Here is a 57,671-nt window from a genome sequence, read left to right on the forward strand (position 1 = left end):
TTTAAAACCAGCGTCACTTTGTTTGAGTAGCTTATCTATGTTTGGCATGGTTCCTAAAAAGTTATGAGTGTCTTCTTATTTTAATTCCCTTTGCTACTTTTGCAAGAGGTCTACTAATTGCTAATCAATAACTATTTACTCATCTCTTCACTGAGCGCTTGGCTACGATCATAGCACGCTTGCATAGCTTCACCGATTTGGCGACCAATCTCATTGGCTTGCATTGACTCAACGGCTGCCTGAGTAGTACCGTTCGGCGAGGTCACTTTGCGACGCAATTCAGCAGGCGCATCTTCACTATCCATGGCCATTTTTGCCGCACCTATCATGGTTTGTAGTGCCAGTGCCGACGCCTGCTCGGTATCTAGTCCTAGCGCAATACCTTTATCGACCATCGATTCGATAAAGTAAAACATGTACGCTGGCGCTGAGCCTGACACGGCAGTAACAGCATGCATATGTTCTTCGTCATCGACCCACATGACCAATCCTGACGCTTCCATCACCCCAGTTGCCAACGCTTTTTGTTCAGCTGAGATATTATCTGTACCGTAGAGGCCAGTTGCACCCATCTGAATCATCGAAGGCGTGTTTGGCATGGCGCGCACGATATTACTATAGCCGCCCAGCATGCTAGACAATAGGTCAGTTGACAGACCTGCGGCAACCGAGATGACCAACTGATTGTCCAATGCATCAGCAAAAGCACCAACCACCACTTTCATCATTTGTGGTTTTACTGCCAGTACCACGATATCAGCATCGACGACAGCTGCTTTGGCATCCGCCATTGGATCAACGGTGTTTAGACCTTTAGCGGCTAGTTGCTCACGGATATCGCTGCTAGGATCGGCGACCGTGATTAGACTTGGTTCGATGCCGCAGCCCACAAGACCGCTGATAAGCGCTTGTGCCATATTTCCGCCACCAATAAAACTGATTTTCTTATTATCTAATACCGACATACTTGTCTCCTAGTCACAAAATTTAAAAGTATTCAACGTAACATACTGATATATAAAACGACACTCAGTTTATCATACTGCTCCTAGTATCGTTTGATAAATTCCTGCCGTCTACAACGGCAGTAAACCTAGTTAAAACACGCAACTGACATCGACTATGACATGGTTTAGCTGTTAGATTGAGAAATAATTTTTATAAAATATTTTGAGGTGTCAAATATGTTTTTTATTCGTAAAGCCGTTCAAAAAGACTTCAAGGTATGGGCAGCACACTTATGAAAGCCTCATTGCAAGATATAATAGCCGCTAATGCCGAGGCTCGTTTTCATCTATGGGTTTTGGACACCAACACCAACGCCATTAATTTTTATAAAAAACATGGCTTTGAGCAGAGCGCAGAGCGTCACGAGGAGATGTATGAAAACACTAAAATAGTAGATATTAAAATGATAAAAAATACCGACCCTCTGACTACCTAAATAGTTTTGTTTCATCTACTCAACTACGCTTATAACATTCTTAAAAACATCGTCGATATCACTACCTAGATTTTTGGTATTGATCGAAAAGTCATTTTTCAATATCCACCTATCAAAAGGCGATAATAATAAGATAGGAATCTCATTTTTAGCGTGTTCTTTATCTAAGAGTACGACACTGACCACAACCAAGCTTTCTCGCAGCCATAATGGAATACCAAGCGTTTGATACAGTTTTTTGCCTGATTGTGAACGTGTCGCCAATGCCGTCTGCACACGCTGTTTGCGATCTAATGGCTTTATCTTTAATACTGCATTGAGTGCGCCTATATGACTTTCTATCAATCTTGCCAGCGCATCTGGATACACTTGCAACTGCCAGATATAGTCTTCACTGCGACGAACAGTCAGTAGTGCAAAATCACTGTCTGCTGAGTCATTTGTTGTCAAATCCAAACTCGATAATGGCTGCGCTTGTACCATTAGTGGTCTATCTAACCAAGACAACCATTCATTGCTTAGCCGGTAGAGCTGCTGGCGATAGCGGCGAACGGTATAGGAGTGCGTACGAGCTTGCCAAAACAGCTCAGTTTGGTGATCATGGTCGCTGCGCTGAGTAAGATTCCATACGTCATCGACGAGCTGCTTAGCAGGCGGTAATGGCTCATCTTGACCCAGCCAATGATGCAGTAGTTGCCGCTGGCGATAAATGGGCAATACTTGCAATGTATCGATATTGAGCACGCGCTGTGCTGCTGGTAGCTGTAGGCTTTCATCAGCTGTCTGCTGCATATCTTGCTCAGCCTGAACATTGACAGTGGCTTGCGCATCGCCTAATAGCTGCGCACTGCGAGCAATATTATCAATGACATTGGGGTTATAAGTTGCCAGTATAGGCATGATATCGCGGCGCAGTCCGCTACGGACATTATCACCCGTCTCGTTGGTCGGGTCATCGATATAAGGCAACGCTAAGCGCTTGGCATAATTACTAATCGTGGCGCGCCTTACCGTGAGCCAAGGTCGCCACAATGCATGGCGTCGTCCATGCTGCGTTTGTACTCGCCATGGCTGCATACCTGATAGACCATTCACCCCAGCGCCTTGGATCAAGCGCATCAGTACCGTTTCGGCTTGGTCGTCGGCGTGATGTCCTAGTAGCAGTACATCATCTTGGTTGATATGCGCACGCATGGCGTTATAGCGGGCTTGCCGCGCGGCTTGCTCATCATGACCTGTCACTTGTGCTCTTAGGATATGACAAGGTATCTGCTGCATCTTAGCCCAATTCGCGACATGCGTTGCCCAATGCTGACTATCGGCTTGCAAACCATGATCAACATGTAACAGCTGCGGCAAACATGGCAATCTGCCTTGCCGATAGAGCTGCACACATAACGCTGCAAGCGCCAATGAATCACGCCCACCGCTACAGGCTAGCCACAGGCGACGACCATGTAACTGATCACCATACTCTGCCATGCTACTTAATAATGCCTCTGCCAACGTCTCATCAATTGGCAAATCATTGATTGGTCTAATAGGATGCGTGAGGATGGCACTGCTGGTCATAATCAGCCTTAGTTTTAGATAGATAAATTCATGAGCAAATTAATAGACATAAAAAAACGCGCCATTGAATGACACGTTTTATTTTAGCATTAAGACTCAGTCTCGAATATGAAAAGCGTAGCACATGCTTTGCATTAAGCAGGCAGCATCACTTCTGAGTTAAACGTCTTTAATTTTTCGTAGCGGAGCTCACAACGCGCTTGAGGATCCAAATCTCTGATTTCATCAAGCTGCTCAGTGATCAGTGATTTTAGAGCTTCCATAACGGGTTGTGGCTGCACATGTGCGCCCTCACCCTCATCGATGACGGCATCAACCAAACCTAGCTGGTAAAGGTTGATGGCATTTAATTTCAGTGCTTCACTGGCATCTGGTGCTTTTTCAGCCGTTTTCCATAAGATAGATGCACAGCCTTCAGGAGAAATGACCGAATAGATGCTGTTTTGCAGCATGTTGACTTTGTCGCCAACGCCAATTGCCAATGCACCACCTGAGCCACCTTCACCGATAATGGTCACGATGATAGGCACTTTTAGGCTAGAGAACACCGCGATACTCTCTGCAATCGCTTGCGCTTGACCGCGCTCTTCTGCGCCAACACCAGGATAGGCACCTTGAGTATCGACAAAGGTCATCACAGGAATATTGAAGCGCTCTGCCATTTTGACCAAGCGAATCACTTTGCGATAGCCTTCAGGGTTGGCCATACCAAAATTATGCTCGATACGCTCACGAGTACTGCGACCACGATGCTGACCGATGACCATTACAGGTTGATCGTTGAATCGTGCCAGACCGCCCAAAATGGCTTTGTCATCGGCAAAAGCACGATCGCCGTGCAACTCATCAAATTCAGTAAAAAGCTGATTAACATAGTCCATAAATAATGGACGCTTGGCATGTCGTGCAAGCTGCACACTATCCCAGACAGTGCTCATAGACGCTTCCCTTTAATCATTATACTTAATGTATTTATGTTTAAGAATAATATCGTTATCGGTGTTCAGATAATGAAAGTACAGTTGTAAACTGAGTAGAAGCTATAGTAGCACATCTTATATGGCATGACATTATCGACAGCACTGCTTTTGTTACGTTAATCTTTAACTCGATACGGACAATGGTAACGGTTCAGTTGCTTGCGCCTCTACCACACTAAGCTGTACGCCCCATTTGGCAAACTGCTCAATCTCTGTGCGCAAATCAGCCAGCAAAAACGCATAATGCTCGCTGCTATCAGCCACCGTGATTTGCCAGTCGCTATCACTGATGACCTTTAATTCTAATTCTGGCAGTTTATAGTCACTGCGGCTATGATGCGCGAGTACCGCAAGACGCAATAGCAAGCACAGATAGACGAGCTGGTTTCCGCCAATCTGACAGGTCTGCTCGAACATATCGGTTTTGAGCTTACGGCGATGGTTGAGCATCAACTGCGCCATACGCTTTTGATCCACTTGCGAGAACCCTGGAATATCAGAATACTCAAGCAAATAGGCGCTGTGCTTATGATAACTGCTATGACTGATTGCAAGACCAATCTCATGCAAAAACGCGGCACGTCTGAGTAAATCACAGTCATCGCTTGTTAGGGCAAGCTTATCTTTTACTTGCTCAAACAGGTTACGACTGGTTTTTACCACTTGTTTGGCTTGCTTTTTGTCGCCTGAATAACGCTTGATGAGCGCGAGCACACTGCGGTCACGCACATCTTCGCTCGCAAAACGCCCCAGCATGTCATACATCACGCCTTCACGTAACGCCCCATCTGAGTAGGTAATGGTCTCAACGCCTAGTACCTTCATCACCGCACGCAACACTGCCACACCTGCCGGAAATACGGCTTTACGGTGGTCTTTGACGCCTTCTAGCTCGATATCATCAATATTGCCAATTTTAAGCAGCAATCGCTCTAGTTTTTTGACGCCTTTATAAGTAATGCGTTCTTGCTCATCGGCCCAGCCTTTGGACACAAGCACATTACGCACCGCTTTGATCGTCCCACTTGAGCCGACCACGCTGCTCCAACCAGTCTTTTGGTAACGACCATTGATTGCCAGTACTTCCTTGCGTGCGCCTGAAATCGCATTGTTAAAAGCCTCTTTGGTAATGAGGCCATCAGAAAAGTACTTTTGTGTGAATGCGACGCAGCCCATTTGTAAGCTTTCCGTCAATAAAGGATCGAATTCTTGACCGATAATAAATTCTGTCGAACCACCACCGATATCAATAACCAAGCGCTTGTCGCTACTCTCATTGGTATGCGAGACGCCCAAATAAATCAATCGTGCCTCTTCACGACCAGCGATAATCTCAATAGGTTTTGGCAAAATTTTATTGGCTTTTGCGATAAAATCGTTGGCATTTTTGGCTTGGCGCAAGGCGTTGGTCGCAACCACACGAATACGCTCTGGCGGTACAGAATCCAGACGCGCCACAAACCGACTCAAACAATCCAGACCACGCTGTTCAGCTGTCTCGCTCAAGATTTTATGCTCATCCAGTCCAGCAGCGAGCTGTACCTTTTCAGACATAGAGACTACTTTGCGCACTTCCCCATGATCAAGACGGGCAATGGCTAAGTGGAAACTGTTGGAACCAATATCAATGGCTGCCATCATTTCATCATCGCCGAGTGGCGGGTTTGTAAGATAGTCAGTAGGCATAAGGCAAGTTGTCACCGTATTAGAGAGAGTGTGTAGTTTAACAAAATCAGGTACGACATAGATATAAAATCATAGGTATAGAAAAAGCAGCCGCCACACAAATCTGGGCCATTTTGCCATTAAAGCATTTATCCTAAATACGCGCAAGCGCCGCAAAATCTTAGCAAAAGTGTAAAACCACTCTATCAAAGGCTAATGACCAAGCCTACATCTAACGCTTGTGTTAGCAATATCGGTTTGCTACATTGAAAGCTCATAATATTGTGATAAAAAACCGTTATTTACTGCTTTTACATCGGTATAAATCACATCGAAACCCATCAATTATTTACCTAAAAACTGCCGACAATGGATAGTCGATCAACTCACTAGCAAGGACGCTAACCGCATGAGTCAGACCACCAAAAAAGACATCAGCAAAACGGCTGGAGCACACAGTAGCAGAACGGACATGATAAAAACCGAAACGCCGCCCAAACAGACATTTTATGATTTTTATTTGGATGAGCATCAAAACATGGCTTGTCGCCGTCTCCATTTCGCAGGTAGCAGCTTTGGTTTGTTAGGATTGGCAAAGTCTATCAAAACTGGCTCGGTAAAGCCGTTAATAAAAGGCATCGCAGCAGGATATGCCTGTGCTTGGGTCGGGCATTTTTTCTTTGAAAAAAACAAACCCGCCTCGTTTAAGTTTCCGCTAAAAAGTTTTGCTAGTGATTTTCGGATGTATGGCGATGTCCTGCGTGGCAATTTGAGCTTAAAAGATCGCAAGTTTGATAAAGCACGATAAAATGTAGTCGTCATATAAGTTGAATAATAAAAAAACTGGACGACTATTTTGAGCCGCCCAGTTTTTACTGATATGGATAGCGTCGTTGATGTCAGCTCATTTCTATGAGCGACATGCCACATTTTTTATCGTAAGGATTTACGTAATATTTTGCCGACCGCCGTCTTAGGCAACTCATCGATGAACTCATAGGACTGTGGACGCTTATAACCAGTTAGACGCTTGCTCGCAAAGTCTTGTAGTTCCTCTACGGTGAGATTTGTATCTTTTTTGACCACAAATGCTTTTGGTACTTCTCCGCTATGATCATCTGCCACCCCGACTACCGCGACTTCGAGCACTTTAGGGTGTTCAGTCAGTGCAGCCTCTACTTCGTTAGGATATACGTTAAATCCTGATACCAGTATCATGTCCTTTTTACGGTCGACGAGCGTCAAAAACCCCTCATCATTCATAACGCCAATATCACCTGACCTAAAGTAGCCATTTGAGGTAAAAGTATCGGCATTGTCTCGCTGCCAATAACCGCGCATGACCTGAGGCCCTTTGATACAGACCTCTCCTCTTGTACCTACTGGGCATATGTTCCCATTTTCATCAATAATCTGGATATCTGTCAAAGCCAGCGGCAATCCAACGCTACCATTGAACGCTGTAATGCCAGACGGATTGAAAGAAATAACGGGCGACGTCTCAGACATACCATAGCCTTCACTAATAATCATACCCGTGACTTGCTGCCACTGATCCGAGACGGCTTTAATAATCGCTGTACCGCCACCGATAGATAGCGCCAGACGACTAAAATCAAGATTGGCGAATTTTGGATGATGCAGCATACCAATGAATAAGGTATTCACAGAAGGGATAACGTGAGGTCGATGCTGTTCAATGGTATTTACTAAACCATCGATATCACGTGGATTGGTGACCAATATATCTTCCCAGCCGCCATAAAGACAAAGCAAGCCGCAGACTGTAAACGAAAAAATATGATAAAGCGGTAAAGGATTGAGCATTTTAATCTGCTCGCTACAATTGGCTTCAATCGTCTTGCCAAACATTGCATAGCACTGGCAGACATTGGCCATGACATTGTAATGAGTCAGCATGGCGCCTTTTGGCTTGCCCGTCGTACCGCCTGTATATTGCAGTAGCGCCAAATCTTCACGTTCAATCGTAACGGCTTTGAACCCTTTTGCATCATAGGTTTGCATGATATGGGCAAACGTTATGCTGTGCTGAGATGACTCAAGTGATGACTCGGTCGAGGCATGTATCTGCTCATCTGTGTTCGAAGATTGTACTGAGCCAATTTGACTGAGCAAGGCAATATCATTATCAGCAATGCTAGGATCTATAGAACATCTGACCACCCACGCTAACTGCGCTTTGACGGTGTCCTCTAATTGCTCATAAGCCGTGCTCATGCCATCTAGTACGATTAGACCACAGGCTTGAGCATCTGTGAGCTGATGCGCCAATTCATATTGGGTGTACATGGGATTGACATTGACCAGTACCACACCAGCACGTAGGCAACCCAGCAATACCACGGCATACTGCAATATATTTGGTAGTTGTACTGCAATACGGTCGCCTTTCTCGACACCTTGCGCTTGTAAAAAAGCCGCGAAACGTCGACTGGCTATATCTAGCTGCCCAAAAGTGAGCGTGGCCGCCCCCATACTAAAAGCTGGCAACTCACTATGTTTTTCAATCTTTGGTTGTAGTAAGTCCATCAGATTTTGCTTATCTTCCAATACATCCAAATGATTCTCTAATCCGTATTGGTCGTAAGTGGCTTGCCATAGTGGTGCGGGGTGGCTAGAAGGGCTGGTACTCATTCGTTTGCATCCTTGCTTGATTATTCAGGTTTGCCTCAGAATATCATAACTCATTGTCTATTTTTTGGACGCACAGGTAAGAAATGTATAAGCATCAGTCACGCTATCCACTATAAAAACGATTTTCAGGAATACATTATATTATTCGCAAAAGTATCATAAATAATATATCCATAAAAAAACCAGCAAAAATCACAGAATGATCTTGCTGGTTTTTTAGACTGCCACTTTTTAACGCGTCAGTCGCTTATTCTTAACGAGTCAATCGCTTAAATGGCTAAACTACGCTGTTGCCATTTCTGCAAATATCTCATCAGCAGCAGTAATCGATGCCTCAATATCTTCATTGCTGTGCTTGATTGACATAAAGCCCGCTTCATACGCAGACGGCGCCAAGTAGATACCGCGATCTAACATACCGTGGAAGAAGGTATTGAACACCTCCATATCGCACGCTGTCACATCATCAAAATTACTTGGGGTTTTGGTATCAGCGTCTTTGACAAAGAACATACCAAACATACCGCCCAATTTATTGGTGCGCAGATTGATGCCATGCTTGTCCGCCGCCGCTTGGAAGCCATCGACCAGATGATCGACTTTGGCAGCTAAGTCTTCGTAAAAACCTTCTGCTGTTAAGTCTTCAAACATCGCAATACCGGCACGCATCGCAAGTGGGTTACCTGATAGCGTGCCCGCTTGATAAACGCCGCCAAGCGGTGCGATACAAGACATGATTTCTTCTTTACCGCCAAACGCACCAACTGGTAGACCTGCACCGATGATTTTACCAAAACAGGTCAAATCAGGCGTGATACCGAAATGTGCCTGCGCACCGCCCAGACCAACGCGGAATCCTGTCATCACTTCATCAAAAATCAATACTGCGCCATTGTCCGTACACTGGGCACGCAACGTATCATGAAACTCTTGTGTTGGGATTACCATATTCATGTTGCCAGCGATCGGCTCTAAAATCACACAAGCAATCTCGTCGCCCCATTTTTCAAAGCAGTCTTTGATCGCTTGCGGATCATTATAAGGAATCGTGATCGTGTGCTTCGCAAAATCGGCTGGGACACCTTTAGACGTTGGCTCACCGATATCGAGCATGCCTGAGCCTGCTTTGACAAGCAGACTGTCTGAATGGCCATGGTAGCAGCCTTCAAACTTGACGATTTTGTCACGCTGAGTATAACCGCGTGCCAAACGAATCGCGCTCATGGTCGCCTCAGTCCCCGAGCTGGTCATGCGAATCATCTCAACGCTCGGCACGAGCTCACAGATTTTATCAGCGACCGTGGTTTCAAACGGCGTTGGTGTCCCAAAGCTCAAACCATCATCGGCGGCTTGTTTGACAGCGTCGATGACTTTTGGATGCGCGTGACCCAAAATCATTGGGCCCCAAGAACCCACATAATCAATATAGGCATTGTCTTCGGTGTCATAAATCTTGCTACCATTAGCGCGGTGCATAAAAATTGGCGTACCGCCGACCCCTGCAAAGGCGCGGACGGGTGAATTAACGCCGCCTGGAATATGTTTGCGGGCTTGGGCAAAAAGCTGTTCGTTTTTAGTACTCATAGCTATTCTCTATTTATAGGTTTTATATTCTGTCAGTTCTGTATTTTCTAAATGTCGTCAGTCTTATATTTGTTTATTATCGAATCTTTCAAGACATTTTTACAATTTACGCTTTTTTGACGACAGAAGATTTCAGCTTCATTGGGCCATAACCGTCAAGTTTACAATCAATATCGTGACCATCGGTTGCGTCTGGCAATAGGCGAATACTTTTCGCTTTAGTTCCAACTTTAATGACAAGTGAAGAGCCTTTAACCTTGAGGTCTTTAATGACGGTCACCGCATCGCCATCCCGTAACTCATTGCCAACCGCATCACGAATGACAGCATCTTGCTCTTCCGCTTGTGCCGCATTCGTCTCAGCCGCCGTCCACTCGTGAGCGCACATCGGACATACCAGTAACGCACCATCTTCATACGTATATTCAGCATCACATTTCGGGCAATTTGGTAAGCTCATCATATCCTCGGCAGTCATCAGACGTTGGGTTTATTGTAGAGCGGACATTGTACCGTAACTCGCCATTTTTAACCAATTTGTACCGTTGAAAATGGCGCACTACGCCCAATTTAATGCTTAACCCACACTGAAGCGCCCCACTTATTGATGACGTTTTTGTGACACCATTTTTGTGGTACTCTTCTTAACCTTATTTACATTTTTGCTGACACGTTCTGTCAGTAACAACAGCGTCTATATTAAAGCGCACCTATAACTTTTATCGCTTCGATTTCATCTATATATTTTAATTATTAAGCAGAAGGATAATAACAATGACTCAGTCTCCAAACCCCTCAGCATTGACGCAGTTTTCGCAGTTGACCATTCAAGGTGAAGATGCCGAAAAATTCTTGCAAGGGCAATTGACTTGTGATGTTACCAAACTTGGGCTTAGCTATCAGGCAGCCGCTATTTGTAATCTAAAAGGTCGTATTGAATTTGGCATTTGGATCAAAAAACAAGCCGAGAAGCACTATGATGTGGTCATCAGCAGCGATTGTGCAGATAGCTTACAAGCTCATTTAAAAAAGTTTGGCGCGTTTTCTAAATTTGATACCAGTGAGTCGATCGCGATTTATCCGTGTGTGTTAGCAGACGAACCAACCTTTAGCCATAAGGACGATCACAATACCGCTAAAGACACGCAGGATTGGATGGCGTGCAGTATCGCCACTGGTAACTATTGGATTGTCGCGGCGACTCAAGGCGAGTTCCAACCGCAAGAGCTGCGCCTGCATCAGCGTGGCGGTATGGACTATGATAAAGGCTGCTACTTGGGCCAAGAAGTCATCGCTCGCATCTACTTTAAATCTGCGCCAAAAGCGTTTTTGCATTATGTAAAAGGTAGCGGCGCGCTCCCCGCAGCAGGCGACAAACTCGATAAAATCCAAGTGGTGAATGCGATAGAAAATGACAATGGCTTTATTGCCCTTATCGTTGCTCGTCCTGAACACTTGGCAGAAAGCGATTTGAATATATTGGACTTGCCAGCCGCACTGCAGGTGGATGTTGCGCGCCCAAAGTAAAAGCAAGCTGAAACAAATAGGCGGCGCAGCAACGGTGATGGCAAGCTAATATACGGCTGCCGTCATGATTAACATGAGCATAGAGAATCCCATGACACATATTGCGGTACTCGGAGCAGGCGTGGTGGGCGTGACCACCGCATGGTATCTACGTCAAGCAGGCTATGATGTGACTGTGATCGAACGCGAATCGGCGGCAGGGATGCAGACGTCTTTTGCCAATGGTGGTCAAATATCGGTCTCTCATGCGACCCCGTGGGCCAATCCTGCCACCCCGATGAAAGCGCTCAAATGGTTGTTTAAAGAGGATGCCCCGCTGTTATTCCGTCTGCGTGCTGATAAGGATCAGCTCAAATGGGCGATGCAGTTTTTGCAAGAGTGCCGCGCTGATCGTGCCGATGCCAATCTGGTGCAAATGGTACGCTTAGGGTTATATTCTCGCGACGCCTTACAACAGCTACGCGCCGATATCGGTATCAATTATGAGCAGCAAACACGCGGTATCATGCATTTTTATACCAGCCAAGCTGAGTTTGATGCGGCGATTGAACCCACTGAGCGCATGCAAGCGCTTGGTTGTGAGCGCCATGTGATTGATATCAATAATGCCGTTAACTTGGAACCTGCCCTCTATCCGATTGCGCATAAGCTCACTGGTGCAACCTATACCAGCCGTGACGAATCTGGTAATGCGCACCTATTTACGCAAAGACTCGCACAGCGCTGCATTGATGCGGGTGTACAGTTCTTATATGATACTGAGATCTTAGCGCTTAATACTGACGCTCACTCTGCGCGTCCGCATGTGCATAGTATTACCATTCGCCCAAAAGGCGAAAACGTACAAACTTTCACGGCTGATAGTCATGTGATCGCGCTAGGCAGCTATAGCGTTCCTCTGTTAAAACCATTGGATATTCGCGTGCCTATTTTTCCAGCAAAGGGCTATTCAGCCACCTATACGGTCAATCCACGAGCGCCGCATTTAGCGCCTTTTGTGAGCTTGATTGATGATGAGTTTAAGCTGGTGACTTCACGTTTGGGTGATAAGTTGCGAGTGGCAGGCACCGCAGAATTTAATGGCTATAATTTGGACCTAAATGCCACGCGCTGTGAGGCCATTACGCGCCGCGTACAGCAATTATTTCCCAAAGGTATCATCGCAAATTCGGTTCAATATTGGACAGGACTGCGCCCAATGACCCCATCGAACGTACCTTTGATTGGGCGCGCGCATTGCGGTCAAGTCAAGCATGGCAGTCGCAATACATCAGCCACTTTTGACAATCTATGGCTCAATACAGGGCACGGCACGTTAGGCTGGACGCATGCTTGCGGCTCTGCAAAAGCGATTAGCTTATTGATACAAGGTGAAACGCCCAACGTTGATTTTGATTTTGTGGGTACAAACAGCTGACTGAATCTCTAGACACTATAAAAAACTATCTCCATAAAAAAGCAGGCGCTTACATCGTGTAAGCGCCTGCTTTTTACTTTAAAAAAATTGAACTTATGCGATTGCACTATCTATTGAGTTTTCTAATACCGCATTAGCCACATTGTCTGCGTTAGCACCCAACGCCTCTAATTGCACAGGTACGCCATTGACGGCGGCATTACCACTCAACTGATCAATCAAAGTATCGTCTGTTAAGTCATTGACACTGACACCGGCATGCGTTTGCGCAATCTTCTGCTTCACCCCTTTACGTCCATGACCAAAGCCATGCGGAATACTCACGACGCCTGGCATCAGCTCATCAGTCACCTCTGCTGCGATGATCACACTGCCTACGCGAGAGGTCACTTTCACGTCTTGCCCGTCTACAATACCGTGCTGCTCTGCCGTTTCTGGATGCAGCATTAGTGTACAACGAGACTTACCTTTGACCAATCGATAACTATTGTGCAGCCATGAGTTATTGCTACGTACATGGCGACGTCCGATGAGCAAAATCTCTTGATCATTGTATTGCTGCATCATTTCTTTAACCCGTGCCAAATCTGCCTGATAAAAATCAACATTGAGATTGATTTGCTTATCGGCGTGCTTGATCGCCTCTGGCAACATACGATGCAATGGTCCTAAATCAATACCGTGTGGATTGTCTATCAGCGCATCCAATGTGACGTCTTTATAAGGTCCGTACTTGAGAGCTTGCTCAAGTAAGAATTTCGGTCCAAACGCTTTTGTCGCGGCACGCTCTTTTTGTACCGCTTCTGGCGCGTCTTTATCCAAGCGATCGGCAAGCTCTAGATAAATCTCCCAGTCATGCTTCTCATTCTCTGTTTTGCTAAATAAGGCAGGCGAGTATTTGGCAACATTGTGTACAGCAAAACCATTAAACGTAATGTCGTAATGGTCACGCTCGAGTGGCGAGACGGGCGGCAGGATAATATTGGCATGGCGACTGGTCTCGGTCACAAAGTAATCGAGCGACACCATAAACTCTAGCCCTGATAAGGCCTCATCTAGCTTTTCGCCATTTGGTGTGCTAAGGACAGGGTTACCGGCGACACTCATAAAGCCTTTTAACTGCCCTTCTCCTGCGACTAACATCTCATCTGCCATCGCAACCACTGGATATTCGCCATTAAAATCAGGTAGATTACTCACGCGGCTGTGACGTTTGCCCAAATAGCCAGGACCCGAGCTATTGACCACATCGACCGCAGGATTGGGGAACATGAGTCCGCCCACTTCATCTAAGCGTCCTGTCACGATATTGATGACCATGGACAGATATTGGCTCAGCAAACCAAACTCTTGGACCGAGATACCCATACGGCCATAACAGACTGAGCTTTCGGCTTCACAAAACCCTTTGACGATGCGTTTGATTTCAACGGCGGTAATACCTGTAATATCTGCTACTGACTCAGGGGTGAACCCTTCTGCAAATGATGCAATACGATCAATCTCTGGTGCCAGCGCTGCCACTCGGCTATCTACCTTGGCGTAGCCTTGCGCGTAGATTTCATTGAGCATGGCCAATAGCAATAATACGTCTGTCGCTGGACGAATAAAGTGATGTTCACTGGCGATATCTGCAGTTTCGGTACGCCTTGGATCAATCACCACCACTTTGCCATCACGTGCTTTGATGTCTTTGAGATTTTGACGCATGTTGGGCGCAGTCATGATACTGCCATTAGAGGCCAGCGGGTTACCGCCGATGATGAGCATATACTGCGTGCGATTCACATCCGGAACAGGGATGCGGAGCATATGACCGAACAGATGCATGCTGACGATATGGTGTGGCAGTTGGTCAATTGAGGTCGCAGAAAAGCGACTACGCGTCTTTAGGCTGGTCAATAGCTGCTTGATAGTCAACATCCCGCCCATGTTATGGACATTCGGGTTACCCAAATACACCCCAAATGCGTTTTGACCATATTTTTGCTGAACAGACTGAATACCTGCAGCGACTTTATCTAACGCCTCAATCCAGCTGATCGATTTCCAACCGTCCGCCGTTCTTTCAACAGGCCCTCGCAAACGATCAGGGTCTTCGTACAAATCCTGCAAAGCAGTGGCTTTTGGGCAAATGTAGCCTTGAGAAAAAGGATCGTTTTTATCCCCTTTGATCGATAAGACTTTTTCGCCATCGTGCTTGATCTCGATGCCGCACATCGCCTCGCATAAAGTACAGGTTCTAAAGTGGATTTGTTCGTTGTCCGTCGCGCTAGCCGCTGTAGTGCCCATAGTCATACTCCCTTTTATGTTTTATAAATCCTAGCTTTCATGATGTTTAACATGAATCGCTATGGTTGCTTCCTTGCAAAAAATTGGCAAATAGGGTATCAAAGCTGATATTCAATGTCGCAATCGCTTGCTCCCTCGAGTAGCGCTGCTGATGACAGCCTAGTATCAGCTCATGTACTTGCGCGGCTGCCATATCCACACAAAGATTAACAGCGCTGCGTTCACAAGAACGATTGGATAGCTGCAATCCTTGAATAAATATCTCCGTCCACTCCTCTTGTATGTCTGCGACCAGATTACCCAGTCCATTATTGAGTGAGGATTGGTTCTCTATATCGGCAGTGAATCGCGGACGATCTTCGAGTAAGTGCTGAAATAGCGCAATATTCTGAAAGGCAGAATCAAAAATCATTATCAGACATTGCTGACACTGCTGATTAAACTCATCCTTAGTCAGTACATCATAGTCCTTGAGCATATTGACCCATGCCAGCCGCATTGGCGATAGATAGTGGTCTTTTAACTGAGCGCTGAGCTCGTTCTGTAGCGCATCTAAGCTCTCAAAATGATTATAAAAACTGGGCTGCGCAATACCTGCCCCTTTAGCCACTTTATTCATGCTCATGCCTTGAGCACCTTCTAGACTATAGAGCCGTAACGCGCTTTTTAATAAGGCTCGCCGCGTCTTGGCTTTTGCCAGCTCACGTTTTGACTCTATGGGGGCGTTTGTATTTTGCGCTAATATGTTCAATGCAGAGATATTCCTACTCGATAAACAATGAAATCGACACGTCAGTCATTTCGCTTAAATCGCCCGTGGCAAAAAGAGGACAGACAGCCCAACTGCTGATATCTGTTTTTAAGCTAACCGTCTTTTAAGCTAATAGTCATTAAGCTAACGCGCTCTAGAGCGAATAGTTTTTAGAGAAGTCGCCATTTCAACTATAAGGTTATAGTTATTTAAACCATAAGTCTATAGCCAAACACATAGCAGAACTCGTGCTTCACAAAATAGATTAATGCTTCATAAGATCAGCATGTTTGTTTACTATAAATACCCCACCCCCTTTCCCAGTTGACATACGCTACGAGATTGCGCAGTTACCTAGCCCGTATATTTATAGTTCCCCATGTGACACTTACCTTTAGATATCGGTCTCAATTCGATGGATATTACGTACAATAGACGCAATTTACGCATCATTAATACAGTCGGTGAGCAGATAACACACGATGCACGCTCACTATAATTAAGTAACACTATAAACATAGCGTATACAGACAGCTGAATTGAAAAGCCCTATATTAATTATCACAAGATATTTGGTAGCAACCAATGATACTTGTGAACTACTAAAATAAAAAAAGTAATAAATCAGTAGCTTTAACAAACGATATTCATATCTTCAATAAACTCAAAGACTATTTGATGAAAGTGAATTAAACAAAATAAAAGGAATATAATCATGAATGAGAATACTTTAAAAGGCGAATGGAAACAGATAAAAGGCTCAGTAAAACAAAAATGGGGTGAGCTAACTGATGACGATTTAGATCAAGTGGAAGGCAGCCGTGATAAGCTGGTTGGCCGTGTCCAAGAGCGTTATGGTCATGCCCAAGATCATGCTGAGCGCGAAGTAGATGACTGGCGCCGCGAAAACAATTACTAATCCACTTTTCTTATAAAAGAAAGTTTTCTGAAAAATAGATATTCTTTAAAGAAAATAAAAAGCCGCATAATAAATTATGCGGCTTTTTTGTGTTAGGTAGATAATGATGTCAGTTAAATAATAGTTTAGATAGAGGTTTCTCATACCATATAAAACTGTTTAGCATTTCCCAGACACGATAAAACCGCATAGCAATAAATTGTTATGCGGTTTTATTGTTAACTGTCCATGTTACCTATCACGACTGCTTTCTATGCATCCTTGCACAAATATTCAGTGATTGTGATACTGGGCATCCTGCCCTTATTACTGCATACAGCATCTAATCTTAACTGCTGCTATCAGCAATGGGTATGTGTCCTTACTTCAACTATTATTATCATCCTGATGCTAATAATTGAATCATTATCCTTAATGCGGCCAACTCAATCCTTGAGTCACATTCCCTAATGCCGTGTAACCATAATGCCTAACTCTCACTCTCATGTTAAGTCGCGTAAACGTCATTGCATGTAAGCATATGCTTACAACGATTTAATTATTCTCAATAATTACAACTTATTAACGCAAATGACACTTAATATAAAGCTTTGTATCCTATGATAGATAATGTAAGAAAACATTTCTAAAAATAGTTTTTTTAGTGATAGTAGCTCTTAATACCTATCTGAGTATGGCTGTATCAACATATTTTAGAACCTTCTACCTTTGACTTATATAAGCATTCTTATCGCAAGCTCTCTGAAACCTTATAGGATATTGCCTCATGAAAACTCTAAAACCGTTTTCCTTTAAGACAACCATATCTACTGTTCTTATCGTTGCTCTACTGGGTACCACTGTCGGTTGTGCTGTCGTTGGTCCTGGCTATGATAACCAGCCCATATATCGTGGTGATAATAATCGGCAGAACGATAGCTTCAACCGTGTCAGCCAGCAGCTACGTCAAGACTTACGCCGCAAAGGCTATCAAGTCATAGACATTCGCTCTGATAGCTATCGTGGCGATCGCGCAATGACAGCTTTTGCCAAAAAGAATAATCAGCTCTATGAGCTAACATATACTTATCCTTCTCTAAGACTCATCAGCTCAAATAAAAGATCATGGTCGAACAATTGGGGAGATAACAAGTATCAAAAAGACAATGACCGCTATAAAAAAGATAAGCATAAAGATAATGGTAAATATAAGAACGACAAGCGCTATAAAAAAGGTGATATAGAGGACAGCATTAAAAGAGAGTCACGTTACCCAGCGATCAAGCGCCGTGCCATCAATAAAGTAAGATCTATGGGTTACCGTGTCGAAGATATCGATCTTGAAGAAAAAAACAAGCGTGGTGTCTTTGACATTGAGGCCAGACGCGGCTCGCAGGAGTATGAGATATTGCTTAGCTATCCAAATTTAGACGTTATTAACGTTAAAAAAGACTGATGACGCTGACACTACTGTCAGTAGAGCAGTTCTACACGCCCCTTTACTGAAATATTAGAAAACTATCTTTATCCAACGATAGTAGATTATGAGGACATTTTTATGAAAGCTTTATCATCTTCAACACTAAAAACGGCATTGTCTGGCAGTATTGTCGCTACTTTATTAGCGGTAACTACTGGCTGTGTCACCACACCTGGCGGCTATAGTGTATATGACGATATCTATGGAGACGTCTACAAAGATAAAAAAGAGCATAAAAAGCACCAAGACAAGCATAAAAAAGCGGATAAAAACGTCTACTCAGCTGCTATAGAGCGTCGAGCTGCCAACAAAGTTAGTAGTATGGGATACCGTGTCAAAGATGTTAAATATAAAAAGGGCGACCGTAAAATCAAGGTCAAAGCTGAGCGTGGTCGCGACGATTATAAAATCGAACTGGGCTATCCAAGCTACAACGTCATTAAGATTAAAAAGGATTAATCGATTATTAGGGTCTGATATTCACTGTTAATACTCAGTTGAAATATCAAAAAATTTATAACCAAATAAGTCATCAAGTGGCTTATTTGGTTTTTTTGTGAGAATTCCTACATTCAACAAGCTAATATTTTTCTAGATAAAACTAAAAATCCAAGACTTTTATCACATCATACGCTGGCGTTTCATACGGGTGCGCCTCTTTTAACGCGATGACAGCAGCAGTAATAAATGCGTCATCGACGACCATCTCTACTCGCCATTCATCGACCGTTTCTAAACTATCTTGCTTACCGATATGCGGCGCGCTACCTGCTAACGGCATAAACTGCCCTGTACCCTGCACTTGCCAACAGCACTGTTCATAATCGCCAATACTCCCAGCACCAGCAGCAAACAATGCGGACTTTACTTGCTCTAAGGCCTCATCAGGAATAAAAACCGTCAACTTATACATGAACTTACCTCACAAAATAGATTTAAATCTCAATCTACTAGTTCTTAGATAAAGAAGGATGATCAGTCCATATATAACGTAACAGCCAGTCTTTAGCATCACCGGCATAATCAATACCGATACGCGGACGCACTGATACAGGTGGCTGGCAGCCATCATCTTCTACCCAGACCTTTGAAGCTGGCGAGATCGGTTTGCCATATAAATCGCGAGTTATCTGCAAGCGCTTGGTCAGTTTACCTGGCCCTGCAAACTGCTTGGGGTGAGTCAGCTGCTTATTTGGACTGAGTTGTTGCTCATCAATCAGACGGTCGCTATCATCGGTCAAAAACCCAGCGCGAATCAGCACCGATTCAGGTGACTCTATAGAGCCGCTAATCAAATTTAGCATATGATGCACGCCATAGGTCAGATAGACATAAAACACACCGCCTTGCTCATACATAATCTCTGTGCGCGCCGTTCGAGTACCTGCATGTGAATGGCAAGCGGGATCATCTTGACCAATATAGGCTTCGGTCTCAGAAATACGCATTCGCAAAACTTTCTCTGATCCGTCGCTAACGGTTAGCTGTCGACATATAACTTTACCAATCAAGTCAGCAGCGACCACACAGGTCGGACGAGTGAACCAGTTAGGCTCTAAAACAGTTGATGAAGCAGTAGACATTAGCGAAACCTTTTCTTATTTTTATGGTCTAATTGATATGAGTAAGTACTAACAAATTAGCATAAAAGTAAGATAAGGTATGGAGTACAGTGTTGGCGCTATGTTTGATTTTTTATACGAATTAAGTGATAAGCCTATGGCTGAAGAGTGATACTGTTGATAAATAGATGGGAATTATAGTCTGTTATAAGTGATTCCATTATAGCAGTCTATTTTAAGTGGTCTGTTAATAGGTTTTTGGTGTGAAATAACTGGTTTCGTTAGGGTATGCTTTCAATTACTATTCATGACTTTAGACTATCACTTTTAAAAGTCCGATTTATTTCACCTCTAGTGATAACTTCATTAGTTTCTTCATAATCTTTTGGTTTATCGTAGTCATACTCTATTTCAAACTTACTATCAGGGTATAGAGTAAAGGTTAAGCCCCATATTTTTTCTCCTGTAAGGTTAAAAATATGGTTTCTGAGAAATAATGAGGCATCATGTTCAAGGAAAAGCAGTTCGTTATATAGTTCTCTATATTCATCTATCTTATCTCCCTTGATAGTAATTATAACCTTAGAAGACTGTGTCATTCCCTCATAGATATCGACATGATTAGACATTTGCTTCCAATACTCGTTACCTAAATGAGCCATAAGACCATTTGCAAAAATCCTATATGCTTGATTTTCATCATCTATTTTCATATCTAAACTCCCTAAATATTGATTAAAAACAAACGGCTTGATTGCTTTATGTACACTGGACGAGTAGGTATAAAGAATTCTGTAAAGGTTTTTAACAGTTCGATGCCTGTATAGCGCACCGATCACTAATAGAATATGTATGGTAAGTACACCATGAAGTACCCTAGGAGTATTTCAGCAAGTTAAAACGTTGATACCATCATCCTACAGCCAAATATTCAAGTCCTCACTAAGGAACCATCATAAATATAATGCCATAAAAAAACTGAGCACATGGCTCAGTTTTTATTTTATGCTAAGTATCAGATACTTATTTTAATGGCACACCAATACGGTCAGCCACTTCTTCATAAGCTTCAATCACATCACCTAATGACTGACGGAAACGGTCTTTATCAAGTTTCTTCTTGGTGTTCTTGTCCCAGATACGGCAGCCATCTGGTGAGAACTCATCACCTAATACGATACGGTCATGGAATACGCCGAACTCTAGTTTGAAATCCACTAGGATTAAATCACCCGCATCAAACAATGCTTTGAGTACATTGTTGACTTGATAGGTCAGCTCTTCCATCTTAGCCAATTGTTCTTTGGTCGCCCAGCCAAGAGATACAGAGAGCGACTCATTGACCATCGGATCACCTAGCGCATCATCTTTATAAAAAAGCTCATACGTTGGCGGTGTCAATGCTTGCCCTTCTTCTAAGCCCAAACGACGTACCAAACTACCAGCGGCAAAGTTACGCACCACGCACTCTACAGGAATCATATCCAAGCGCTTGACCAATACTTCGTCGTCAGACAATTGCTTTTCAAAATGCGTCTCGATGCCAGCATCAGACAATTTTTGCATGATAAAAGCATTAAAGCGGTTATTTACCACACCTTTACGTGCCAATTGTTCAATACGCTTACCATCAAGCGCTGAGGTATCATCACGGAAGTGTAAAATCAGAAGATCATTGTCTTCTGTTTCATAGACAGATTTGGCTTTGCCTTTATACAGCAGTTGTTGCTTTTGCATTATGGGGGTTCCTGTTCGTTCAAGCTTATGTGGTAAAAACGCGCAGCGACCGCTGACTCTTATTACAATATCGATATTATTTTAATCAATAATCATAAAAATCGGCGGTACAAATGAAGAAATAAATTAGTTTGAAGGGCTACTAACAGCACGCTGAGGCTTTGGCAACTGATACTGATTACCTGACTCATTCTGTAGTTTAAGCGTGTTCGCGCCCACATTCGGTGTTGGGTACAAAGGCACGAAAGGCGCTGTTTCTTGAGCAGCCGGCAGCTCTATCGGTGCAAGCTTTTTGCTTTGTTGATAGTCTAAGCTGCCATTGTCGCGCTTACCAAGCAGGCTCTTGGTCGCTTGGCAGCCGCTCAATACCAGCGTACTACCCAAAACTAAGGTCAGCATTGCAGGAAGTAGTTTTGTCGTTTTTGATGATACTGTTTTTGATGATATTGTCATCATGTTGTCTCTCTGAGTTAGCAGTTATTGCTCATTTAGGCGATTGACTCATCATGGTAAGTTGACTTGTTGCTCTCTTGAATATTAATCGTCAAGCAACAAGTCTTAAATCGCTGAAGATCAGGTTATAATATGTTTGCTCGAACCAACGCTTCATCAATAGTCGCATGATGTTGCTCTGCCAACCAAACGAGTGGTAAGCGTATCCCTTTATCGATCATGCCCATTTTATGTAGCGCATACTTAGCTGGAATAGGACTTGACTCGATGAATAAGTCACGATGTAGATGTTTGACTACGTCATGAATCTGACTAGCCGTTTCAAAATCACCACGCAAGCCAGCAGCGAAAGTCTCGCTCATGGCTTTTGGAGCCACGTTGGCAGTCACTGAGATATTGCCTTTACCACCTACTTTTAGTAGATCAAGCGCTGTACCATCATCACCAGACAATACGACCATTCTGTCACCAACAGCTTTAATCAATTGCTCACCGCGACCAACAGAGCCTGTCGCATCTTTGATAGCAACGATATTGTCGATATCAGCAAGACGTTCGACCGTGTCTTGGGCAATATCGACGACCGTGCGACCCGGTACATTATAGAGCATCTGAGGAATATTGACGGCTTTAGCAATGGCTTGATAATGCTGAAACAAACCTTCTTGTGGCGGCTTATTATAATAAGGAGCAACCAATAACGCACAGTCTGCACCAGCATCTGCTGCGTCTTGAGTCAGTTTAATCGCTTCCATGGTGTTGTTCGCACCAGTACCTGCGATGACTGGTACGCGACCTTTAACATGCTGGACAAAATAGCGAATGACATCGCTATGCTCTTGCATCGATAGGGTTGCCGACTCGCCAGTGGTGCCGACAGCAACGAGGCAATGCGTGCCCTGCTCGATCTGCCAGTCTATGAGGTCAGCCAGACGTTTATAATCAACTGTACCGTCAGGGTGCATGGGCGTTACCAAGGCTACCATTGAGCCTTGTAATCGGGTTTTGATCTCGTCGTATGCTGTGCTCATAACCGTGCCTTACTGTATTATCCTAGCTTTTATCAAAGCTGTCACATGATAGGTCGTTTGCAAGTGCCAAAAATTTATATACGTTGATAAACGCTAATGGCCAACCCTTGCTTGATGTTAATGCTGAAATTTTATTTATTATCATAACGTTTACATTATAAATTACTGCGTATTAAAGTGAGTATTGGCATTATCGATGCCAGTGACCGCAAATACCTGTTGCACCATAAAATATAATAATAAAAACGCCTGCTAGTGTAGCATATTTTGATTTGACCGCTATCAATCAATTGATGCTGCAATCATAAATCAAAGGTCAAAAAGAGGCTTTTGTATTACCAAAAACCATAAATATAAGCTCAGAGCTTTATCAATAAATAAACGCTGAACTTAATAGCTAGTTTAGCGTAATGAATCAGCACTGATAAGTCTTTTGATTAATGTTAACGAATCGTCAACACATCGATGGTGGGACGATATAAGCGAAAAGGCAGGCCTCGCGTGCCTATACCGCTGCTGATGAATATTTAAATACATTATTTGCAGACTGATGCAATATCCGTTTGCGTATCTCTTATAGCGAGCGGTATTTATGATGAGCAATTATACTTTTCGGTGTTTTTCGGTATGCTGCTGTCCAAATCACTTCCTTATGGTTTTATCTATTCAATACGCAGACCAATAATAGCAGGGATGCCTTGTCGAATAACTTCTATCGTGACAACGCCTTTTTTGGGTAGAGAAGAGATCGCACCAGAGAAATCCGTTACCTTTTTAATAGGCTTTTGGTGAAAATTGGTAATGACATCACCTGCCAAAATCCCCGAGCGCGCGGCTAACCCTGTCGGATCAACCGTCGTGACCAACACCCCCGTTTTATTGTCTGTAGCAATCTCTGCTTGTTCATCTTTGGTCAAATCGCGCAAACGTAGGCCCAGTTGGACATCATCACTTTGCTGATCCCCACTTTGGGCTCTGACATCATTAGGTGCATAAGCGAGTTTACCGCTAATGATCATCTGCTTACCATTGCGCTGAATCTGTGCGCGAAATGGATCGCTTGGCTTTGCTCGGTTGAGCAGATTCAATAAGTCGGATGCTCGCATGATTTGTACATTATTGTACTGCAAGATAATGTCACCAGGTTTTAGACCTGCTTTTTGTGCTGGCGAGTCTGGAGAAACGCGGGTCAGCAAAGCGCCTTGTGGTTTATCCAATTTATAAGCTTCGGCCAGATTACGGTCAATATCTTGCGGATAGATACCCAAATATGCGCGAGCGACTTCACCACTGGTCTTTAATTGCTCATAGATATCCATAGCAGCGTCAATCGGGATAGAGAACGATAGTCCCATGTAGCCGCCCGTCCCACTAAAGATACGCGAGTTGATACCAATCACCTCACCGCGCTGATTGAATAAGGGGCCACCTGAGTTACCAGGGTTGAGCGCCACATCGGTTTGTATAAATGGCACACTGGTTTCGCGTGAGAAGCTGCGTGATTTGGCACTGACGATGCCAGCGGAGGCTGAATAATCAAAACCAAATGGTGAACCAATGGCTAGTACGGGCTCCCCTACTTTTAAGCTGTTTGAGTCGCCAATCGGTAGCGCGGGGAACTGAGTGCCTTCAACTTTTAGTACCGCCACATCTGAGCGCTCGTCGCTACCAATCAAGGCTGCATCAAGCTCGGTTCTATCATTAAGTGTGACGGTGATTTTGTCAGCGCCCTCAATGACGTGATGATTGGTCAGCATGTAGCCGTTAGATGTGACAAAAAAGCCCGTACCATAAGCATGCTCTATCGCTGGCGTGACTGCTCGATCAGGAATGCGCACCCGATCGCCAAAAAACTGCCGCAACACTTCAGCCGTTTGCGCCTTAGCAAGCTCAGCCTCACTGACTGTCTTGGTGACGTTGACGCGCGCCACTGCGGGTGTCACTTGTTGAACTAGGCCAGAGAAATCAGCCGTGGTTACAGCCGCATGTGCATTGCTCATTGTGGTGACGTTAATACTAGCCACCATCGCCGTACTCACAGCGAGCGCCAGCGCACTGCGCTGTAACCAAAGTCGCATATCGACAGTGGTCCGTGATTTAAACATATTGATAGGCATATTGTCCTCCATATGAATGGTCATTATTATTGTTGGTAATTAGATGATGGTACTCGATAACGTCTTGCCTGACGCACATAACCCCAATCGTTATTGGTCAGCGTTCTTATATTTGCTTATATAGTGAATTCAGTATAAAAACGATACAGTGGGACTGGGATAAATTTTTCGCAGCCTCTGTCTGCGTAGGCACAGCACGCAAGGAAAATTTAGACCAGTTCCACCTTGATATATAATGTATCTGTTTTATTTAGGATTGACTATATCGTTATACTCATATTACACGATGGTATTCGTGCTATGCATCGATTTCATATATGTTTTATCGCTAGGCTGATATAGTAACGATCATGTCAGCCCCGTTTTTATATTTATTTTAATCAAAACCAGGGTTGTTGGCTTTAGTAAACATAAACCCTCAGCGCCAATATACGGTCTCTGATTGACGTCATATTATTGTTGTTTTGGCGGCGTGCATGACCAACGTAGCTACTGTATGATGGACAAAACGTTATCTTGCCATTATTTCCATAATGCAGGATAACCCAAGGCATGGTTATTTCATACTGACTTTGTACAATTTTGTGGCTGCGCGCTGATATCGTGGCAGGCTCTATATACATGTATATGAATCAAATCATGTTATGATAGCAAGCAAAACAAATCATAAAACAAACAAAAGTCAATTAGTAAAAATACTATCGACTACTCGTTTATCAAGCTGGCTATCATCATCCCTGTTTTCCATCTTTTGCACTTTTAGACCACTGTTATTTGTCTAAGAATGCTTTTGCCCTTGCTACTTTATAGTGTATATATCATCTCAAGCTCATATTGCGATTCATGATGGCTATCAGTGTGATGACCCAGATACAATCAGTAATGATAACAATTGATCATAAACGAACGGTAGCGACTATCTTATAGCAGCTATGGATAGATATAAAATATGACAAGATTACAAAAGGATTAATTTATGGATACCGCCCTATTGCTATCCGGCGTGGTTGGGATTGGCATTGCCGCCCAATGGCTGGCTTGGTATTTGAAGCAACCGTCCATTTTATTTTTATTGCTCATTGGCATTATCATCGGACCAGTCCTGGGGGTGTTTGACCCTGATTTGGTATTAGGTGAGCTGATGTTCCCCTTTATCTCTTTGGGCGTGGCAATTATTCTATTTGAGGGCTCGCTAACGCTAGAGTTTGATGAGATCAAGCAGCATGGTACTGTCGTGCAAATGCTGGTCTCGATTGGTGTACTCATCACCATCGCTATCGTGGCGCTGTCGACTTATTTGCTATTCGATGTCGATCCATTGATTGCACTCCTGTTTGGTGCGCTGGTCTGCGTGACCGGTCCGACGGTCATTATGCCGCTGTTGCGTAGCGTGCGCCCCAATAAAACCATCTCTAACATCCTCAAATGGGAAGGCATTATCATTGATCCAATCGGTGCAATCGCCGTGGTATTGGTCTATGAATATATCATCTCAGGCGGTGAAGCCAGTAGTATCTTGCTATTTGCCAAAATTGTCGTATTGGCAACGGCCCTTGGTATGGCAGGCGCTTGGTTACTGGCGTTTCTTATGCGTCGTCATATGGTGCCTGAGTTTTTGCGCAATGTTTTTACCTTGGCATTTGTGCTGGTACTATTTTCGGTCTCAAACCATTTAGAGCACGAGTCAGGGCTATTGACTGTCACAGTCTTGGGTGTAGCTTTGGCAAACTGGCCGAAATTCCCACGCGAGACGATTCTAGAGTTCAATGAGTCATTAACCGTTCTACTGATTTCCGTCCTCTTTATTATTTTGGCGGCTCGTGTAGAGCTGGCAAGTTTATTGAGCGTAGGATTTGCAGGTCTGGTGCTACTTGCCATCGTTATGTTTGTGGCGCGTCCACTGTCGGTCTGGGCGTCCTCTATCGGCTCCAACCTCAAAACCAACGAAAAGCTGATGATCAGCTGGATTGGCCCTCGCGGTATCGTCGCTGCTGCTATCTCATCCCTGTTTGCGATTCGTTTGCAAGAGTATGATATCCAAGGCGTTGAGCTGCTTGTACCATTGGTATTTATGGTCATCATCGGCACGGTAATGATTCAGGGTCTGGGCGCAAAGGTGGTCGGCAACTTGCTGGGCGTACGTGAGCCTGAGACCAACGGTATTCTTATCGTCGGCTCAAACCCGATTGCCCTACTCATCGCTACCTCTCTTAAGGAGCAAGGCTTCGATGTCATCGTCGCGCATAATAACTATACCAATATCGCGCGCGCACGCATGAGTGGGTTGCGTACTTATTTTGGCAACCCAATCTCTGATCACGCTGATCACCATCTTGATCTGATTGGTATTGGGCGTTTGTTTGCCATGAGTATGGACAAAGAGATGAATACCTTGTCTGAGATTCATTATCGTCATGAATTTGGCGAGCGTAAGCTATACCGTCTCAAGTTTAGTGATGAAAAAGTCAAAAGTGAGCGCGACGATAAACAGTCAAACTTCCATTCACAGTGGCTGTTTGGCAAAGATGTGACGTATACCAAGCTTGCTAGTATGCTGTCCAAAAAAGCGCGCATCAAAATCACCAACATCACTGACAGCTATAGCTTTGAGCAGTATAAAGCGGATAACAAGCAGTTTGTGCCGCTATATACCATAGACAAAGAAGGCAAGCTGCACGTCATTACTGATAAATTTGATGGTACGGTGCCTCGCGATCGCAAGCTTATCTCACTGGTCGTGGATGATGAAGTACAGCCAAAACCAGTGGACGTAACACCAAAACAAGAGCAAGCGCGTATGGTCGCCGATGCCAATTTTGAGTCCAGCTCAAAAGCGCCTGAAAAGCGTAAAGAAAAAGAGCTGGGCGGCGATAACCTACAAAAACCAGCGCCAGAGGCACCAACTAATACGGCTCAAAATACTGAGCAAAGCGTCGCCAGTGCCCCTAATGCGAACAGCGCCATAGATAAGTCCAATACTGCGACAGTCGCGGTCGATGATAAGGCAGTAGCACCAAAAACAGAGGCTACCAACACAGCGAACACAGGTGTGATGTCAGCAAACTCGACCGCGACCTCGAAAACAAAAGCGCCTAGTAATAGTAATACTAACGGTAACGGTAATGGTAACGCGCCTAAAAACAAAAAAGGAGCGCTTGATCCCAATCGTCTCCCTGACTCTGGTCAAGACAGTGCTACTCATTCGACTGCCAAAGCTGACACCGACGCTTCTGGCGCGGTTGAGAAAAAAGCCGAGCAGAGTGAGCTGAATGACAAAAATAGTGATAAATAAACTCTATCGTTATTTACCCGCTAACGTCATAATTGGTTAAATAACAAACTGTCATCAATAAAAAGCCCCAGCGACATGCTGGGGCTTTTTATTTTTATTACATCTGCTTGATTATTAAATCTACTTACAAGATAAACATGCTCACTCAAATATGATTATTCAACATCAAATCTGTCTACGACTGCCTGCCATATCCGCGCGCTCACCTCATCAGTATTCCCTGACGCATCGATACGCTGGATACGTTCAGGATGCGAGCTTGCAAGTTGACTAAAACCGGTATGTACCCAAGTAAAAAACGCCATTGCTTGCTGCTCAAAGCGATCTGCTGCGCTGCGCTTATTGGCGCGTGCCATGCCCTCTGCTACAGGTAAATCAAGCCATAAAGTCAGCTCAGGCAACTGCGTCACAAACTGCTCGATCAGCGTCTCAATTTTGGTCAGCATCGCTTTATCGCCATGTCCGCGTCCAAACCCTTGATACGCAATAGTAGAGTCCGTAAACCTGTCACAAATAACCCATGTGCCACGTTGTAGAGCAGGCAGGATGACTTGCTGCATATGATCACAGCGCGCTGCAAATAATAATAAAAGCTCTGTATCATCCTCAATTTCAGTTGCAGGGTCTAGCAATATATCGCGCAGTCGCTCAGCAAACGGACTACCACCCGGCTCGCGAGTACGAAGGTAGTGAATACCATTTTTCTCTAGTTGCAAGCAGAGCTGCTCAATCGCCGTGGTTTTCCCGACGCCTTCCGTTCCTTCAAAACTAATAAACCGCCCTACAATAGGTGCGGTCGTCGTTTGTGAAGCATTTGATTCCGGTAGCGTGGACGATGCTGTACTCGTCTGTGCGGATGGCGCGTTGGTCTGTATAGATACTGACATGATATGACCTTATGTCATCGGTGAGCGCTATCGTTAGATTATAGCGCTCAATAAACGATACGTTTTATAAGAGATAAAGAAGTGCTTTATTGCGGCGGTGTTTGAGATTTTTTCTCGCGCATGACGCTCAGATAGTCTTTTACCGCTTGGTTGTGCTCAGCCAAGCTATTGGTAAATTTATGTCCGCCGTTACCTGTTGCCACAAAGTAAAGGGCGTCGCTATCGGCAGGATGCAAGGTGGCTTCGATAGATGCGGCAGATGGCAGCGCGATTGGCGTTGGCGGTAAGCCATCAATCTGATAGGTATTATAAGACGTTTTTTCATCGATGTCTTTGCGGCGGATATTACCATCATAACGGTTACCCATACCATAAATGATGGTCGGATCGGTCTGCATACGCATGTTTTTAACCAAGCGATTTCTAAACACGGCAGAGACTAGCGGACGCTCTTCTGGTACGCTGGTTTCTTTTTCGATGATAGATGCCATTACTAGTGCTTCGTAAGGGCTATTATAAGGTAGGTCAGGCGCACGGTTTTCCCACGCATCAGTCAGCGCTTTTTGCTGGCGTTTATATAGGTCCGTGAGCACTTTTTTATCGCTCGTCCCTTCACCGTAATAATAGGTATCGGGCGCAAACCACCCTTCAAGATTATGATTGACGATAGGATCGCTGCTGTTGGTTACGCTATCTGGCAATATACCAGCCAAATCTAACGCTTGTGCAATGCTGGCATTATCACTGCCTGCGGTCAGTACTTCTTTTTCGATATTGTCATTATCACGCAGCGCTTGATAGAGGTCTTTTGAGGTTTTGCCTTCGATGATTTGCACCTTTACCATAGCCGCTTTTGCGCCCTGCTCTAGCACTTGCAGAGCCTCAGCAATGGTTGGATTTTCAGGTAATTGATAGATACCTGCATGCAAAGGCGCATCAACTTGCGACTTGATATATAGCTTGGCTACGCTGGCCGAAAATAGCGGAATCTGATTTTGCCACTGCGGCAATAGGCCATAATACGTCTGACCTTGCTCAATCGTGACCATTTGCTGCGGCTGCTCGATACGGCCAAACAAGGTCTGATACACCATGACTAAGAAAAACGCAGCAATAAGTCCCAACACCAGCAGTACTTGATAACCGCGCTGCATAAAAAACGAGGGATTGTTGACTTTATATTGACGCGGTTTGCTGTTGCCACTGATCAGTGAGACATTGGTTGCTGGCGTGTCTTGCACCCTATCTACCACTGGTTGCGCGTCCGGTAGCGTGGTGTCTACACGCTCCTTGACTGTGCCATCTTGCTTATTCGATGGCGACTCATTGGGACGTTCAGGTGGTGTATTGGGTGTGGGCTTGCTCATGGCAACTCGCGAGGCAGATGTTTGCTAGAATTTAGCACTGAACCGTACGATTTTCAATGGTATTTGCTTAGCTTATGCATTAACTTGGTCTATACACTGATTTATATGGCTCAACATTCCCACCTTTTACTGTTATTTTTATCACTGTCCATCGATGCTGACACTCTATTATGAATCTATATTTTGACCAAAGACTCGCCAAAAACTATCACTCTAAATCACAGATTATTCGTGTTCTCAGTGAAACATGGGTAACAGAAAATGGTTACTGTCCTAATTGTAGCGAGCAGCCTTTGACTGAATTTGCTAACGGTCAACCTGTTGCTGATTTTTACTGCGCGCATTGTAATGAGCAATATGAGCTAAAAAGTAAAAAAGCCAAGTTAAGCAACATCGTTAATGATGGCGCTTATAAGACGATGGTTGAGCGTATCAATAGTAAGGACAATCCCAGTTTTTTCTTTTTAACCTACTCAAAAGCATACGCCGTTAATAACTTTCTAATTATTCCCAAGCAGTTTTTTACCCCTGACATTATCATTAAGCGCAAACCATTATCAGTGACTGCCAAACGCGCAGGTTGGGTGGGTTGCAATATTGACTTACGAAAAGTGCCAGAATCAGGCAAAGTATTTTTGGTCAAAGACCAAAAAATTATGGATAAAGAGTCGGTTACCCAGCAATTCCAAAAAACCTTATTTTTACGCACGCAATCTATAGAGTCGCGTGGCTGGACATTAGATGTTTGGCAATGTATCGATCGACTTGATGCTCACTTCTCTCTCAATCAGGTTTATGCTTTTGCTGATGAGTTACAGCTCAAACATCCTGAAAACAACCACGTAAAAGATAAAATTCGCCAACAGTTACAGGTATTACGAGATAAAGGCATTATTGAATTTATAAGCCGTGGCCATTATCAAAAGTTATACTAAGAACACTTATCATCCCATAATGGTAATCGCACAGTAGCCACAAGACGCTGATGGAACTGATGTGCTGGATACTCCCAATCAATCTCATCATTGATTTTGAAAAAATGCTCTTCACGATAGTCAATATAAGCATGCAATCGATTACGCACATAACGATTCCACTGCCATAACAGCTGTACCGAGTTGCGTGCAGGTTTGGTAAAAGGGATTAGATTAACCGTCAATGCACACATTACCAATTCATCATTAGGAATAACGTCGATACCCTGCTCGATGACTTCTTCTCGCGTATGCGCATACTCAAACATACCTCCAAAAGCGACAAACCTTTTAAGGTCTTTTAAATACATGACACCAAAAGCTAATTGGGTATAAGGCGACAAATGCATGATTTCATCAGGTTTAGCTTTGGCCAATCTACAAATTTCATTAAATGCCATCAAACGTCTGATTTGTACTGGAACTCTTACCTCTTCATATATTGAACGCATGCGATATTGTCCTTTTAAAAATTTCTATTGAAAAAGGATCATTGATCGATTTGCTTTATGGCACAAGTCTGCGTAACAACAGACGATCACTTCTTTTGAATGCTTTTGCTAATCTAATTGGTATAAATGACTGAAGTGATATATGAGAGACTTTAATTATTGAGGATATTTATGATAAAGACAGGCGGTTCAAATACTTATCAAATAGAAGTAATCGAAACGATGAGTGCACTTATAGAAGTGGTTGCAGAAGATGGTGAAACTGCTCTACTAAAAGCGCGAGAAATGTATAGAAGCGAGGATATTATTTTAGAACCTAATGATATGCTTGATACTGAATTTATTATCTTTGGCGTAGAAGAGAATGAGTAGCTAGCTCAAACCAAAAGTAGCTCTCAGTACTTGTGAACATTAATGAATAAGCGTATAGATAATAGTAGAGCGCTGTCTCTTGACCAGTACATTCAATGATGGTTTGACAGTGAAAAACGGTAAAGTCCAGTCAGTCAATAAAGGTCAGTGCGACAAGCTTGTCAGTGACAATGATGCTTATGTATTTACCTATGAATGGCTTTTTGCTGTCCGAGAGAAAATGGCAGATAATGCAACCTTATGGGTTAGTGGTACACATCACAATATCTTTACTCTGGGTCGTATTTTGCCGCCGCTTGGTTTTAAAATACTTAATGTTATAACTTGGGAAAAAACCAATCCACCGCCTAATTTTTCTTGTCGGTTTTTCACTCATTCAACAGAGTTTATTATCTGGGCGAGAAAACATCCTAAAGTGCCACATTATTTCGATTATGACTTGATGAAACGACTCAATAACGATAAGCAAATGAAAGACGTATGGCGCTTGCCAGCCATTGCTAAGTGGGAAAAATCTTGTGGTAAGCACCCTACGCAAAAACCTTTGGCATTGTTGGCACAGATGATTTTAGCCTCTACCAAAAAAAATGCTTTGATACTTGACCCTTTCGTTGGATCTTCAACAACAGGTATCGCAGGTAATGTCTTAGAAAGACGTTTTATTGGTATTGAGCAGGAAACTGAATATCTACAACTCAGCCAAGCGCGCTATGAAGACCTACAACTTGAAGGGAAAAAAGAGTTTTTTAAACAACATTTCTATCGTTTATTAAATAAAGGAAATGACAACTAAACGGATTTAAAATCTATAATATCACCTGACAATAACGTCAAACTACTCATAGGCATGATGCCGCGCAGTGCATTGCAAAAGAATAACCGCGTCAACCTAGGCAAATCCTCATCTGATAACGACCGTATCACCACTGGATATTCTGTCGCGGACAAAGCATCAATAATTACTTGCCGCATCACACCAGCAACGCCCGATTGTTCCATGGAAGGGGTATACCATTGACCTGTTGTTAGATAGCTCTCATGATTGTTATCAACACCTTCGTGGCCACTAGAGTGCGTTTCAGATTCGCATAAAGGCTCATCTGCTAACTGATAGAACACATTACTCATCGTACCTTCAACCCAGTGACCACTCATATCACGTAGCAGTCCTTCACTGAGGCTCTTTGTAACGTTAGCCGCTAATGGTTCAGCTTTTATACGCTGTAGCTCGCCACTGGCAAGGACATTATCTAGGCGGCTCAGGCTTTTGAGTCCTGCCAGCGATGGCGGCAGGCAGGCAATCTGTGAAGATAAGCATATCGCTGAGGCATTCGGCTGCATGGGTACTAGATTGCCGTCAGGTAATGACAGTTGCACAGCCGTGGAGACTCTCATAACAGTCGGTTTTAGCCATATCTCACAAGCGCTTCCTGATTCACTTGGTACATAGCCATAACCGCGAATATCTTGTGCGGCGCGAGTTACTACGAGCTTGAGCATGCCCTGATCTAGCTGCTGGCCATACATTTTTAATACTGCCAGTAGTTCCTCGCAGTCTATATCTAACTGCAAGGCGTCAGCGTGGGAGATGAGCCGCTGCTGATGGTAGTCTGCCCATAGGATGAGTCCGTCCAGCACACCCATGGTCGTAAAAAATCCATCCGCATATGCTAGGCCGCGGTTGTCTGGCGACAGTGTCACCGCTTTGCTGGTTGCCGTATCGTCTTGTGGATATAGACATACCCAGCTGTTGGGCAGTGACCTCATGTCTAGCATCGCTTAGCTATTGTCTGTTTGGGCAGCGGATTTATTGATGACTAGCATACAGCTATAAAACTCACATTTTGCCAGTTCTACTTTCTGTCCGCCAATGACTCTGTTTTTGATGATTTGATTACTGAGCATATCAGCGACCATTTTGCCGCCTTCATCACCCATCAGTCGGCGCGATAGTTGGTAGGCTTTTTTGGCATGGTCTTGGCTCAACTCTTTTTCTTTATCAGAATCGGTCGGATTGGCATAATACCAGCCAAGCTCAAGATATTTTTCGGAGTCGATAATATCTAGATAAGGCGCGTCCGTCTTCATAAAGCGATATTTGGTGGCAGGATTACTGGCATAGTCTAGGCTATTTTCATCCGTACTTATTACTTTACCAAATGCTGACTTGATACTATCTAACTCATCGGTGCCAAGGGGCTCGCCCTTGTCAGCGTTCCATGCCGAGACATCGTATTTTACTGGTGTACCTTGTTGGGCGGTCGCGCCATCTAGATCAGGATTATCTACCGCGCTGTTCTCTACAGGAGCCTCGGCCACAGCCTGCTCGCTGCTCTCAGCGTTTGTCTCTGGATTTTGAGCATCCTCTTTGGTGCTATCACAGCCGCCAAGCGTCACACTAACTGCCATTATCGTACCGACTAGAAGAGTCTGAAGGTTATGATTCCACATGGATAATTTACTCACACTTTTAGATTGATCTTAAAAGAATATTAACGAGCTGGCCCACAAGCCACCGATAACAAAGGATTTTTTAATAAAGAATGTATGTAATAAAAGTTATAACCTAACAGTCATTAGAGCATATTATACTAATTAACATATAATCGATAGTTTACCCAACTGCTCAGCGCTTGACTACCTTTTAGGTTACACATAACGTTCCAAGAAGGTACATATTTGTTAAATATATCACTCATCAAACTCTGCCCGATATAAGGCTTATGAAGTGAGCCATTGGTTTGTCAATCATCATTTTATCGCTTATGATAAATGGCCGTAAGCGATGCATTTTCAATGATGTCTTGCCTCTTTTAGCCAATGGACCTTTTATGACCCAACACTTCATCGTTATTGGCAACCCGATTGCCCACAGCAAATCCCCTGAAATTCATGCGCAGTTTGCCTTACAGGCAGGTATTGATATTCGCTATCAGCGCCAGTATTGCCCTGACGATGCTGCCAGTTTTACAGCGGTCATTGAGGCGTTTTTTCATGGTGGCGGTATGGGTGCTAATGTGACCGTACCTTTTAAGCAAGTCGCTTATGACTGCTGTGCGGCGCGCGGCGGCTTGTCAGAGCATGCCAAAACAGCAGGCGCGGTCAATACCCTTATGATTAATGATGATTTATTACAACAAGGCGCGTCGATAAAAGAGGCCATATACGGCGATAATACGGACGGACAAGGGCTCGTCAATCACATAACACGCTTAGGTTGGCCACTGGACGGTGCTAGCGTTGCCCTGATTGGCGCAGGCGGCGCGGCACGCGGTGTCATACTACCGCTGATTCAAGCAGGTATTGGCTCACTGACTATTGCCAATCGCACCGTGAGTAAAGCGGTAGATTTGGTGGATGAGCTGAGCGCAGCAAGTTCGATGATTGCAGCGCAGCAGATTCAGACCTGTGCCACCAAGGATTTGAGCGGCACGTTTGATATGATTATCAATGCCACCTCTATTGGCTTATCAGGCGATAAACTGCCGCTGGATGATACTCTACACTGTCAATACGCTTATGACATGATGTATGGGCGCGACCTACCCTTTTTGCAGCATTTCGCGGCGCGTGATGCCCAAACGTCTGAAGGTTACGGCATGCTCATCGGACAAGCCGCATTAAGTTTTGAGCGCTGGACTGGTCATACAATTGATGTCTCAAAAGCAACAGAAGCACTGAGTCAAAATGCTGGGTAGATAACAGCATTTAATAAATATTAGCCTTGAACAAAAAGCAGCATTCAAAAGTGTACTGCTTTTTAAACTGTGCTGCTTTTTATTCACTAAAGCGCAGCAGCAGCCAATCCTCCAAACGCCGCAGTGGCTCACGCAATTTTGTAGAGTGGATGGCCAAACCACCGCTCAGACCAATCACACAGCCAAGTGCCGTATCAATCATGCGCGTATGAATGACATCTCCTGCCACGGGTGGCACCGGCATCGTGCTGCCGTACTCTGCGATAAATATCGTCAACGGTGTAATAAAAATCACCGCCAGCCCATAATGCCGATCGACAAACGATTCAATCAATAACATCATACATAATATAGCCACGGCGACACCCCATGTCGAGAGCCCCCAAGACAGCATCCAACTGGCAACCACCATACCAACCAACGTACCCAATATACGATGCAATTGCTTGATCCACATGGTTCGCAGCTGGATGCCTTGAATAATAATAAAGCAGCTCATTGCCACCCAATATGGATAAGGCATGTCTAATAAAACTGCTATTACCAACGCCAGACTGATGAAACTTACGACAATGAGGCTATCACTGATCATATCTGGCTCATAATGATAACTAGGCGCAGGGGCAATAGGACGTGTGGCTAGCAAAAACAGTGTATACAGTAGCGCGAGCAACATCGAAGATCCGCTACCCAATAACACAAGCCCTATCGCTGAGAGCACTCGATCTAACGGGACAGGAATAAACAGCGCGATTGCCCCAGCCATCAATGTAAATAGCCCTGCTGGTGGTGGCTGCTTATAATAACGACCCAACATCACCACGCTAAGCGCAACAAGCATAAAGACTGGCAGCCTGAGTACAGGGATTTGCTGCGCCATCAAACCCAGCGCAAAACTGAGTATCATGGCAAACCCCCAAGCCATCACTGTTACCAATCGATAAGGTAACCCGCCCACCAATGGCAGGTTTAAAATAATCATTGACCCTAGCGACGCTTTGATTCCAGCAGACAAGTCACCAAAGTAAGCCCCCACAAATACAGGAAAACTGATCGCAATCGCTGCAATAATAGGCATATGCCAGGGTCTTCGGCTACGATTGACGGTTAGTAAATGCCCAAGTTCACCATCAATGAGCCCCTTAATACGCGTGAATAGCGCGGTCAACCAAGAGGTTTGTTTGTGTAATTTTGACTCGCTCATAGAGGGTCTGCCTTATTTATTATGTCTATTACTCTTCGGTCTTCTGCTTATCATCAATCATCTATAACAGATGATCTTTGAGCACATCCAGCACATATATCAGCCACTTCATAAAACTAAAATTGATTAATTAAAATAAAAGTCATGAATAATAGTTATGAATTGTATATTTATTGGTCTATAAGATTTATAATCATATCAACGCAATAATAGCTGACGCTCAACAAGGACGTCCTCAAGCCCTTCACAATGGACTCGCTGTTTATTACTAGCACTCATAACAACAGATATAGTATCTATCTCGATTAAAATAATGACACATCGCTGACATGACTTTTGACTCAAATACCGCGTCGTAAGTCTATGATAGCGAACCAACCAAAGAGAGCGATTATGTTAACTTACAAAGCACCTTTACGTGACATCAAATTTTTGATTAATGATGTATTTGATTACCAAACGCATTATAAAAGCCTAGACAATGGCGAAAACGCGGATCCTGAAACCATAGATATGATCCTACAGGGTATGGCAGATTTTGCTGAAAACGTCCTTGCTCCTATCTATCAATCAGGCGATGAAGAAGGCTGTCATTTTGAAAATGGCGAAGTCACCACACCAAAGGGCTTTAAAGAAGCTTATGACCAATTTGTAGAAGGCGGCTGGCAAGGTATCTCGTATCCTGAACAGTACGGCGGAATGAACCTACCCACATCAATCAACTTAATCAAAGCTGAAATGATCGGTACTGCCAACTGGCCGTGGGCGATGTACTCTGGCCTCTCAACTGGTTGTATCAATACGCTACTGCAATACGGTACGGATGAGCAAAAAGACCTTTATTTACCAAAGCTGGTCGAAGGAACGTGGGCAGGTACGATGTGTTTGACCGAGCCTCAATGTGGTACCGACTTGGGCCAAGTAAAATCAAAAGCCATCCCGCAGGATGATGGTACCTACAAAATCAGTGGCACCAAAATCTTCATCTCAAGTGGTGAGCATGATCTAACGGACAATATCGTTCATATTGTTTTAGCACGTCTACCAAATGCGCCAGAGGGTACACGCGGTATCTCGCTATTTATCGTACCAAAATTCACGCCGAATGCTGAAGGCGAATCTGGCGAGCGCAATGCTGTTGTTTGTGGTTCAATCGAGCACAAAATGGGTATCAACTCGTCTTCTACCTGTGTATTGAACTTCGATGGTGCTACTGGCTACCTAATTGGCGAACCGCACAAAGGCCTAAAAGCCATGTTTACCTTTATGAATACTGCTCGTATCGGTACTGGTATCCAAGGTCTTGCGCACACTGAGCTGTCTTTCCAAAATGCATTGCCCTATGCCAAAGAACGCCGCTCTATGCGTACGCTATCTGGTACCAAAGATCCTGAAAAAGTAGCTGATGCGATCATCCACCACGCTGACGTACGCCGTATGCTCTTGACGCAAAAAGCCTTTGCTGAAGGCGGTCGCTCAATGATTTATCATTCAGCACGCTATGCGGACAAAATGGCACAAGGCATCGTCAATGGCGATGAAGAAGAGTTTGAAAAATGGGATGACAAGCTAGGTTTTTATACGCCAATCCTAAAAGGGTTCTTGACTGAGCTTGGTATCGAAGCGGCCAAACACGGTCAGCAAGTCTATGGCGGCCACGGCTATATCAAAGAATGGGGTATGGAGCTGATTGCTCGTGATGCTCGTATCGCGACCATGTACGAAGGTACGACTGGCGTACAGGCATTGGATCTATTAGGCCGTAAGGTTATCTTGCAATCTAAAGGTAAAATCATCCGTGACTATACCTCAAGCATCATGAAATGGTGCGGCGAGTATGCCCTTGATAAAGACATGCGTAAATTTGTTTGGGCACTTACCAAGCTGTGCGCTGAGTGGAACACCTTGACAGTACGCTTGATGCTAATGGCTCGTAAAGACCGTGAAATCATCTCAGCCGCATCAGATGACTTCTTGATGTACTCAGGTTACGTCATGATGGGCTACCACTGGGCACGTATGGCAGCGGTCGCTTATGACAAGCTTGAAAATGGTGGCACAGAAGCACCAGAATTCTACAAAGCAAAAATTCAAACCGCCGAATTCTATTTTGACAAGCTGCTACCACGTACCTCAGGTCATGCTGAAAGTATGGTTGCCCCAAGCGAGAGCATGACAGCGATGGATATCGAAAACTTTGCTTTTCTAGACTAACACTGTATTCATAATCCACGAAAAAGCGCCTATCATTTAGGCGCTTTTTTGTGTTTAACTGACCGTATTATGATTAAAGACTATCAAAAGCAACCTGTAATTTAGGAGCAAATAATGGTTTTACCTAACGATAAAAACACGGCTTTAGCTGCTCGATATATACGAGCATTGGTCATTAGCACCACGCTCGTCAGTATTGGCATCAGCAGTGCAGCGGCCAAAAGTAGCGATAGTACTCTACATTTTGCAAAAGGCGCTGTTACTAGCGTCGTCACTGGTAAACTCGCTCCTCATATCGATGAGCAGTGGTATCGTTTCGATGCTGCAAGTCAGCAATATGCCGTTATTAACATTGCACCACTTGCAGGTACGCCCGAGACTGCTAACGTCGGTGTATTGCATATGCCGGATGGTACCCAAGATGGCACCAAAGGCGGTATCATTTATCAAGGCTGTCTGCCACAAACGGGAAAATACCGTCTGCGTATCGCACGTAATCTTATGGCCACTCATGGCAAAACAGCAGGCTATAAAGTTGAGGTCATGATACTACCAAAGGTTGCTAGTCAGTCTTTGTGCAAGCTCGCTTAACCATATACGTCTAACGCCTTCAAACAACAGTATTCAAAATATAATAAGTCGCTTTGGAAAAGGTTAAAGCGTTTAACATTAACTACCTAGCATCTTCTTATGATATACCGCACTAATCTCTTCGACTTCTACGCATATTTGCAGTGCCGCACGACCTGATTGCTCGTCTCCGATCTTTTCTTCGATGGTAGCGACCAAGAGCTCAGCCAGCTGATTACGATTCTCTATATCGCGGCCGCTCATCAGTTTTAGATTGGCATAGATAAACCCATTCGCTTGCTCATCATCTTCCACACCCACCAAAAACGTCTCAATAGGTAAGATACGTGTTTTGATATCTGTCGGCTTATCAAAATATCCACTGTCCCATAATGCTTTATTGAGCGACTTTAGCAATGATTCTTCGTGAGGGATACTGACATTGGGCGTGGCTTGAATGGTTAAATGCGGCATGATTATGTCCTTAAATATAAAAAGTAATAGAAGATCTGGCTGATAAGTTTACGCGGTATCTTTAGCCACCGTAAAACGTTTATTTGTATTATTCATCAGTAATCGCACTAAAATGCGCATCAAGTGTGTTGGCTAATTGCGCTGGTGGTAACTCAATCTCCAAACCGCGACGACCGCCACTGACATAGACCGTTGTCTGATCTTGTGCGCTGCTATCTATAACTGTTTTTAGGCGCTTTTTTTGCCCGAGTGGACTGACGCCGCCCAACACATAGCCGGTACTACGTTCTACTTGCTTGGGATCTGCCATTTGTACTTTTTTGCAGGACAGCAATTTATTCGCGGATAAGGCTTTGGCCATTTTTTTAAAATTGAGGGTTTTATCTACTGGCAATATCGCAACCGCAAGGTCGCCAGTATCGGTCGATACCACCAAAGTTTTGAACACTTGCACTGCCGCCACGCCAAGCTTTTCTGCGGCTTCTAAACCAAAAGAGGCCGCATGACTATCATGCGTGTATTCGTGTATGCGGTAATCAAGACCGCGTTTTTTGGCAAGATCGATAGCTGGCGTCATAATATTTCGGCTTAATAAAATAGAACTAAAGAATAGGCGTTATACGGATTAAATAGACATGGTATCAATATATTATTACGCCAAATATCGTAACTTTCAAATACTTGACCGTTTTATATCATTGCTCGCTTACTAGTGAGTAACCCAATAGTATTAATATTAGCAGTATATACAGACACTATATATCGCTTTAGTGGCTTTTATGGCATCATAAGCGCAACATATTTGACTATTTTTGATACTGATTATGATACCGAAGTTCCTAAAAAAACGGATTTTTAAAGCGCCAGTCAGCACTGACCGCACTTCTGAAACTGACGCGGGTCCAATCGTCACCAAGCCTTACGCTAATGCTCCGATCAATCAGCTGTATCGTAAACTATCGGGACAGCTACTCGATGTTGCTGTCAAACCGAAATTATTGGGTGAATTGCCTGATTTTGATAGCGACGAGCAGGTACTTAGATTTTATGTGCTACAGGATTATTCTCGCTCCAACAGTATTTTGATCGATTTGCAGACGCAAGAGCATAACTTGCCGCCTGCATTGGTTGGGGTCAATGACGCGGCTCACAATATCAAAGAAAATGCAGCCATCATATTTTTGAATCACCCAAGTGCCAAAGACAATCAGTTGTCTCCGCGCCTTTCTCGCTTAGTCTCTGCGGTATTGCAATATCCAGAGCTAAAGGTGCGCCTAGTACCCGTATCTATCCTGTGGGGACGCGCCCCTGAAAAAGAAGACTCGCTATTTAAACTATTAACCGCTGACAATTGGCAAGACCCGAGTATCAGCAAGCAGTTATTTAATATCGGCGTGATGGGCCGTGATACCTTTGTACAATTCCACCCACCCCAAGATTTGCGTACTATCATCAATGATAGCCTCAAAGGTGAAAGCGCGGGCCCTAACGTTTTTGACTCAATTTCTGAAGGCTTGGTTTCTAAAGACTTGGCTTCTAAAGACTTAGTTTCTAAAGACTTAGTTTCTAAAGACTTAGTTTCTAAAGACTTAGTTTCTAAAGATTTGGTTTCTGAGGATTCAATTGCTAAAAGCTCACCTGCTACAGACTCACAAGATACTGAATCAGCAACGACGGATAATGATGTCAAAACTGATGCTGAAAAATCACCCAGCTATACGCTCGTGGCGGCGGCTGATGGCAATCGTGAACTCGTCCGTATGTTGCAGCAGCAATTGACGATTTATTTAGACAAGCAGCGCGCCAGTATGCTGGGCCCTGATTTGTCAGATAGACGTAATTTGGTCGATAAACTGGTCTACTCGCCAGCGATTAAGCACGCAATAGAGCTGGAAGCTGCCGAAAAAGGCACCAGCGTACGCGACGCTCGTAGTCAAGCGCGAGGATACGCCAATGAGATGGTGAATGACTATTCTCATTCCATTATTCGTGGGTTTTATAAGTTTTTAACGTGGTTATGGACACAGTTATATGACGGTGTCGAAGTTCATCATTTTGAGCGAGTACGTGACCTTGCGACCGATTATGAGCTGATTTATGTGCCTTGTCATCGCAGTCATGTTGATTATCTATTGTTGTCTTATGTCATCTATAAACGCGGTTTGAGTATCCCTTATGTCGCAGCAGGTGATAACTTAGATGTGCCAGTATTGGGACCGTTATTGCGCGGCGCTGTCGCTTTTTATATTCGTCGTAGCTTCCGTGGCAATGCCCTTTATACCGCCGTATTGCGTGAATATATGCATACCCTTATCACGCGTAATACACCGATCGAGTACTTCATTGAAGGTGGTCGCTCACGTTCAGGTCGCCTACTACCGCCCAAAATGGGTATGCTGGCGATGACGGTACATAGCCAGTTACGTCAAACCAATAAGCCTGTGGTGTTCATCCCAACTTATATTGGTTATGAGCGTATTATGGAAGGCGGCACTTATATCGGTGAGTTAAAGGGCAAACCAAAAGAATCAGAATCGTTGATTGGGCTACTCAAAGTGGGTCGTAAAATTGAGCGTATTTTTGGTAATGTACATCTAAGTTTTGGTACACCGCTGCATCTTAGCGATTTTATGACAAAGTTCGATGTTCCAGCCAATAGCTTACCGTCCGATCGCACCGACTCCCCACTCGATGAAAAAGCCAGTGCCATGGTCGATAATATCGGTGTAAAAGTCATGCAGCACATCAATAAAGCTGCCGTGATAACGCCTGTGTCGCTGCTATCATTGGTACTACTATCCGCACCGAAAGCGGCACTGGATGAAAACAGTTGCCGTGAGCAAATCGCTTTGTACCAAGGCCTTGCGCAGCAGCTTCCTTATGCAGATGACACTGTCATCACAGATATGAGCCCGCAAGAAATCATTGATTATGGCATCAAGCTAAAACTCATAGAGCGTACGCCGCACATCTTGGGCGATATCATTCAGGTCGCTGGCAAGCAAGCGGCATTGCTCAGCTATTTCCGCAATAACATTCTACACGTCTTTATCTTGCTGTCTTTCTTATCAGCGCTAGTGGCACGTAATGGCCGTATCAAACGCAATCGCTTAGATAGTATCGCTGAGCAGTTATACCCATTCTTGCAAGGTGAACTGTTCTTATACTACCCAGCGCATGGTTTGGCGGAGACGCTCAACAAAAAAGTCGATAGTTTACTCTCTCATGGATTGATTGTTGAGTTGGGTGATGACACGCTTAGTGTTCCTGAGTCTAATAGCAAGCGCTATCAACAGCTACAAGTACTGGCGACACCCGTTGGGCAAAGTCTTGAGCGTTATTTTATGACGCTTGCCCTACTCGCTCAGCAGGGCTCTGGTAATCTGACCGAAAGCGAAGTCGTTGACCTGTGCCATTTGCTTGGACAACGCTTGTCTGTACTGTATGCCGATGATATTCCTGACTTCTTTGATCGAGCATTATTTACTAGCTTTATCAGCGCTTTGACTCGTCTTGATTATCTACAAAAAGATGATGAAACGGGCATATTGACCTTTGACCATCGTATCAATGACATCGCCAGTCATGCCAAATATGTGCTGACGCCTGATATGATGCAAATCTTGCAGCAAGTCGCAAGTTTAAACGAAGAAGAAATCACTCATGCTATTACTGAGATTAGTAATAAAAAGCAGCGTAAATTTGGGCGTAAGCGTTAATCGTTAGTCATGACTTTTAAACAATTAAACAATTAAGCTAAACAAAAAAAGACCGCTATTGATTAGCGGTCTTTTTTATGCAGTTCCAATATACCAAACAATGGTATTAGTTGGTAATTTTCTTATATTTAGCACGCTTAGGCGTGGCGTCATCACCCATTGTCTTTTTACGATAGGCTTCAAACTCACTGTAGTTGCCATCGAACCACACTGGGCCTTCTTCTTCAAACGCCAAGATGTGGGTGGCGATACGGTCAAGGAACCAGCGATCATGCGAGACGACCATGACCGTACCTGGGAATACTTGAATCGCATCCTCTAGCGCACGTAAGGTTTCAACGTCCAAGTCGTTCGAGGGTTCATCGAGTAGCAGTACGTTTGCGCCTTGCTTCAAAGTCTTCGCCAATTGCAAGCGGTTACGCTCACCCCCTGATAATTGACCGACATGTTTCTGCTGGTCTGAGCCTTTGAAATTAAAGCGGCCAATATAGGCACGGCTTGGCGTGGTGTAGTCACCGACAGTAATCATGTCAAGGCCGTCTGATACTTCTTCCCAGACGGTCTTTTTGTCGTCTAGGTTGTCACGCACCTGACCGACATAGGCAACCTTGACACTTTCGCCCAAATCAACCGAACCAGTATCTGGGGTATCACGCTCAGTAATCATGTTAAATAGCGTGGTTTTACCCGCACCATTTGGACCGATGATACCAACGATAGCACCCGCTGGGACATTGAAGCTTAGGTTTTCATACAATAAACGATCGCCAAACGACTTGGAGATGTTATTGACCTCGATGACTTTATTACCTAGACGCGGACCGGGCGGAATATAAATCTCTGAGGTCTCATTTCGCTGCTGGAATTCTTTTGAGTTCAGCTCTTCAAAACGCTGTACACGAGATTTCGATTTGGCTTGTTGACCTTTTTGATTTTTACGAATCCACTCAAGCTCTTTTTTCAAGGCTTTTGCAAATGATTCTTCTTGCTTGTTCTGCTGTTCTAGACGGGTATTCTTTTGCTCGAGCCACTCAGTATAGTTGCCCTCATACGGATAGCCATGGCCACGGTCCAGCTCCAAGATCCACTGAGCCACATTATCCAAGAAATAGCGATCATGGGTAATGGCAACGATAGTACCGCTGTAGTTTTGCAAGAACTGCTCTAGCCATGCAACAGACTCGGCGTCCAAATGGTTGGTCGGTTCGTCAAGTAATAGCATATCAGGGCGCGACAATAGTAGACGGCATAGTGCCACACGGCGTTTTTCACCACCTGACAGTTTACTCACGTCCGCGTCCCATGGTGGCAGACGTAGCGCATCGGCAGCTTTTTCTAACTGGTTATTTAGATTGTGTGCATCCCATGACTGGATGATGTCTTCCATTTTGCCCTGCTCTTCAGCAAGCTTGTCAAAATCAGCATCAGGCTCTGCATATTCTGCATAAATGGCATCTAGACGAGCGAGCGCATCTAGTGCTTCGCGCATACCATCTTCGACATTACCGCGCACGTCTTTGCTGTCATCGAGCTGTGGCTCCTGCGGCAAGTAACCAACTTTGGTTCCTGTCTGCGCGCGTGCTTCACCGCTAAACTCAGTGTCGACGCCAGCCATAATGCGTAGCAACGTTGATTTACCAGAACCGTTGATACCGAGGACACCTATTTTGGCACCCGGGAAAAACGATAGGTTGATATTTTTGAGAATTTCACGCTTAGGGGGAACAAGTTTTGACACGTTGTTCATCGTGTAAATATATTGAGCCATTAACACTCCGATAGACTGCATAGAAGAGAACAGCAAATACCACTCAGCGCTGCTGCCAAGCGTGCCGTAACTCAAAATCAGGGTTACAAATTATCGTTCATTATCGCATTGTGACGCATACCCTGCAAGCTAACAGGTTGTTTTACCCCTTGTTTTACGACTTTTGCCATACAGCAATGCCGTTTTCGCACAAAAGCGGGTAAAAATATTTTTCTGAGGTTACGAGCTTAACATTCTGATTCATTGCTGTTTGATAAAAACCACAAAAAATAGCATCAAGACTTTCGCAAAGTTAATCAATAGCCGTTAGCATATTAGAGTGGCTTAACAGCGCCGAACAAATCACCGATAAGGCTTATCTGAGACATTATCACTAAAATAAGCCACAAGCTAAGCACGTCTTTCTCACATATTTTTCAATAACATTTATACAGGTACTGATGATATGGCCAACGGCTATCGCCCTGAAATAGTTCAACGTGCGTTTGTCGATTTTATCGGGTCGCGCTTACATCCGTTTTGGTCATTGACGACACCCAAGCTACGCCTTATTGCTCGATATGAGATGAGCGATGATTTAATCGCACTGCAATTTGAGACCAATCGAGCGTTTAGGCAGCAGATATCCAAAGGGACAGATGATTGGCAAGGCGGTCAGTATCTTGATTTACGTGTTTTTATCGATGGGGTTTATCATCAGCGCAGCTATTCACTCGTAGGATTGGCGAATCAACCATTGTGGTGGCAAGATGATGCCGTCATTACTAAGTCAGCAAAAAGCCAACGCCATACGGTTACTATTGCTGTTAAACCGCAAGGGTTAGTATCTGACTATTTGACCAAGCAACTGTCGCTATCTAGCATCGTTGATACCAGTATGCCACTGGGTCATTTTACTTTGGCACAGGCAAAGACAATTTTAGATAATAGAGAACCAAATAACCAAAAACTGCACCCTTTGTTATTTGTCGCTGGCGGTAGCGGCATCACCCCCATGTTAGGACTTATTACGCAAGCACTTGCAAACGGGCATCAGGTGGCGTTGCTACATTATAGTCGGTCGAAACTTCCTCAGCTTCAACGCCAATGGCAACAACTGAGCGATACCTATCCAACCTTCAGCTATCATTTTATCCATACTGACAACCCTGCGACTTATTTGGCTGGCGAACGATACTTGAGCGCAGAGGGTCTGTTATCACTTAATCTACCATTGGTAGATACGCAGATATTTGCCTGCGGTTCACAAGCGTTATTAGCCGGCTTATATAAAGCAGTGTCAGAAATCATTTTACCGCAGGGCAATCAGCTACGTGACAATATTATCGTAGAAAATTTTGGCAATGCATTGCCTGATTTTGATAGCGGTGGCAATCAAGTACTAGATAATGCACTACAGACAGAGTCGCATACGGTGTACTTACGCTCACGGCAACGGCAGTTCGATAGCGACACCACATTATTGGTCGCTGCCGAAAATGCAGGTATACGCCTAGCGCATGGTTGTAGGCAAGGAATTTGCCAGTTGTGCCGCTGCAATAAAGTGAGCGGCGTGGTCAAAAACATCCAAACTGGCAAGATAAGTAGTGATGGCTACGAGTCTATCCAAACCTGCATCAATATCGCCATGACAGACGTGGTGTTAGACATTTAGCCCTGCTGAAATAAAAAATACGACCACTACCCCCTGACTATCGACCTCTTAAAACCAAAAAATAGACTGATGTTAACTCATATTGTATGCTAAAACTCAGATAACTCATCAAACCGAACCCAGTGCTGTTTATTCGTACCGTTTCGGTTAAGGATGTATATATGCGCTTATTACCACCTGTTAACACCGCACATTCTGCCGTACCTATCTTGACACCATTGTCCAATGCACCGTTGGCAAAAAATGATAGCAAGCAGCCAGCTCTATCATCACAGCAAACTCGCTATCCAACAGTAACCCATGCACCATTAACAAAAGCACAAAGTGATGCCTTGGCAGTAGAATTAAATGCGCTATATGAAGGTGTGATGGACTCATTAGGTAGCGATGACGCCAAATACATTCAGCGGATTTATGCGACTGTGGTCTATAGTGAGCTTGTCGCCCGTGGTTTACTGGCTGTCGCAGGACGCATGTCATCACGCCGCTCGCAGATAGGGGCCTGGCTATTGGGTACGTCAATACTTAGTTTTAGCAAAATACTCAACAATATGGAGCTTGGGCATAATGTCATGCATGGTCAATATGACTGGATGCAGCATCCGCATCTGAACAGTCAGAAGTTTGACTGGGATATTGTTTGCCCTGCGCCATTGTGGCAACACTCGCATAACTACTTGCACCATACGTTTACCAATATTGTTGGGCGCGACCATGATGTCGGCTATCACTTGATTCGGGTGACAGATGAGCAGCCTTGGACACCAGAAGATCGCTACAATATGTTTAGTACTGCCGTGTTGGCCTTTGGGTTTGAGTGGGCGGTTGCCTTTCATGATATTCAGATCAGTGTCGATGAATACGCCGACTCCCCTGACTTGCATAAAATCATGCAACAAAAATCTCGTGCACTATTTGCCAAAATTGCCCGCCAAGTGGGCAAAGACTATATTGCACTGCCAGCCATAGCCGCCTTGACCTTAGGTCGTCGTAGCGCTATGAGCACACTGAGTGGCAACATAGCAGCCAATACGGTTCGTAACCTGTGGACGTGGGCGGTGATTTTCTGTGGCCATTTTACAGAGCAGGCTCACATCTATACCCATCTCGATGCTGATGAGAGCAAAGGCGACTGGTACGTGCGTCAGATTTTGGGTTCTAGCAATATCAAAGGGAATAAATGGTTTCACATTTTGACTGGCAATTTATCCCATCAGATTGAGCACCATATCTTTCCTGATATGCCTGCCAGCCACTATGCCGGTATCGCCCCGCAAGTAAAAGCCATCTGCCACAAATACAATCTGGCCTATAACACTGGACGTTTTAGCACACAGCTCCGACAAGTAATAGGACGTATCCATCACTTTAGTAAGCCAAGCGAGCAAGAGTGGCAAACCTACCAGTCGGTATCGGCTGCGGATACTACCACTCACTCATATAAGTCGACACCAGAGAGCGAGACAGCAAAGGGTCTTAGTCGATTCTTTCCACCCGTCGTTCGTAAAGCAATAGCTTATATATGGTGATATATTCACATTTTTAACGCAGATTAAAAGACATTAATACTATTAACAATCGTCATATCGACTATTACGGTAAGCAACTAGATTGTTTGATATCAATCATACATACTCAACCAAGCACAAAATATTTACTGATGACATAGTATTTAATAAATCTGCCTTCTTCATTCATCATTAGAAAATATGGCAGTTATTAAAAATTCGATAATAATAAATGGAGTTGTATCATGAGTAACCAAACCACTAAATCAGCACTAGATACCACACATAATCAAGCAGCGAATCGCTTTGAGACGACTGTTGATGGCCAAACTGGCTACATTAGCTATCAAGACCGTGATGACAAGCTTGTCTATGACCACACGATCGTTCCGCAACAGTTAGGCGGTCAAGGTGTCGGTTCAGCACTAGTCAAACATGCGCTAGATTACGCCCGTGAACATGATAAAAAGGTTGTGCCGCAATGCTCGTTTGTGGCCTCATATATCAGCAAACATCCTGAGTACCAAGATTTGGTATAGCTTACCGCCCTTTATCCCAAACAACTGGTATGCAGCAATTTTAGATTAGGAAATCCATCCCAATATAACTTTTAATAAACCAATCCATATAACAATAAAGGTTATTAATATGAGTAGTTTATCTGACAAGCAAATTAATCTACAGTTAGAAGAGCTTGCTGGTTGGCAGCGCGATGGTAATAGTATCGTCAAGACCTATCACTTCAGTGACTTTATCGAAGCCATGAGTTTTATGAACCAAGCGGCGTTTCACGCTGAAGCACTCGAACATCATCCTGAATGGCGCAACACATACAATATCGTTGAGGTCCGCTTGACCAATCAGGACACCGGCGGCGTTTCTAGTTTGGACATTCGCCTTGCTAAACGCATGGAACATATCGTTCAGCCCAAGCGCTTGTAGCAAACGCTTACTTATTGTATTGATAAGTATGGTTTTTCCGTCAGACATAAAAAAAGACCCTTGATTGAGGGTCTTTTTTTATTGGATTTTTATAGCAATAAACTGTATTTACATTTTGCGACTGACAAATGCCACAATAAATAAAATCACAGCAACGGCCAAGAAAATATACGCTAGGTTAGCAGATAATCCTGCTACTCCGCCAAAACCTAGTAAACTTGCTAGCAGTGCGATCACTGCAAAAATAATGGCCCAACGAAACATAATATTCTCCTTAAATAAAGGTTAAAAATCAAATAATAAACTTTGTATAGTATCCATTTAACTTTTTGTTTTTCTTATACCAGTCATATCTGCTTACAACCATAGATTAGCAATATTCATCTTCGAAGAACGTGCATTTTGGTAATGATGGCGGTAGGTTATGTAAACTTTGTAGCAAGTGTTAATACCTTTTATTTTTTCTTGTCTCTATATAGACCATCTCTAGCGCTATACGAACCAGTTTTGATAAGTTATGGATTACTTTATAGCGCCTTATCGATAGTTTTATGACTTGTAACACAAGCATTTGCCAATGAAAACTGTCGCGACCCCACAAACTCCTAACCTAATTGAATCACTTGGTTTATAGTTTAAGATCACACAATTACCTAACCTATTAAGGATAATACTATGAGTACTGAGACGGATACCGTAAAACCCACACAACAAAACAGTAGCGACAACCGCCCTTATGCCGTCATTTTATATGGCGCAACAAGCTTCGTTGGACAGATCACCGCTCACTATTTAACCAATTTTTTATCCAATGCTAAGAATAAAGACGGCTCTAACGTCACGTGGGCCATTGCAGGGCGTGACGAAAAGAAATTAAATGAGTTACAGTCAACGCTTGAGAGCAAAGTAGATATCGTCATTGCCAACAGCAACAATCCTGCCAGCCTTGATGAGATGACCAAACAGACACAAGTCATCATCTCAACCGTCGGCCCTTATCTCAAATATGGTGAGCCTTTGATCAAATCTTGTGCTGAAAATGGTACCGATTATGTCGATCTTACTGGCGAGGCAATCTTTATCAAAGACATGATGGACAAGTATCAAGAGACTGCCAAGCAAAGCGGCGCCCGTATTGTCAACTCTTGCGGCTTTGATTCTATTCCATCAGACTTGGGCGTTTACTTTACGCAGGCCAAAGCAGAAGAGACGTTCGGTGAGACTTGTAATGTGATTCACATGCGAGTGAAAGCGGCAAAAGGCGGCATCTCTGGTGGTACGATTGCCTCGATGGCGACGATATTTGAAGAGGCTGGTGAAGACAAGGCTCGCCGCAAACAAGTAGCCAACCCCTATCTGCTAAACGATGACACAGATGCACCCAATGTCCGCCAAGATAACGTCAGTAAACCAGAATATGACAGCACTCACAAACGCTGGTTGGCACCCTTTGTGATGGCGAGTATCAATACACGTATTGTCCATCGCAGTAACCAGCTACTTGGTTATGAATACGGCCGCGACTTTAAATATGACGAAGCCATGTGGATGAAAGATGGCGTCAAAGGCAAATTATCAAGCTATGCCATGAGCGCAGGTTTGCTAGGCTTTGCCACAGCTATGATGATCAAGCCAAGCCGTGACTTGTTGTCCAAACACGTATTGCCCAAATCAGGCTCAGGGCCTTCTAAAGAGGAGCAAGAAAACGGCTATTTTGATATTCGACATTTTGGACAAACTCCCAAAAATGACACTATCACGGTCAAAGTCACAGGCGACAAAGATCCTGGTTATGGCAGCACCTCTCGCATGCTCTCGCAGGCGGCATTATGTCTAGCGCAAGACATCAGTAAAGAGGACGTTGGTGGCGGCTTTTGGACACCTGCTTCTGCAATGGGAGATAAGCTCATAGCTCGCTTAGAAGAGCATTCAGGCCTAAGCTTTGAGGTTATCGAGGGTTAAGCGAGCTTACCGTGATTCAATAGTAAAGCGCTTACATAGCGATATATTAATACTGATGATTTTTATGACCGTATCTTGATAGCAGGATACGGTTTTTTATTATGTAGATTTTGACTTTTTGCAGGACATGTTAACAAATACTAATAGCGTATTTTTTGGTAATCAATGTTGCGGTTTTTCGATTTTTTAGTACATTATGCTACAGATTTTTAGTCTAATGTCACAGCCATATTCTCCTCAATACGCTAGGATAAAATACATTACGGTTTGATTGTTATAGAGAATATTCATTTAAAAATTTTAATCAAAGTTCACTTCGAAAAACATCATCTAGTAAAAATATTTCTCTAAAACAATGTTATTGATCGAATTGATATTAGTCAAAATTTCCCAGTAGTTCGTGTGCCAGATAAAGGTTTTTAGCAGCCTGTTATCGATACAAATACTGGTAAATATATCATTGTTGAATAAAATAGATCCAAATGCTTACTTCATTTCTTAAATGAGATGTGGGTTTAATAGTTTCATAACGTCACAACAATATACCAAGCTGTTAGAACCTTAATGAGTTTACTACTGAAATGTCTGTTATATAACTGGTACTTTGTTTTTACAAATTATAGTAAGGTCAAACCAAAATTAGGCTGTCCTCAATTATCTGCATTTTAGACATAATTATATATAGATATGGCAGCTGTTTTTAATCATTGTTCATTTATCGAATTTGGAGTTTTATAATGAAAAATAACATTTTACCGTTAGTCTTAGGAGCGACACTTGTTTTGCCAGCGGCAGCAATAGCTGCACCTGTCAATACCAGTGACATTATGCCAGCAGATATGCGTACCACTCCTGTCGATAATACTTTGCAAGCCGAAATAGAAGGCCCTGATGGCGAGCTTGTCGCTACTCAACCGGGTGCTGTTGATAACAACAACATGGACGCGATGAATGACGATATGGAATCTGAAGAAGGTGACATGGACGAAGATATGACCGTTACAGCGGACGAAAAAATGTCTGAAGATCAAGTTAAAGCTGAAGTTGCTCAAGCCAGAGCTGAATTGGCTCAGGCCCGTGCTACCGCTGAACGCCCTACTCAGATGACAAATGACGTTCAAAGCAGCCAAGCAACACCTGCTGACATGCGCGAAAAGCCAGTCGAGATTACCTTACAAGAAAAGAAAAAAGACCGTCGTGGTGAGCTTTTAGCGACTCAGCCTGGTCAAGTGGAATTTAACGAAAACCGTCGTTTCACCATTCGTTAATAATGACAGTGCTTGATTGAATAGTATGATTAATAGTTTACTACTATCAATAAGTGACACAAAAAAGGCAGCCAATTGGCTGCCTTTTTTGTTGAACACGGCTATAAATTTTGGCTATTTCTTAGTTTTAGTCACGCCAGCTTCTTGTAACAAGGCGCCAAGTGTACCCATTTTACTAGGTGCTTCCGCTTTATCGTTTTTGATCGGTTTGCTACGGTTACTATTCGTATTATCCTGACGTTTACCACGTGGCTTAGACGAACGCTGATCAGCAGCAGAACGACTATTATTTGGACGGTCACTATTCGCCTGATTACTGCGTGGACGGCTCACTTTTTCACCATCTGTACTGGTTGCAGTAGACTTAGCAGCCGTACGGACAGGTTTTTCAGACTCAGGCTTCATACTAAATCCGATCCGACCACGCGCTTCATCGATAGAGATCACCCGCACAGATACGATGTCACCTGGTTTGACACGGTTCATAGGATCAGCCACAAAGTCATTGGCCATTTGTGAGATATGCACCAAACCATCCTGATGTACACCGACATCAACGAAACAGCCAAAGGCCGTTACGTTTGTGACCACGCCTTCAAGCTGCATACCTTCGCTCAAATCTTTGATACTATTGACATCATCACGGAAGTTAGCCGTTTTAAACTCAGGACGTGGATCGCGTGCAGGTTTAGCAAGCTCTTCGATAATCGCTTTTACGCTGACATTATCATCGTTAGCAGGCAGCGCAGTCGTATCGATAGCATTCAGTACACCATCGTTACCGATGACTTCTGACAGCGGTTTGTCGGCTTGTACTAACAGGCTGTCGACCAACGCATAGCTCTCTGGATGCACGCCTGTCGCATCTAGTGGATTGCTGCCATTATGGATGCGTAAGAAACCTGCTGCTTGCTCAAAGGTCTTAGCACCTAAGCGTGGGACGTTTTTGAGTGCTTCGCGGTTTTCAAAAGCACCATGCTCACGGCGATAAGTCACGATTTGCTGCGCCACATTACGGTTCAGACCCGCGATATGTGCCAAAATAGCAGGACTCGCTGTATTCACATCAACACCAACCGCATTCACGCTATCTTGAGTCACTTTATCAAGACTATCAGCCAGCTGGTTTTGGTTCACATCGTGCTGATACTGACCCACGCCGATCGCTTTTGGATCGACTTTGACAAGCTCTGATAACGGATCTTGCAAGCGACGTGCGATAGACACCGCACCGCGCACCGATACGTCTAAATTGGCAAGCTCATCACTAGCAAGCTCGCTCGCCGAATAGACGGAAGCGCCTGATTCATTGACGATGACAGCTTTGGCTTTAAGTGCAGCGTTCGCGGCCAAAATCTCTTTAATCATCGCATCGGTTTCACGACTTGCCGTACCATTACCGATAGCTACTAAATCAACATCATAAGTGCTTAATAGCTCATCAATGACTTTTTTGGCTTCATCCATTTTGTTGTCAGGGGCAAACGGATAAACCGTCGCGATGACAGGTTTTTCTTCGCTATCTGACATGACATGACCTTGCGCATCCACAATGGCCATTTTTACGCCATGACGGATACCAGGATCGACACCTAAGATCACTTTAGGGCCTGCTGGTGCAGCCATCAATAAATGCTGTAAGTTACTAGCGAACACATCAATCGCATCTGCTTCTGCAGCTAGGCGCTTTTCGGTCAGTAAGCGGTGCTCGATATGTGGACGCCATTTGTCTTTCCACAAACTACTGGCCGCCTCTGTCAAAAACTCACGGCGTGCGGCAGGTGCTTTGGCATCGACATCGAAATGATTGATAATTTTTTCGATAAATGGTGCGTCTTCGCCTTCGATTTTTAGACCCAAGACGTTTTCTTGACGACCACGTAACATCGCTAATAGGCGATGATTTGGCAGTCGAGCAAGGCTTTCGCTATGCTCAAAGTAGTCTTTGAACTTTTCGCCAACTTCACGCTTTTCTTCGCTCGCAACGCTCGATACGATACTGGCAGTTTTGGCAAAACCATTGCGTAAGTTATCCAACAACCCCAATGCTTGCGTCCACTCATCAACGATAATGGCTTGCACACCAGCAAGCTGCTTGTCGATATCGCTAAAGTCAACGTCGATCTCATTACCACTATCATCAGTGATACTTGACTGAACTTGATAATCAGCCAGCGCCTCTGTCGGGGTGATTTCTTGCGTCAAGACCGCTTGGGCGACAGCGTCAAGACCAGCAGCACGTGCTTTGGCAGCCGGTGAACGACGACGCGGACGATATGGCAGATAGATGTCTTCAAGCTCAAGCTTAGACGTTGCATTATCGATACGCGTCTGTAGCTCGTCGGTCAGATTGCCCTGTGTGCTCAGTAACTCAGTGATTTTGAGGCGACGGGTGGCCATGTCACGCTCATAATTCAGAGATTTTTCTAAAGCACGCAGCTGCGCATCATCAAGGTTCTGCGTCTTTTCTTTGCGGTAACGCGCAATGAAAGGAACCGTTGCGCCTTCATCATAAAGCTTCACAAACGCATTGACTTGAGCAGTCTTAATGCCAAGCGCGCGAGCAAGCTTGTCGTGAATATTCGCGTGTGTGGTTGCATCCAAAACCTGTGCATTTGTCGAGGTTTGAGATGACGTTAAGGTATCAGTGCTACTCATATACGTATCAATCGTTGAGAAATGTAGTTTTGCATTATAGCAAAAGCTGCATGAATAAAAATCCTTTTTATCTTTTCGTTAATTATCGCCTGTTTTGCGGCATAAAACGTTTTATATCAAACGTTCTGTAGCCTTGTTAAACAAACGCATACAGCATTTATTCTTATGAGTGATGCAATTCGCGGTGCAATCTTATACACTAAAGTATCCATAGCACAAATATTGAGATGTGCTGATATATTGAACAATAGTTTTTGATTTTATGACGTGCTTGTTTTGACCCATCATTAAATAACGATAATTAATGGCAGTGTTTTACTCATCGCTTTTTACTCGTCATTTCTGCTAACAATAATTTTTATAAGAGGATGCCTGTATGACTGATAACAACAGCCCCGATACTTTGACTCAGCGTATATTAGTTGTCGATGATGACGCTCGCCTGCGCTCTTTGCTACAGCGCTTCCTAGAAGACGATGGTTTCGTCGTTCGTACTGCCCATGATGGCAGTCAGATGGACAAACTCATGCAACGTGAGCTCTTCTCTTTGGTTGTGTTAGATTTGATGCTACCGGGCGAAGACGGTATTAGCATCTGTAAGCGCCTACGTGAAGACAATGCGGACATTCCAATCATTATGCTGACTGCTAAAGGTGGCGATGCTGACCGTATCGCAGGTTTGGAAGCGGGTGCAGATGATTACCTGCCTAAGCCGTTTAACCCAAAAGAGCTATTGGCGCGTATCAAAGCTGTCTTGCGTCGTCAAAACCGTGAGCTTCCAGGGGCACCAAGTCACCAATTAGAAGTGGTTGAATTTGGTCCATGGACACTAGATCTATCGACTCGCACGCTCAAACGCGATGGGAATGTCGTCACTTTGACGACAGGTGAGTTTTCGGTGTTAAAGGCTTTAGTTCAGCATCCACGTGAGCCATTGACCCGTGATAAGTTGATGAACCTTGCTCGTGGTCGTGAATGGGGTGCGATGGAGCGCTCTATCGATGTCCAAGTATCACGTCTGCGTCGCCTGATTGAAGACAACCCTTCACAAGCGCGTTACATCCAAACTGTTTGGGGCGTTGGCTACGTGTTCGTTCCTGATGAAGCCGAGGTAGAAACCATCAAGAGTGAATAACTTTTGACTGATCTAATTTTTTTAATATAGGCCGTGTTTGTTTACTCACAAACACGTGCCAATATGATGAGCCTATTTGTGAAAAACCCAATTATTTTTCAAAACATACCCTGCACATTAGTGACAGGGTTTTTAGGTGCTGGCAAAACCACCGTCATCAATCAGCTACTTGCCACAAAACCTGATGACGAACGCTGGGCACTCTTAATCAATGAGTTTGGCCATATCGGTATTGATGGTGCACTTCTAGCAAGCTCCCAAGATAATGATCTTGAGCAAAAGAATATTGCCATTCGTGAAGTCAGTGGTGGCTGTATTTGCTGTACCAGTCAACTGCCCTTACAAATTGCGATCAGTCGTCTGCTTAATGACTATCACCCGCGAAGAC

49 protein-coding genes and 1 pseudogene (1 of these 50 running past the window's edge) are annotated in these 57,671 nt (G+C 44.1%); 23 read left to right on the plus strand and 27 right to left on the minus strand.

Annotation, left to right across the window (positions count from 1 at the left end; translation table 11 throughout):
- Positions 1-131: 131 nt before the first annotated feature.
- Entirely contained in the window at positions 132-965 is an 834-nt protein-coding gene (gene proC / locus AC58CZ_RS08665; RefSeq protein ID WP_494224313.1) for a pyrroline-5-carboxylate reductase, read from the minus strand.
- Between the two features lie 254 nt (positions 966-1,219).
- Here proC and AC58CZ_RS08670 point away from each other — a divergent pair.
- A pseudogene (locus AC58CZ_RS08670) lies at positions 1,220-1,444 on the plus strand (GNAT family N-acetyltransferase); the annotation flags it as partial.
- Positions 1,445-1,459: 15 nt separating this feature from the next.
- On the opposite strand, the gene tilS reads toward AC58CZ_RS08670, so the two are convergent.
- From tilS to ppx, 3 genes are all read right to left on the minus strand, one after another.
- Positions 1,460-3,016 (minus strand): tRNA lysidine(34) synthetase TilS, encoded by a 1,557-nt coding sequence (tilS, locus tag AC58CZ_RS08675; protein ID WP_494224312.1) that lies wholly within the window; start codon positions 3,014-3,016, stop codon positions 1,460-1,462.
- A gap of 134 nt (positions 3,017-3,150) precedes the next feature.
- Positions 3,151-3,954, minus strand: coding sequence for an acetyl-CoA carboxylase carboxyltransferase subunit alpha (locus AC58CZ_RS08680; protein ID WP_071002508.1), 804 nt, complete (start codon positions 3,952-3,954; stop codon positions 3,151-3,153).
- Between the two features lie 165 nt (positions 3,955-4,119).
- Entirely contained in the window at positions 4,120-5,682 is a 1,563-nt protein-coding gene (gene ppx, locus AC58CZ_RS08685; RefSeq protein ID WP_494224311.1) for an exopolyphosphatase, read from the minus strand.
- A gap of 451 nt (positions 5,683-6,133) precedes the next feature.
- Here ppx and AC58CZ_RS08690 point away from each other — a divergent pair, with 451 nt between their 5' ends.
- Complete coding sequence (locus AC58CZ_RS08690) at positions 6,134-6,469, plus strand: Mpo1-like protein (RefSeq protein WP_423610110.1); 336 nt, start codon at positions 6,134-6,136, stop codon at positions 6,467-6,469.
- Between the two features lie 125 nt (positions 6,470-6,594).
- Here the strand turns inward: AC58CZ_RS08690 and AC58CZ_RS08695 are convergent, their stop codons facing one another.
- The 3 genes from AC58CZ_RS08695 to AC58CZ_RS08705 all read right to left on the minus strand — a co-directional run bounded on the left by AC58CZ_RS08695 (position 6,595) and on the right by AC58CZ_RS08705 (position 10,360).
- Positions 6,595-8,316, minus strand: coding sequence for an AMP-binding protein (locus AC58CZ_RS08695; protein ID WP_494224310.1), 1,722 nt, complete (start codon positions 8,314-8,316; stop codon positions 6,595-6,597).
- Positions 8,317-8,598: 282 nt separating this feature from the next.
- Positions 8,599-9,900 carry a glutamate-1-semialdehyde 2,1-aminomutase gene (gene hemL, locus AC58CZ_RS08700; protein ID WP_494224309.1) on the minus strand — a complete coding sequence of 434 codons (1,302 nt, stop codon included), beginning with the start codon at positions 9,898-9,900 and terminating at the stop codon, positions 8,599-8,601.
- 106 nt (positions 9,901-10,006) lie between these two features.
- Positions 10,007-10,360 (minus strand): zinc ribbon domain-containing protein YjdM, encoded by a 354-nt coding sequence (locus AC58CZ_RS08705; RefSeq protein ID WP_494224308.1) that lies wholly within the window; start codon positions 10,358-10,360, stop codon positions 10,007-10,009.
- Between the two features lie 314 nt (positions 10,361-10,674).
- Here AC58CZ_RS08705 and ygfZ point away from each other — a divergent pair, with 314 nt between their 5' ends.
- Both ygfZ and AC58CZ_RS08715 read left to right on the plus strand, forming a co-directional pair.
- Positions 10,675-11,427 (plus strand): CAF17-like 4Fe-4S cluster assembly/insertion protein YgfZ, encoded by a 753-nt coding sequence (gene ygfZ, locus AC58CZ_RS08710; RefSeq protein ID WP_494224307.1) that lies wholly within the window; start codon positions 10,675-10,677, stop codon positions 11,425-11,427.
- A 91-nt stretch (positions 11,428-11,518) separates the two neighbouring features.
- Positions 11,519-12,844: a D-amino acid dehydrogenase gene (locus AC58CZ_RS08715; protein WP_427618064.1), complete on the plus strand. Its 1,326-nt coding sequence runs from the start codon at positions 11,519-11,521 to the stop codon at positions 12,842-12,844.
- Positions 12,845-12,937: 93 nt separating this feature from the next.
- On the opposite strand, the gene AC58CZ_RS08720 is transcribed toward AC58CZ_RS08715, so the two are convergent.
- Positions 12,938-15,136, minus strand: a complete 2,199-nt coding sequence (locus tag AC58CZ_RS08720) for a molybdopterin-dependent oxidoreductase (protein WP_494224306.1) — start codon at positions 15,134-15,136, stop codon at positions 12,938-12,940.
- A 46-nt stretch (positions 15,137-15,182) separates the two neighbouring features.
- Positions 15,183-15,887 carry a TetR family transcriptional regulator gene (locus AC58CZ_RS08725; protein ID WP_494224305.1) on the minus strand — a complete coding sequence of 235 codons (705 nt, stop codon included), beginning with the start codon at positions 15,885-15,887 and terminating at the stop codon, positions 15,183-15,185.
- Between the two features lie 715 nt (positions 15,888-16,602).
- On the opposite strand from AC58CZ_RS08725, the gene AC58CZ_RS08730 reads away from it, so the two are divergent.
- The 3 genes from AC58CZ_RS08730 to AC58CZ_RS08740 all read left to right on the plus strand — a co-directional run bounded on the left by AC58CZ_RS08730 (position 16,603) and on the right by AC58CZ_RS08740 (position 18,724).
- Positions 16,603-16,806 carry a CsbD family protein gene (locus AC58CZ_RS08730; RefSeq protein WP_186475252.1) on the plus strand — a complete coding sequence of 68 codons (204 nt, stop codon included), beginning with the start codon at positions 16,603-16,605 and terminating at the stop codon, positions 16,804-16,806.
- Positions 16,807-17,572: 766 nt separating this feature from the next.
- Complete coding sequence (locus tag AC58CZ_RS08735) at positions 17,573-18,241, plus strand: hypothetical protein (protein ID WP_494224304.1); 669 nt, start codon at positions 17,573-17,575, stop codon at positions 18,239-18,241.
- Positions 18,242-18,343: 102 nt separating this feature from the next.
- Positions 18,344-18,724 (plus strand): hypothetical protein, encoded by a 381-nt coding sequence (locus AC58CZ_RS08740; protein ID WP_494224303.1) that lies wholly within the window; start codon positions 18,344-18,346, stop codon positions 18,722-18,724.
- Between the two features lie 142 nt (positions 18,725-18,866).
- Here the strand turns inward: AC58CZ_RS08740 and AC58CZ_RS08745 are convergent, their stop codons facing one another.
- The 7 genes from AC58CZ_RS08745 to AC58CZ_RS08775 form a co-directional block, all read right to left on the minus strand.
- A complete protein-coding gene (locus AC58CZ_RS08745) occupies positions 18,867-19,178 on the minus strand; it encodes a YqfO family protein (protein WP_071002521.1) in 312 nt (103 codons plus the stop codon).
- 37 nt (positions 19,179-19,215) lie between these two features.
- Positions 19,216-19,848, minus strand: coding sequence for a DNA-3-methyladenine glycosylase (locus AC58CZ_RS08750; RefSeq protein WP_494224302.1), 633 nt, complete (start codon positions 19,846-19,848; stop codon positions 19,216-19,218).
- A 284-nt stretch (positions 19,849-20,132) separates the two neighbouring features.
- Positions 20,133-20,540, minus strand: coding sequence for a hypothetical protein (locus AC58CZ_RS08755; protein WP_494224301.1), 408 nt, complete (start codon positions 20,538-20,540; stop codon positions 20,133-20,135).
- Positions 20,541-20,850: 310 nt separating this feature from the next.
- Positions 20,851-21,564, minus strand: a complete 714-nt coding sequence (gene purC / locus AC58CZ_RS08760; protein ID WP_494224300.1) for a phosphoribosylaminoimidazolesuccinocarboxamide synthase — start codon at positions 21,562-21,564, stop codon at positions 20,851-20,853.
- 126 nt (positions 21,565-21,690) lie between these two features.
- The gene (locus AC58CZ_RS08765) at positions 21,691-22,020 is read right to left on the minus strand and encodes a hypothetical protein (RefSeq protein WP_371531647.1); all 330 of its coding nucleotides are present in this window, start codon (positions 22,018-22,020) and stop codon (positions 21,691-21,693) included.
- A 122-nt stretch (positions 22,021-22,142) separates the two neighbouring features.
- A complete protein-coding gene (gene dapA, locus AC58CZ_RS08770) occupies positions 22,143-23,048 on the minus strand; it encodes a 4-hydroxy-tetrahydrodipicolinate synthase (protein WP_058024869.1) in 906 nt (301 codons plus the stop codon).
- 662 nt (positions 23,049-23,710) lie between these two features.
- Entirely contained in the window at positions 23,711-25,126 is a 1,416-nt protein-coding gene (locus AC58CZ_RS08775) for a Do family serine endopeptidase (RefSeq protein WP_494224323.1), read from the minus strand.
- 1,015 nt (positions 25,127-26,141) lie between these two features.
- On the opposite strand from AC58CZ_RS08775, the gene AC58CZ_RS08780 reads away from it, so the two are divergent.
- Positions 26,142-28,457, plus strand: coding sequence for a cation:proton antiporter domain-containing protein (locus tag AC58CZ_RS08780; RefSeq protein WP_494224299.1), 2,316 nt, complete (start codon positions 26,142-26,144; stop codon positions 28,455-28,457).
- Between the two features lie 155 nt (positions 28,458-28,612).
- On the opposite strand, the gene tmk is transcribed toward AC58CZ_RS08780, so the two are convergent.
- Both tmk and mltG read right to left on the minus strand, forming a co-directional pair.
- Positions 28,613-29,245, minus strand: a complete 633-nt coding sequence (gene tmk / locus AC58CZ_RS08785; protein WP_494224322.1) for a dTMP kinase — start codon at positions 29,243-29,245, stop codon at positions 28,613-28,615.
- Positions 29,246-29,430: 185 nt separating this feature from the next.
- Complete coding sequence (gene mltG, locus AC58CZ_RS08790) at positions 29,431-30,711, minus strand: endolytic transglycosylase MltG (protein ID WP_494224298.1); 1,281 nt, start codon at positions 30,709-30,711, stop codon at positions 29,431-29,433.
- Between the two features lie 170 nt (positions 30,712-30,881).
- Here mltG and AC58CZ_RS08795 point away from each other — a divergent pair, with 170 nt between their 5' ends.
- Complete coding sequence (locus AC58CZ_RS08795; RefSeq protein ID WP_494224297.1) at positions 30,882-31,646, plus strand: DpnI domain-containing protein; 765 nt, start codon at positions 30,882-30,884, stop codon at positions 31,644-31,646.
- On the opposite strand, the gene AC58CZ_RS08800 is transcribed toward AC58CZ_RS08795, so the two are convergent.
- Positions 31,643-32,137 (minus strand): hypothetical protein, encoded by a 495-nt coding sequence (locus tag AC58CZ_RS08800; RefSeq protein ID WP_494224296.1) that lies wholly within the window; start codon positions 32,135-32,137, stop codon positions 31,643-31,645. The genes AC58CZ_RS08795 and AC58CZ_RS08800 overlap by 4 nt on opposite strands.
- A 171-nt stretch (positions 32,138-32,308) precedes the next feature.
- Here AC58CZ_RS08800 and AC58CZ_RS08805 point away from each other — a divergent pair, with 171 nt between their 5' ends.
- Both AC58CZ_RS08805 and AC58CZ_RS08810 read left to right on the plus strand, forming a co-directional pair.
- Positions 32,309-32,509, plus strand: a complete 201-nt coding sequence (locus AC58CZ_RS08805; protein ID WP_494224295.1) for a DpnD/PcfM family protein — start codon at positions 32,309-32,311, stop codon at positions 32,507-32,509.
- A gap of 109 nt (positions 32,510-32,618) precedes the next feature.
- Positions 32,619-33,302 carry a DNA methyltransferase gene (locus AC58CZ_RS08810; RefSeq protein WP_494224294.1) on the plus strand — a complete coding sequence of 228 codons (684 nt, stop codon included), beginning with the start codon at positions 32,619-32,621 and terminating at the stop codon, positions 33,300-33,302.
- Here the strand turns inward: AC58CZ_RS08810 and AC58CZ_RS08815 are convergent.
- Positions 33,299-34,276 (minus strand): aminotransferase class IV, encoded by a 978-nt coding sequence (locus AC58CZ_RS08815; RefSeq protein WP_494224293.1) that lies wholly within the window; start codon positions 34,274-34,276, stop codon positions 33,299-33,301. The genes AC58CZ_RS08810 and AC58CZ_RS08815 overlap by 4 nt on opposite strands.
- Positions 34,277-34,288: 12 nt before the next feature.
- Positions 34,289-34,918: a hypothetical protein gene (locus tag AC58CZ_RS08820; RefSeq protein WP_339605603.1), complete on the minus strand. Its 630-nt coding sequence runs from the start codon at positions 34,916-34,918 to the stop codon at positions 34,289-34,291.
- A 422-nt stretch (positions 34,919-35,340) separates the two neighbouring features.
- Here AC58CZ_RS08820 and aroE point away from each other — a divergent pair, with 422 nt between their 5' ends.
- Positions 35,341-36,207 carry a shikimate dehydrogenase gene (gene aroE / locus AC58CZ_RS08825; protein ID WP_494224292.1) on the plus strand — a complete coding sequence of 289 codons (867 nt, stop codon included), beginning with the start codon at positions 35,341-35,343 and terminating at the stop codon, positions 36,205-36,207.
- A 79-nt stretch (positions 36,208-36,286) separates the two neighbouring features.
- On the opposite strand, the gene AC58CZ_RS08830 is transcribed toward aroE, so the two are convergent.
- On the minus strand, positions 36,287-37,411 hold the full coding sequence (locus tag AC58CZ_RS08830) for an FUSC family protein (protein WP_494224291.1): 1,125 nt from the start codon (positions 37,409-37,411) through the stop codon (positions 36,287-36,289).
- A gap of 393 nt (positions 37,412-37,804) precedes the next feature.
- On the opposite strand from AC58CZ_RS08830, the gene AC58CZ_RS08835 reads away from it, so the two are divergent.
- Positions 37,805-39,625 (plus strand): acyl-CoA dehydrogenase C-terminal domain-containing protein, encoded by a 1,821-nt coding sequence (locus AC58CZ_RS08835; RefSeq protein ID WP_494224290.1) that lies wholly within the window; start codon positions 37,805-37,807, stop codon positions 39,623-39,625.
- Between the two features lie 114 nt (positions 39,626-39,739).
- Positions 39,740-40,216 (plus strand): hypothetical protein, encoded by a 477-nt coding sequence (locus tag AC58CZ_RS08840; protein WP_494224289.1) that lies wholly within the window; start codon positions 39,740-39,742, stop codon positions 40,214-40,216.
- Positions 40,217-40,294: 78 nt separating this feature from the next.
- On the opposite strand, the gene AC58CZ_RS08845 is transcribed toward AC58CZ_RS08840, so the two are convergent.
- Together AC58CZ_RS08845 and ybaK are read right to left on the minus strand one after the other, a co-directional pair.
- Positions 40,295-40,669: a 5-carboxymethyl-2-hydroxymuconate Delta-isomerase gene (locus AC58CZ_RS08845; RefSeq protein WP_494224288.1), complete on the minus strand. Its 375-nt coding sequence runs from the start codon at positions 40,667-40,669 to the stop codon at positions 40,295-40,297.
- Positions 40,670-40,757: 88 nt separating this feature from the next.
- A complete protein-coding gene (gene ybaK, locus AC58CZ_RS08850; protein ID WP_058024885.1) occupies positions 40,758-41,246 on the minus strand; it encodes a Cys-tRNA(Pro) deacylase in 489 nt (162 codons plus the stop codon).
- A 247-nt stretch (positions 41,247-41,493) separates the two neighbouring features.
- Between ybaK and plsB the strand changes: the two genes are divergently transcribed.
- Positions 41,494-44,388 (plus strand): glycerol-3-phosphate 1-O-acyltransferase PlsB, encoded by a 2,895-nt coding sequence (gene plsB / locus AC58CZ_RS08855; RefSeq protein WP_494224287.1) that lies wholly within the window; start codon positions 41,494-41,496, stop codon positions 44,386-44,388.
- 106 nt (positions 44,389-44,494) lie between these two features.
- Here the strand turns inward: plsB and ettA are convergent, their stop codons facing one another.
- Positions 44,495-46,156, minus strand: a complete 1,662-nt coding sequence (gene ettA, locus AC58CZ_RS08860) for an energy-dependent translational throttle protein EttA (protein WP_494224286.1) — start codon at positions 46,154-46,156, stop codon at positions 44,495-44,497.
- Positions 46,157-46,601: 445 nt separating this feature from the next.
- Between ettA and AC58CZ_RS08865 the strand changes: the two genes are divergently transcribed.
- The 4 genes from AC58CZ_RS08865 to AC58CZ_RS08880 all read left to right on the plus strand — a co-directional run bounded on the left by AC58CZ_RS08865 (position 46,602) and on the right by AC58CZ_RS08880 (position 50,260).
- Positions 46,602-47,810 carry a 2Fe-2S iron-sulfur cluster-binding protein gene (locus AC58CZ_RS08865; RefSeq protein ID WP_494224285.1) on the plus strand — a complete coding sequence of 403 codons (1,209 nt, stop codon included), beginning with the start codon at positions 46,602-46,604 and terminating at the stop codon, positions 47,808-47,810.
- Between the two features lie 161 nt (positions 47,811-47,971).
- The gene (locus AC58CZ_RS08870) at positions 47,972-49,339 is read left to right on the plus strand and encodes a fatty acid desaturase (RefSeq protein WP_494224284.1); all 1,368 of its coding nucleotides are present in this window, start codon (positions 47,972-47,974) and stop codon (positions 49,337-49,339) included.
- Positions 49,340-49,563: 224 nt separating this feature from the next.
- Positions 49,564-49,857 carry a GNAT family N-acetyltransferase gene (locus AC58CZ_RS08875; RefSeq protein ID WP_494224283.1) on the plus strand — a complete coding sequence of 98 codons (294 nt, stop codon included), beginning with the start codon at positions 49,564-49,566 and terminating at the stop codon, positions 49,855-49,857.
- 109 nt (positions 49,858-49,966) lie between these two features.
- Entirely contained in the window at positions 49,967-50,260 is a 294-nt protein-coding gene (locus AC58CZ_RS08880) for a 4a-hydroxytetrahydrobiopterin dehydratase (protein WP_494224282.1), read from the plus strand.
- Between the two features lie 108 nt (positions 50,261-50,368).
- Here AC58CZ_RS08880 and AC58CZ_RS08885 read toward each other — a convergent pair whose 3' ends face one another.
- Positions 50,369-50,524, minus strand: coding sequence for a DUF1328 domain-containing protein (locus tag AC58CZ_RS08885; protein ID WP_021814049.1), 156 nt, complete (start codon positions 50,522-50,524; stop codon positions 50,369-50,371).
- Between the two features lie 411 nt (positions 50,525-50,935).
- Between AC58CZ_RS08885 and AC58CZ_RS08890 the strand changes: the two genes are divergently transcribed.
- Positions 50,936-52,222 carry a saccharopine dehydrogenase NADP-binding domain-containing protein gene (locus tag AC58CZ_RS08890; protein ID WP_494224281.1) on the plus strand — a complete coding sequence of 429 codons (1,287 nt, stop codon included), beginning with the start codon at positions 50,936-50,938 and terminating at the stop codon, positions 52,220-52,222.
- A gap of 737 nt (positions 52,223-52,959) precedes the next feature.
- On the plus strand, positions 52,960-53,490 hold the full coding sequence (locus AC58CZ_RS08895; RefSeq protein ID WP_494224280.1) for a hypothetical protein: 531 nt from the start codon (positions 52,960-52,962) through the stop codon (positions 53,488-53,490).
- Between the two features lie 114 nt (positions 53,491-53,604).
- Here AC58CZ_RS08895 and AC58CZ_RS08900 read toward each other — a convergent pair whose 3' ends face one another.
- A complete protein-coding gene (locus tag AC58CZ_RS08900) occupies positions 53,605-56,148 on the minus strand; it encodes a helix-hairpin-helix domain-containing protein (RefSeq protein WP_494224279.1) in 2,544 nt (847 codons plus the stop codon).
- 376 nt (positions 56,149-56,524) lie between these two features.
- Between AC58CZ_RS08900 and ompR the strand changes: the two genes are divergently transcribed.
- Positions 56,525-57,283, plus strand: a complete 759-nt coding sequence (gene ompR / locus AC58CZ_RS08905) for an osmolarity response regulator transcription factor OmpR (RefSeq protein ID WP_102093351.1) — start codon at positions 56,525-56,527, stop codon at positions 57,281-57,283.
- Positions 57,284-57,349: 66 nt separating this feature from the next.
- Positions 57,350-57,671, plus strand: partial view of a GTP-binding protein gene (locus AC58CZ_RS08910; RefSeq protein WP_494224278.1) — the 5' end (the start) only. Its footprint extends 884 nt past the window's final position; the window shows 322 of its 1,206 coding nt (coding positions 1-322); it begins with the start codon at positions 57,350-57,352; the stop codon falls past the right edge of the window.

The sequence above is a fragment of the Psychrobacter sp. CR212 genome (assembly GCF_059693765.1).

Coding starts and splice junctions, on each gene's coding strand:
- proC (WP_494224313.1), bottom strand. CDS start 965: ATGTCGGTATTAGATAATAAGAAAATCAGTTTTATTGGTGGCGGAAAT.
- tilS (WP_494224312.1), bottom strand. CDS start 3,016: ATGACCAGCAGTGCCATCCTCACGCATCCTATTAGACCAATCAATGAT.
- AC58CZ_RS08680 (WP_071002508.1), bottom strand. CDS start 3,954: ATGAGCACTGTCTGGGATAGTGTGCAGCTTGCACGACATGCCAAGCGT.
- ppx (WP_494224311.1), bottom strand. CDS start 5,682: ATGCCTACTGACTATCTTACAAACCCGCCACTCGGCGATGATGAAATG.
- AC58CZ_RS08690 (WP_423610110.1), top strand. CDS start 6,134: ATGATAAAAACCGAAACGCCGCCCAAACAGACATTTTATGATTTTTAT.
- AC58CZ_RS08695 (WP_494224310.1), bottom strand. CDS start 8,316: ATGAGTACCAGCCCTTCTAGCCACCCCGCACCACTATGGCAAGCCACT.
- hemL (WP_494224309.1), bottom strand. CDS start 9,900: ATGAGTACTAAAAACGAACAGCTTTTTGCCCAAGCCCGCAAACATATT.
- AC58CZ_RS08705 (WP_494224308.1), bottom strand. CDS start 10,360: ATGAGCTTACCAAATTGCCCGAAATGTGATGCTGAATATACGTATGAA.
- ygfZ (WP_494224307.1), top strand. CDS start 10,675: ATGACTCAGTCTCCAAACCCCTCAGCATTGACGCAGTTTTCGCAGTTG.
- AC58CZ_RS08715 (WP_427618064.1), top strand. CDS start 11,519: ATGACACATATTGCGGTACTCGGAGCAGGCGTGGTGGGCGTGACCACC.
- AC58CZ_RS08720 (WP_494224306.1), bottom strand. CDS start 15,136: ATGGGCACTACAGCGGCTAGCGCGACGGACAACGAACAAATCCACTTT.
- AC58CZ_RS08730 (WP_186475252.1), top strand. CDS start 16,603: ATGAATGAGAATACTTTAAAAGGCGAATGGAAACAGATAAAAGGCTCA.
- AC58CZ_RS08735 (WP_494224304.1), top strand. CDS start 17,573: ATGAAAACTCTAAAACCGTTTTCCTTTAAGACAACCATATCTACTGTT.
- AC58CZ_RS08740 (WP_494224303.1), top strand. CDS start 18,344: ATGAAAGCTTTATCATCTTCAACACTAAAAACGGCATTGTCTGGCAGT.
- AC58CZ_RS08745 (WP_071002521.1), bottom strand. CDS start 19,178: ATGTATAAGTTGACGGTTTTTATTCCTGATGAGGCCTTAGAGCAAGTA.
- AC58CZ_RS08750 (WP_494224302.1), bottom strand. CDS start 19,848: ATGTCTACTGCTTCATCAACTGTTTTAGAGCCTAACTGGTTCACTCGT.
- AC58CZ_RS08755 (WP_494224301.1), bottom strand. CDS start 20,540: ATGAAAATAGATGATGAAAATCAAGCATATAGGATTTTTGCAAATGGT.
- purC (WP_494224300.1), bottom strand. CDS start 21,564: ATGCAAAAGCAACAACTGCTGTATAAAGGCAAAGCCAAATCTGTCTAT.
- AC58CZ_RS08765 (WP_371531647.1), bottom strand. CDS start 22,020: ATGATGACAATATCATCAAAAACAGTATCATCAAAAACGACAAAACTA.
- dapA (WP_058024869.1), bottom strand. CDS start 23,048: ATGAGCACAGCATACGACGAGATCAAAACCCGATTACAAGGCTCAATG.
- AC58CZ_RS08775 (WP_494224323.1), bottom strand. CDS start 25,126: ATGCGACTTTGGTTACAGCGCAGTGCGCTGGCGCTCGCTGTGAGTACG.
- AC58CZ_RS08780 (WP_494224299.1), top strand. CDS start 26,142: ATGGATACCGCCCTATTGCTATCCGGCGTGGTTGGGATTGGCATTGCC.
- mltG (WP_494224298.1), bottom strand. CDS start 30,711: ATGAGCAAGCCCACACCCAATACACCACCTGAACGTCCCAATGAGTCG.
- AC58CZ_RS08795 (WP_494224297.1), top strand. CDS start 30,882: ATGAATCTATATTTTGACCAAAGACTCGCCAAAAACTATCACTCTAAA.
- AC58CZ_RS08800 (WP_494224296.1), bottom strand. CDS start 32,137: ATGCGTTCAATATATGAAGAGGTAAGAGTTCCAGTACAAATCAGACGT.
- AC58CZ_RS08805 (WP_494224295.1), top strand. CDS start 32,309: ATGATAAAGACAGGCGGTTCAAATACTTATCAAATAGAAGTAATCGAA.
- AC58CZ_RS08815 (WP_494224293.1), bottom strand. CDS start 34,276: ATGAGGTCACTGCCCAACAGCTGGGTATGTCTATATCCACAAGACGAT.
- AC58CZ_RS08820 (WP_339605603.1), bottom strand. CDS start 34,918: ATGGCAGTTAGTGTGACGCTTGGCGGCTGTGATAGCACCAAAGAGGAT.
- aroE (WP_494224292.1), top strand. CDS start 35,341: ATGACCCAACACTTCATCGTTATTGGCAACCCGATTGCCCACAGCAAA.
- AC58CZ_RS08830 (WP_494224291.1), bottom strand. CDS start 37,411: ATGAGCGAGTCAAAATTACACAAACAAACCTCTTGGTTGACCGCGCTA.
- AC58CZ_RS08835 (WP_494224290.1), top strand. CDS start 37,805: ATGTTAACTTACAAAGCACCTTTACGTGACATCAAATTTTTGATTAAT.
- AC58CZ_RS08840 (WP_494224289.1), top strand. CDS start 39,740: ATGGTTTTACCTAACGATAAAAACACGGCTTTAGCTGCTCGATATATA.
- AC58CZ_RS08845 (WP_494224288.1), bottom strand. CDS start 40,669: ATGCCGCATTTAACCATTCAAGCCACGCCCAATGTCAGTATCCCTCAC.
- ybaK (WP_058024885.1), bottom strand. CDS start 41,246: ATGACGCCAGCTATCGATCTTGCCAAAAAACGCGGTCTTGATTACCGC.
- plsB (WP_494224287.1), top strand. CDS start 41,494: ATGATACCGAAGTTCCTAAAAAAACGGATTTTTAAAGCGCCAGTCAGC.
- ettA (WP_494224286.1), bottom strand. CDS start 46,156: ATGGCTCAATATATTTACACGATGAACAACGTGTCAAAACTTGTTCCC.
- AC58CZ_RS08865 (WP_494224285.1), top strand. CDS start 46,602: ATGGCCAACGGCTATCGCCCTGAAATAGTTCAACGTGCGTTTGTCGAT.
- AC58CZ_RS08870 (WP_494224284.1), top strand. CDS start 47,972: ATGCGCTTATTACCACCTGTTAACACCGCACATTCTGCCGTACCTATC.
- AC58CZ_RS08875 (WP_494224283.1), top strand. CDS start 49,564: ATGAGTAACCAAACCACTAAATCAGCACTAGATACCACACATAATCAA.
- AC58CZ_RS08880 (WP_494224282.1), top strand. CDS start 49,967: ATGAGTAGTTTATCTGACAAGCAAATTAATCTACAGTTAGAAGAGCTT.
- AC58CZ_RS08885 (WP_021814049.1), bottom strand. CDS start 50,524: ATGTTTCGTTGGGCCATTATTTTTGCAGTGATCGCACTGCTAGCAAGT.
- AC58CZ_RS08890 (WP_494224281.1), top strand. CDS start 50,936: ATGAGTACTGAGACGGATACCGTAAAACCCACACAACAAAACAGTAGC.
- AC58CZ_RS08895 (WP_494224280.1), top strand. CDS start 52,960: ATGAAAAATAACATTTTACCGTTAGTCTTAGGAGCGACACTTGTTTTG.
- AC58CZ_RS08900 (WP_494224279.1), bottom strand. CDS start 56,148: ATGAGTAGCACTGATACCTTAACGTCATCTCAAACCTCGACAAATGCA.
- ompR (WP_102093351.1), top strand. CDS start 56,525: ATGACTGATAACAACAGCCCCGATACTTTGACTCAGCGTATATTAGTT.